Below are 57,671 nucleotides of genomic sequence, written 5' to 3' on the forward strand. Positions count from 1 at the left end.
GGGGCGGGGTGAGCAGGATGGGCTGGTCGAGGAGGCGCGGCGGATCTGGCGGGAGGTGCTCGAACTCGCCGACGAGGACGAGATCGGCACCGGCGACGACCTGTTCGACCTCGGCGGCCACTCGCTCACCATGACCCAGATCACCGCCAGGATCGCCGAGAGCCTCGGCGTCGAGGTGTCGCTGGACGCCTTCTTCGACGACCCCACGATCGGCGGGCTGGTCGAGGAGATCGCCCGCCTGCGGGAGGAGGACGCCGGCGCCGGCGGGGAGGGGTACGCCGCCCGGCAGGAGATCCGGCCCCGGCCCGCGGGGACGAGGCCGCCGTTGTCGTCGGCCCAGGAGCGGCTGTGGTTCCTGCAACGGTTCGACCCGGACGACGCGTCGTACACCATGTATCTCGTGCTGCGGCTGCGCGGCGCGCTCGACAGCGGCGCGCTCCAGGCCGCGCTGGACGCGGTGGTGGCGCGGCACGAGAGCCTGCGCACGTCGTTCGCCGACGTCGACGGCGAGCCGGTCGCCGTCGTCCACCCGCCGGGGCCCGTGCCTGTCGAGCGGCTCGACCTGACCGGCTCGCCCGGCGCGGAGGAGCAGGCCAGGAGGCTGGTCGCCGAGCGCACCAACGCGCCGTTCGACCTGGCCGGGTCGCCGCCGCTGCGGGTGAGCCTGCTCGCGCTCGGGCGCGACGACAACGTGCTCTGTTTCGTCCTGCACCACATCATCGCGGACGGCGCGTCGCTGGGTGTGCTGTTCGACGACCTGTTCGCCCTCTACCTGGCCGAGGTCGAGGGGCGCGAGCCCGTTCTGCCGCCGCTGCCCGTGCAGTACGGCGACGTCGCGCTGTGGCAGCGCGAGCAGGAGTCCGGCGCGGCGGCCGGGGAGTCGCTGGAGTACTGGCGGCGCCGCCTGGCCGATCCGCCCGTGCTGGAGCTGCCCGCCGACAAGCCGGGCGCGCAACAGCCCGACGGGGCCTTCCACCCGTTCCGGATTCCGGAGGACGTCGTAGGGCGCCTGGACCGGCTGGCGCAGGAGCACGGCGCGTCCCTGTTCATGGTGCTGGTGGCCGCCTACCAGGTGCTGCTGGCCCGGCACACCGGTCAGAGCGACGTCCTCGTCGGCACGCCGTGGGCCTCCCGTGACCGGGTGGAGCTGGAGCCGGTGATCGGCTACCTCACCGACACCCTGGTGCTGCGCGGCGACCTCTCGGGCGATCCGGCCTTCCGCGATCTGCTGGCCGCCACCCGCCGCAGCGTGCTCGACGCCCACACGCACCGGACCGTGCCGTTCGAGCGGCTCATCGGCGAGCTCGGCGTGCCGCGCGACCTCCACCGCAACCCGCTGCTGTCCACCATGATCATCCTGCACAGCCAGGCGGGCGACGGCACCCCGCCCGAGCGGATCGGCGAGCTGAACGTACGGCTGTTCGACGGCGGCTACCGGCAGGCCAAGTTCCCGCTGTCCCTGGAGACCTGGCGGGACGACGACGGACTGCGCGCCGTGCTCGGCTACGACGCGACCCTGTTCCACGCGGCCACCGCGGAGAGCCTGGCGGAACGTCTCACGGTGCTGCTGCGCGGCATCGCGGAGGCCCCGTGCGCTCCGGTCTCCCGGCTCCCGCTCCTGACCGGCGCCGACACGGCCACCCTGGCCGCCCACGCCACCGCACCGCCTCACCACACGACAGAACCGGCCCACCGCTCGCCCGTACCGGTCCCCGACGTGCGGCGGGCGCCCGGCGGCATCGTGGAGCCGGGGTACGCGGCGGCCGGGCTGGTGCCGGAGCTCATCGCGAGGGTCGTCGCCACCGCGCCCGAAGCCACGGCGCTGGTGTGCGGTGAGGAGCGGGTGAGCTACGCGGAGCTGGACGCCAGGGTGGCGCGGCTGGCGGCGGCGCTGCGGCGGCGCGGGGTGGCCGACGGTTGCGTGGTCGGCGTGTGCCTGCCGCGCTCGGTCGACGCGGTGACCGCGCTGCTGGCCGTCTGGCGGGCCGGCGGCGCGTACCTGCCGCTCGACCCCGATCACCCCGACGAACGGCTGGCCTTCCTCATCGCCGACAGCGGCGCCCGCCTGGTGGTGAGCGACGCCGCGCTGGCCCCCCGGCTGCAGGACACGGTTCCCGTGCTCGTTCCCGCCGGCTGGTCGGGCAGCGGGGACGGACGGTGGCTCGGCGGGTGGGAGAGCGTCGAGCCGGGCGACCCGGCGTACGTGATCTACACCTCCGGTTCGACGGGCACGCCGAAGGGGGTGCTGGTGGAGCACGGCGCCCTGGCCGCGCGGGTGCGCTGGATGCGGGAGGCGTACGGACTGGGCCGGGACGACCGGATCGCGCAGTTCGCGTCGCTCGGTTTCGACGCCCACGCCGAGGAGCTGTATCCGGCGCTGGCGGCTGGCGCGTCCGTGCTGCTGCTCCCCGGCGGCGCCCTCACGCTGCCGGACGTGCTGCGCACCCCGCCCGGCCGTCAGGTCACCGTGCTCGACCTGCCGACCGCGTACTGGCACCGCCTGACCGAGGCGCCCGGCGACGTGACCTGGCCGGACGCCCTGCGGCTGATGATCATCGGCGGCGAGCAGGCGCAGGCCGCGGCCGTGGCACGGTGGCGGGACCGCTTCGGCGACGGGGTGACGCTGATCAACACGTACGGGCCGACGGAGGCGACGATCGTCGCGACGGCGGCCGTCCTCGGCGCGGCCGACACCGGCCGCCCGCCCATCGACCCGCCTGTCGGCCGGCCCATCGACCCGCCCATCAGCCGGCCCATCGACCGGCCCATAGACCGGCCGCCCATCGGCCGGCCGGTCGGCGGCGCGACCGCGCATGTGCTCAGCCCCGGCGGGGAGCCCGTGCCTCCCGGAGCCCCCGGCGAGCTGTGCCTGGGCGGTGCCGGGCTGGCCCGCGGCTATCCGGGCTCTCCCGCGCTGACCGCGGAGCGGTTCGTGCCCGACCCGTACGGCCCGCCGGGGTCCAGGTTGTACCGGACAGGGGACCGGGTGCGGTGGCGACCGGACGGGAATCTGGAGTTCCTGGGCCGTCTCGACGGCCAGGTGAAGGTGCGCGGCTTCCGGGTGGAGCCCGGAGAGGTGGAGGCGGCACTGCTGGCCTGCCCGGGGGTGCGCCAGGCCGCGGTGAGGGCGGACGGTGAACGCCTGGTGGCGTACGTGACCGGGCCGGCCGAGCCGGACGAGCTGCGCCGGCGCCTGGCGGCGAGCCTGCCGCCCCATCTGGTGCCCGGCGGCTGGGTACGCATGGACGCGCTGCCCCTGACGCTCGCCGGCAAGGTGGACCTGGCCGCCCTGCCGCAGGCCGGGCCCGAGCCGGCCACCGTGCACGTGCCGCCCCGCACGGACGCCGAGGTGCTCGTGGCGGAGGTGTGGGCGCAGGTGCTCGGCCTGGACGCCGGCCGGATCGGCGCGCTGGACGACTTCTTCGCCCTCGGCGGCCACTCGCTGCTGGCGACCAGGGCGGCGGCGCTGCTGCGCAACGCGGTCGAGGTCGACGTGCCGATCCGCACCCTGTTCGACCAGCCGACCGTCGCCGGGCTCGCGGCCGCGGTCGAGGGCCTGCTGATCGAGCAGCTGTCGAGCCTGTCCGACGCGGAGGCGGCCCGCCTGCTGGAGACGGAGGTGCCGGGATGAACGAGGCACGCGGACAGGTGAACCGCACAGCCCACACGGAGGAGAGTACGTGACACGCCCTGATGCCCTTTCCGGCGCCAAGCAGGAGTTACTCGCGCGGCGGCTGCGACGGGGCACGGCGGCGGCGCCCCGCCGTACCGTCCCGCCCCGGCCCGCCGGGGAGCCGCCGCTGTCGCACGCGCAGGAGCGGCTGTGGTTCCTGGAGCAGTTCGCGCCGGGCACCACGCAGCTGACCATCCCCATCCGGCTGCGGCTGCGCGGCCCGCTGGACGTGCCGGCGCTGGCCGCCGCGCTCGACGCGGTGGCGGCCGGCCACGACGCGCTGCGCATGCGTTTCGCCGCGACGTGGGACGGCAGGCCCAGGGTGGAACTGGCTGAAGCGGGCACGCTGCCGCTGACCGTGAGCGACGCGCCCGACGAGGCCGCCGCCAGGGCGCGGGCGGAGGAGTTCCTGGCGGTGCCGTTCGACCTGGCCGCGGGGCCGCCGGCGCGGGCCCTGCTGGTACGGCTGGCCGGCGACGACCACGTGCTGGTGATCGCGGTCCACCACATCGCCGCTGACGGCTGGTCGGCCGACCTGCTGATGCGCGAGGTGTTCGCCCGCTACGACGGCGTCGCGCCGGCCGCCCCCGAGGTGGGGTACGCCGACTTCGCGGCCTGGCAGCGCGGCCTGCCGCCGTCGCGGCGCGACCTGGACTTCTGGCGCGACCGGCTGGCCGGGCTGGAGCCGCTGGACCTGCCTGCGGACCGGCCGCGCCCGCCGGAGCGCACCTACGCCGGCGCGGCGCACACGTTCCCGCTGGACGCCGAGGTCGCCGCCGCGCTGGCGCGGTTGGGCCGCGAGCACAGCGCGACGCCGTACATGACGATGCTGGCCGCGTTCGCCGCGCTGCTCGGCCGGTACGCGGGCACCGCCGACGTCGCGGTGGGCTCGCCGGTGGCCGGCCGTCAGGTGCCGGAGCTGGACGGCGTGATCGGCTGCTTCGTCAACATGCTGACCATGCGGGTGGATCTGTCGGGCGACCCGACGTTCGCGGAGCTGCTGGAACGGGTGCGCGACGTCGCCGTGGACGCCTACGCCCACCAGGACCTGCCGTTCGAGCAGCTCGTCGCGGAGCTGGACCTGCCCCGCGACGTGTCCAGGTCGCCGTTGTTCGGCGTCATCCTCGCCATGCAGAACTACCGGGGCACCGCCGTCGAGGCGCCGGCCGGGATGTCCGTGGCCGACTTCCCCGTGGACTCCTGGGCCACCCGCTACGACCTGGAGCTCTACGTCGGCGACGGCTCCGGCGGGATGTTCGTCTACAACACCGACCTGTTCGACGCGGCCACGATCGAGCGGCTGGCCGGGCACCTGCGCACCCTGCTGGAGCGGGTGGCGGACCGGCCGGGGCGGCGGCTGTCCGAGATCGACCTGCTCTCCCCCGGCGAGCGCCGCCTGGTCGTCGAGGACTGGAACGACACCGCCAGGCGGTTCCCCGGCGAGGCCACCCTGCACGGCCGGATCGAGGCCCAGGCGGCGCGCACGCCGGACGCGGTCGCGGTGCGCTTCGAGGGGCGGTCGCTGACGTACGCCGAGCTCTCCGCGCGGGCGGACCGGGTCGCGCACACGCTGCGCGATCTCGGCGCCGGCCCCGGCTCGGTGGTCGCCGTCTGCGCGGAGCGTTCGCTGGAGCTGCTGCCCGGACTGCTGGGCGTGCTCAGGGCGGGCGCGGCGTACCTGCCGGTCGATCCCGGCTATCCGGCGGAGCGGGTGGCGTTCATGCTGGCCGACGCCGCGCCGGCCGTACTGCTCACCCAGAGCACGATCCGCCCGTCGCTGCCGGAGACCGCGGCCGTCACGCTCGACCTGGACGACCCGGACGCCTGGACCGGGCGACCCGGGCCGCTTCCCGCGGTGCGGCCCGACGACGTCGCCTACGTCATCTACACCTCGGGCTCCACCGGCCGGCCGAAGGGCGTGGCGAACACGCACGGCGGCATCGCCAACCGCCTCGGCTGGATGCAGGAGCGGTTCGGGCTGGGCCCTGGCGACGTGGTGGCGCAGAAGACGCCGCTCAGTTTCGACGTGTCGGTGTGGGAGCTGTTCTGGCCGCTGCGCTGCGGCGCGAGCCTGGTGCTCGCCACGCCGGGCGGCCACAAGGACGCGGCGTACCTGCGCAAGCTGATCGTCACCGAGGGCGTGACCACGGCGCACTTCGTGCCGTCGATGCTGGCGGTCTTCCTCGGCGAGGAGGGGGCGGCGGGCTGCGGCACGCTGCGCCGGGTGATCTGCTCGGGTGAGGAGCTGCCCGCCGACCTCGCCCTCCGCTGCGTCACCACGCTGCCGGGAGCCGAGCTGCACAACCTGTACGGCCCCACGGAGGCGGCCGTCGACGTGTCGGCCTGGCACTGCCTGCCCGGCACGCTCGCCTCGGCGGCCCGGGTGCCGATCGGCACGCCCATCGCCAACACCGCCCTGCACGTGCTCGACCCGGCGATGGCCCCGGTGCCGGTCGGGGTGCCGGGCGAGCTGTTCATCGGCGGCGCGGGACTGGCCCAGGGGTACCTGAACCGGCCGGGACTGACCGCCGACCGGTTCGTGCCGGATCCGTTCGGACCGCCGGGCTCGCGGCTCTACCGTACGGGCGACCTGGCCAGGCGCCGCCCCGACGGCGCGCTGGAGTTCCTCGGCCGGATGGACGGCCAGGTCAAGCTGCGCGGCCTGCGGATCGAGCCCGGCGAGATCGAAGCGGCATTGCGCGCGCTGCCCGGGGGTCAGGGACGCGGCCGTGGTCGTGCGCGAGGACCGCCTGACCGCCTACCTCGTCCCGGACGCCGGCGTGAACGAGCCGCCCGACGGGCCGCCCGACGGGCCACATGACCGGCCACACGACGGGCCCGGCGACCGGCCGCCTCACCAGCCGCCCGACCACGCGGCCGTGCGGGCCGGGCTGAAGCGCACGCTGCCCGACTACATGGTGCCGAGCGCGTACGTCACCCTGCCCTCCCTGCCGCTCAACCCGAGCGGCAAGCTGGACCGCCGGGCCCTGCCCGCGCCGGTCGCCGGCCGTGACGCCGGGGTCGAGCTCGTCGCGCCCGGGACGCCCACCGAGCAGGCCCTGGCCGAGATCTGGGCGGACCTGCTGGGCCTCGACGCGGTCGGCGTGGACGACGACTTCTTCGACCTCGGCGGTCATTCGCTGCTGGCCACGCAGGTGGTGGCGCGGCTGAGGGCGCGGACGGGCGCCGGGGTCAGCGTGATGGACGTGTTCAAGCACCGCACCATCCGCGAGCTGGCGGCGCTGGCCGACACCCCGGCCGATCGGCGCGGGCCGCGTACGCTGCTGCACCGGCTGACGCCCGAGCGCAGCACGCCGCCGGTGCTGACGTACGTGTGCGTGCCGTACGGCGGCGGCAGCGCCGTCGTCTACCAGCCCCTGGCCGACGCCCTGCCCGACGGGAACGCGCTGTGGTCGGTGGCGATCCCCGGTCACGACGTCGGCGTCGACGAGGAGAAACCGTCCTTCGACGAGCTGGCCGCCGGGTGCGTGCGGGAGATCCTGGACAAGGTCGAAGGCCCGGTGGCGCTGTACGGGCACTGCGGGGTCGGATCGGCCCTGTCCGTGGAGATCGCCCGCAGGCTGGAGGCCGCGGGACGGCGGCTCGTCGCCGTCTACATCGGCGGCATCTTCCCGTTCGCGCGGCCGAAGGGCGCGTTGCTGTCGCGGATCGCCCGGTTCGCCGAGGCCGAGCGGCTCCGCGGCGACCAGCGCTACGTCAACTGGCTGATCTCGCTCGGCCTCGACATGAACGAGGTGGACCCCGCGCAGGCCCGCCGCATCGTACGGAACATGCGCCGCGACTCGCGGGAGGCGGAGGACTACTACACGCGCCTGTTCGCGGCCGGCACGGAACGGCTGGACGCGCCCGTGATCAGCATCGTGGGCACCGAGGATCCGGCGACCGACTACTACGAGGAACGTTTCCGGGAATGGCACTTCCTGTCGTCGACGTCGGCCGTGGTGGTGCTCGCGGAGGCCGGCCACTTTTTCCTGAAATATCGGGCGGATGAGCTGGCCGCGATCATCACCACCACCCATGACGCGCTGGACGATCCACCGCCGGACCGCGACCCCGGCGCCACCTGGTGGCTGCACGACGTGTCGCACTCCAGCACGCCGCACGCCCCGGCGGGAGCCCAGCCGAGCATCGCGAGGTTCCTGGCCGTCGCGCTGAGCCAGCTCGTGTCGGTGACCGGGTCGGCGCTGACCGAGTTCGCCGTGCCGTTGTGGATCTACACGACGACGGGTTCGGTGGCGAAGTTCGCGCTGATGGCCGTGGTCGGACTGGTGCCGGGGATGCTGGTCGCGCCGCTCGCGGGCGCCATCGTCGACCGGACGAACCGGCGCACGGTCATGCTGGCGGGCGACGCCGCGGCGTTCGCCATCCAGCTCACGCTGGGCGTGCTGCTGTGGACGGGCAACCTGTCGGCGGAGATGATCTACCCCTTGCTGGGCTGCCTGTCGGTCGCGCTCACGTTCCAGCGCATCGCGTACTTCTCGGCGATGCCGCAGCTCGTGCCCAAGGTCTACCTCGGGCACGCGGTCGGCATCATGCAACTGGGCAACGGCACAGCCCAGCTGCTCGTACCGATCTTCGCGGTCGGGCTGCTCGCCACCGTCGGGCTCGGCGGCATCCTGCTGCTGGACGTGGCCGGGTACGCGGTCGCGATCGCCGTGCTGCTCGTGGTGCGCTTCCCCGGCAGCATGCCGTGGCGGCGCAGGGAGTCGATGAAGGCGGAGATCCTGGGCGGGCTGCGCTATTCGCTCGGCCACCGCGGTTTCCGTTCCATGTTGCTGTTCTTCGTCGTGCTGAACGTGTTCCTCTCGCCGCTGCTGCTGATGTTCGGGCCGCTGGTGTTGTCGTTCGCCGGGCTGCCCGACGTGGGCCGGATCTCGTTCCTGGCGGGCGTCGGCACGTTCGCGGGCGCGCTCATCATGATCGTCTGGGGTGGGCCGCGCCGCCTGCGGCTGCGCGGGGTGCTGCTGTGCACCCTGGCCCTGGGCGTCTTCTGCCTGGTCACCGGCGTACGCGCCGACCTGGTGGTGATCGCGGTCGGCGTGTGCGGCATGACGGCCTGGCTGACGCTGCTCAACGGCATCTACGCCACCATCGTGCAGGTCAAGGTGCCCCAGCGCTTCCACGGCCGGGTGTTCGCCATGAACACGCTCGTCGCCTGGTCCACGCTGCCGATCGGTTTCGGCCTCGTCGCCCCGTACGCCGCCTCCGTGCTCGACCCGCTGCTGCTTGACGGCGGTGCGCTGGCGCCGACCGTCGGAACGCTCATCGGCACCGGTCCCGGCCGCGGCATCGGATTCATGTACGTGCTCTTCGGCGTCGCCATCCTGGCGATCGCCCTGGTCGCGATGCGGATCCCGGCGCTGACCCGGTTCGATCACGACGTGCCCGACGCCGTCGCCGACGACCTCGTCGGCGTCCAGGCCCTGCGCGGCACCACCCCCACGAAGCCGCTGGAGAAGACGACGACGGAGGCAGCACCGTGACACAACGACACCAGGTGGTCGTCAACGACGAGGACCAGTACTCCACGTGGCCGGCCGACCGGCAGCCCCCTGACGGGTGGCGGACCGAGGGGTTCGCCGGCTCGAAGGACGAGTGCCTGAGCCACATCGACGAGGTCTGGCGCGACATGCGCCCGCGCAGCGTACGGCTGCGCCAGGACGACACCGGGGGCGATACCGGGGGCGACACCACGGCCGATACCGGGGGCGACACCGCCGGCAGGCCCGACGGCGCCGCCGGCGGCACCGCTGACGGGGCCGCTGACGGGGCCGCTGACAGCGCCGCTGACAGGGCCGCTGACAGGGCCGCTGACAGGGCCGCTGACAGGGCCGCGGGCGGCGCGCTCGGGGGTGCGCGGTGACGGCGGACGCGGGACGGCTGGAGCGGGAGCTGGCCGAGCTGATCGCCGGCGTGTCCGGCGGCGAGCTCAGCCCCGAGGAGGTGCTGGCGGGCGAGCATCCGCTCTCGGCGCTCGGCCTCACCTCGCTGGCCCGCATCCACCTCATCGACGAGATCGAGGACACGTACGGCGTCGACATCGACCTGCGCGGCGCGCTGCCGTCATTCGAGCACGTCGCCACCCTGGCCGCCGCCCTGGCTCCGCTGCTGGAAGGAGACCGGGCGTGACCGGGCGTGCCACGGTGACGTTCGGCGGGTCCAGGAGCGGCGAGGCTCCCCTGACGTGGGGGCAGCGGCTGATGTGGCGGGCCGTGCACCTGATGGGGGACAGCCAGTCGTTCCTCAACTGCCCGTGGGTGCTGCCCGTCTACGGCCGGCGTGACCTGCCGGCCGTGCTCGAAGCGCTGCGCACGCTGATGGAACGCCATGAGAGCCTGCGCACCACGTTCGCCGGCACGGCGGACGGGCCCGTGCAGCGGGTGGCGCACGGCGGCGAGCTGACCGTGGAGCTGGTGGAGGCCGGGCGGGAACGCCCGCTGCAGGCTGCCGAGCGGATCGCCGGCGAGCTGGGCAGGACGGTCTTCGCGCACGGCGAGGACCTGCCGCTGCGGTGCGTGGTCGTGCTGGACGGCGGCCGGCCGAGGGCGCTGGCGTTCGTCTTCTCCCACCTGGCGGTGGACTTCCAGGCGCTCGGCCTGCTGTCCGCCGAGTGGCGGGCGCTGCTGCGAGGAGAGGAGCTGTCGCCGCCCGCGTGGCAGCCCATGGACCAGGCGGTTCTGGAGCGTGAGGAGGCGTTCCAGGCGCGTTCGGCGCGGTCGATCCGCCACTGGCGCTCCGTGCTGGACGAGGTGCCGCTCGACGTGTTCGACCATGCGCCGCACGAGCCCGAGGAGCCCCGGTTCATCGAGGTCGGCATGGAGTCCGTGGCGCTGGCCGCCGCGGCGGAGCGGCTGGCGGAGCGCTGGACGATCGGCACCACCAGCGTGCTGCTCGCCGCGTGCGCCACCGTCCTCGCCGAGGTGAGCGGCCGCCGGCGGGCCGTCATGCAGCTGGTGCACAGCAACCGGCGCGACCCGCGTACCCGCTCCATGGTCGGGACGGTGGGGCAGGACGGCCTGTTCGTGCTCGACCTGCCCGCCACCGACTTCGCCGCGACGTGCCGGGCCGCGCAGCGCAACGCGCTGGTGGCCTACCGCAACGCGCACTACGACCCGTTCGCGATGCGGGACATGCGGGAGGAGGTCGGGTGGCGCCGCGGTCGCGAGCCGGACCTCGACGCGTTCTTCAACGACCGGCGCGGCGCCGGCTCCTGGCCGAACCTGCCGCGCGCCGGCTCCGACGCCGACGTGGCCGGGCTCACCGCCAGGACCCGCGTCCACGTCGCGGACGCGTGGCCGGGGGTGCGGTTCAAGGTGTTCTTCACCGTGGGGACCGCCGCGGACACCGGTCAGCTCAGCCTCATCGTCGACACCGCCTACCTGCGGCGGGACACGGCCAGGGCGATGTTGCTCGGCGTCGAGACGCTGCTGGTCCGCAGCCTGGTGGGGGACGTGATGATGGCCGAGGTGCCCCGGCTGTGCGGGATCGGCGGAGCCGGGCCCTGAACGAGCGCCGCCGCTGGGCACCGTCCCCGCGCGTATCCGGCGGGTACGCTGGTGGCCATGTCCGGACACGTCTCCGAGCGCGCCGCCCCCGCCGGGAGCGGCGAGGGCATCATCTGCGGCGAGCAGTTCATCGACGTGTTCAGGGTGCTCGGCAAGCGGTGGAACGGCATGATCATCGTGGCGCTGCTGCAGCGGCCCGCCCGGTTCAGCGAGCTGGCCAGGGCGGTCCCCGGCATCACCGACGGCCTGCTCACCGACCGCCTGCGCGAGCTGATGGCGGTGCGGCTCGTGGAGCGCCGCCTGGAGGGCGGCGCAGGTCATGCGGCCGGCGCGGTCTTCTACCGCCTCACCCCCGCCGGCGAGGACCTGCGCGACGCCTTCCAGGAGCTGTGCGCCTGGGCCGACCGCAACAAGATCAACGAGCTGTGCGCGCAGGAGCGCCCCGGCCACGGGTGCTGAGGCCGCTGCACGCCGGCGCGGACGTCAGCCCCTGACCAGGCCGCTTGAGTGCGGCGCGGACGTCAGCCCCTGACCAGGCCGATGAGCTCGGCGTAGAGGTCGATCATCTCGTCCAGCCCGGTCATCCCGCCCGGCGCGTCGGGGTCGATGGCGGAGAAGAGCACGTGGTCGATGCCGATGCCCTCCAGCCCTTCGAGGTCGGCGGCGATCTGCCGCGGTGAGCCGCCGAGGAACGGCCGGTCGTCGCCCAGCGGCCCGGCGGTGAGCGGCACGTTGGCCCGCGCGACGACGGTGACCGACTCCGGGTCGCGGCCGGCCTCCGCGACGGCCGACCTGAACGTCTTGGCCAGGCCGGTCACCATGTCGTGGGAGAGCGCCACCGGGTTGAGCCCGTCGGCGACGCGCGCGGCCCTGCGCACGCCGGCCGGCGTCATGGAGCCGAGCAGGATCGGCACGTGGGCCTGCACCGGCTTGGGGTTGATCTCCGACTCGGCGATCTGGGTGAACGTCCCGTCGTACGTCACGGGGTCGGGCCCCCAGCAGGCCCGCATGGCGGCGATCATCTCGTCCATGCCCGCCCCGATCCGGCTCATCGGCACGTTCGCCGCGGCGAACTCCTGCGGCATCCAGCCCTGGCCGAGGCCGGCGACGACCCGGCCGCCGCTGAGCTGGTCGAGCGTGGCGAACCGCTTGGCCAGCACGACGGCCGGGTGCAGCAGGGCGCCGACGATGCTGGTGCCGAGCTTGACGCGCTCGGTGAGCGCGGCGACGTAGCTCAGCGTCTCCAGCGGATCGTAGACGCTGCGGTAGATCTCCGGTGCGGGCTGCGGCTCGCCGCCCCCCATCGACACGGGGGCGGTCGGCCGGAGCAGGCGTTCGTAGGTCCACACCGAGTCGTATCCGAGCCGCTCGGCTTCGCGGGCGACGCGGGCGATGCCGGCCGGTGTGGCCAGCGGACCGGACGTGGGCAGGGCGACACCAAGTTCCATGCCCACACCCTACTACGATTTTCCTAGTGTGCTATGAAAAACGGAGTGCCTTCAGGCCGGGAAGTCCTTCGGGTTCACCGAGCGCGTCCTGGCGTTGCCTCCCCTGACCGGGTTGAGTGTCAGCCTCCAGCCGCTGGTGGAGGTGAACCTCAGCCGCTGGTCGAAGCGCTGGTAGGAGGCGTTCCTGGTGAACTTGCGCTTCTTGGCGTGGAACCGGTGCCCAGTGGTGAAGTAGACGCGGTAGGTGCCGCTCCTGACGTCGTTGACGCTCGCGGACGACCGCGCGCGCACATAGATGCTCACCGCCTTCTTCCTGCCCTTGACCAGGGTGACGACGCCGTCCTTCGAGGTGCCGTTCCGGATTCTCAGCCTGCCGCTGCCGCCGGAGTAGCGGTCATAGATGATCTTCCCGTTGCGCGGGCGCGCGGCGGTGTGCGCAGCGGTGTTCGCAGCGGTGTTCGCAGCGGCGGCCTGCGACACCGAGACGACCGCCTGCCCGCCGCTCGCCGCGGCCGCCTCCGCGGTGGGCGCCGCCAGCAGGCCGCCGGCCAGCGCGACGGCGATGACACCGGCGCGCAGAGGGATTCCTTCGAAAGGTCGGTTCACGGTGATCATCTCCTTGGGGGTGCGTGATCCTCTAGAACCTAGAGAGCGCGCGGATGATCGCGTACCTGGGAGATACCAGGATGGAGTGGCAACTGTCCGGAACGCCCAAGTTTCTACAAGCTTGTCATCAGAACCCGGTAATGCCGGTTCTAGATCTCAAGCAGGGCCACTTACCGTTGGCCTATGGCTGGTCAGGGCAGCGCAGCACCGTCGTCACCGCGGGCCGGAGCGAGGTAGGCCGTGCAGGATGGCGTCGTCGGCGCTGCCGCGAACCATGCCCTTGCCGTGGACGAGGTGCTGGCCCAGGCCGTACGCGACACGGGTGCGCACATCGGCGCGGTCTACCTGCTGGCCGATGAGGGCCAGGTGCTGCTCATGGAGACGGAGACCGGGCTGCCCTCACAGATCGTCAGACCGTGGACCCGGATACGGGTGAGCGCGGACGTCCCGGCGTCGGGCGCCGTACGCGAGCGCCGGCTCATCTGGGTGCCCGACTACCAGAAGCTCGCCTGCCGTTTCCCGGCGACGGCGATCGCGCTGCCGTACCCGTTCGCCGTGGCCGCCGCCCCGATCCAGTCGGACGGGGACGTGTGGGGCTCGCTGGTCCTGCTGTGGCCGCCGTCGCACGCCACGGAGCTCACCCTCCACGAGCGGGAGACCATCGAGCGCGCCACCCGGGAGCTCGGCGCCAGCATGGAGGAGGCCGCCCGCGCCGGGATCCCGCCGCGGTCCGGGGGCGAGCCGCGCGCCCTCAGCCCCTCGTGGGCCGCGCTGCCGGACGTGCACCGCGCCCTCGCCTCGACCGGCTACCTCGACCGGCTGCGCCACGGCTGCGTGGGCCTGGACATGGAGGGACGCCTGACCTTCGTCAGCGCGGGGACGGCCGGCCTGCTCGGCGTCGACCTCACCGGCAGGCTGGGCGAGCCGCTCTCCAGGGCGGTGGCGTGGCTGAAGGATCCGCTGTTCGAGCACCATTTCCGCGCCGCTGCCGTCAGCCAGGAGCCCACGTCCTGCGTCGTACGGGACCCCGATGGCCGTGCCCTGCGCATCAGCCTGTATCCGGATTCGTCCGGCATCAGCCTGTACATCACGGAGGCGGCGGCCGATCGGCCGGGCCGGCTCCCCGGCGAGCCCGTGGCCGGCATCGTCGGCCACCCCCGGGAGGACGTCTTCTACAACCTGCTCCACCTCGCGGCGACGCTGAGCCGGGCGCTCAACGTACAGGAGATCGTCGACATGGTGGCCGACCACGTCATGCCGGTGTTCGACGCACGGGCGCTGACGATCATGGCGGCCGACGGCGGCAGGCTGAACGTCATCGGCTCGCACGGCTACGAGCCGGCCCTCGTCCAGCGGTTCGACCGCCTTCCGCTGGCCGCCGGCGCCCCCGCCCAGGACGTCCTGCGCACCGGCGAGCCCGCCTTCTTCTCCGACGTCGAGGAGCTGCACCGGACGTACCCGGGGGCCGAGGTCCGCGACGAGATGGCCGCCTGGGCGTTCCTGCCGCTGCGCACCTCCGACACCGTGGCCGGCGTGTGCGTGCTGGCCTTCGGCGAGCCCTACCCGTTCAATGACGAGATGCGGGCCAGCCTCACCGCGATGGCCGGGCTCATCGCCCAGGCCCTCGACCGGGCGCTGCTCTACGACGCCAAGGACCGGCTCGCCCACACCCTCCAGACCTCGCTGCTCCCCCGCAGCCTGCCCGAGATCGCCGGGCTGGACGTGGCCGCCCGGTACGTGCCCGCCACCCGCGGCGTGGGGATCGGCGGCGACTTCTACGACATGATCCGCCTGGGCCACACCAAGGCCGCGGCGATCATCGGGGACGTGCAGGGCCACAACGTCACGGCCGCCGCGCTCATGGGGCAGGTCAGGACCGCCATCCACGCCTACGCGGCGGCGGGGGCGAGCCCCGGCGACGTGCTCAAGCTCACCAACCGCCTGCTCATGGACCTGGACCCCGACCTGTTCACCAGCTGCCTGCTCGTCTCCTTCGACCTGCGGCTGCGTACGCTCTGGGCGGCCAGCGCCGGGCACCCGCCGCCGCTGCTGCGCCCGCCCGGCCAGCCCGCCGAGATCATCGACGTGCCCGCCGGCATCCTGCTCGGCGTCCAGGGCGACGCCGAATACCCCACCGTCCAGGTGCCGTTCCCGCCGGGCGCCGTCCTCGCCCTCTACACCGACGGCCTCGTCGAGACGCCCCGAGTCGACCTGGGCGAGGCCATCGGTGAGCTCGCCGGACACTTCGGCCGCGCCGCCGGCCAGCCCGTCCACCAGCTCTGCGACACGCTGCTCAACCACGCCCCGCACACCAGCCAGCGCGCCGACGACATCGCGCTCCTCCTCGTGGAGCACCGCGCGCCCCCGGGCTGACCCGTTTCGTCCCCGCCGTACAGGGCAGAGGCGAACCCCTTGAGGCTCCTTGCGGCCTCGATGCGGACCGAGGAGGTGACCCATGGCGAAGACCTGGCGCGAACGCCCCGCCGCCTGCGGCGACGACCGGCCGGGCGTCCACGGCGCACCGCACACGACCGGCAGCCGGTCGCCGGGCACTCCCAAGCCGGACGAGGGGCCCACGTACGGGCGGGGATCCGGCGGGCGGCCCCTGTGGAGCGAACGCGACCGCGACGCCGAACGCATCGGCGCGGTCCTGCGCCGGTCCGGGTGCGCCGCGACGGGCGGTGGTGACGGGTTCGCCGTCGAGGGCGGGCACGACGGCGTCTTCCTGGTGACCTTCGCCGAGCGGCACCTGCCCGCCGCGGGCGGGATGGAGGCCTGCGTGCGCGCGCTGGTCCGGGCCGGCATGTCGGCCGAACCGCAGCCGGGCGACGCGCGTACGCTCCGCGTCAGGACCCGCCCCATCGGCTGATGACGGGCTTGGGCGGCCCGCGAGTCCAGTACGCCGGGCGGGCGGCCGGTCACAGCGCCGGCCGGCCCGTCAGTCCAGTACGCCGGGTGTGTGGTCCCGCAGCACTTCCAGGAACGCAGCCGCCGGCCGGCTCCAGTGGCCGCGCCGCCGGCGTACGGCGACCACGGGCAGGGCGGCGTCCAGGTCGTCCACCTCGACCGCCCGCAGGCTGCCGATCCGCAGCTCCTCCCTGACGCTGCTGACGGGCATGAGCGCGACGCCGAGACCGGCCTGCACCAGCCGCTTCTGCGCGGTGAGGCTGTCGACCCTGGTGATCGGGGCGCCGGCCAGCCCCATCGCGGGCAGCCGGCGGTCGAGCAGGTGGCCGAAGGAGTCGGGCTGTCCCCGCTCGGGCGGGAAGCCCAGCCATCGCTCGCCCTCGAAGGCCCGCAGGCCGGGCAGGCGGCGGGCGGTGACGGGATGCGCGGCGGGCACGACGACCAGGAGTTTCTCGACGCCGAGCGGGATGGACTCGAGCTTGGGGTCGGCGTCGGGGAAGTAGCGCAGGCCCAGGGTCGCCTCGCCGCCGCGGACCAGGGCGCTCACCTCGCGGCTCGTGGCGGTGCGCAGCTCGACCGAGGACTCGGGGAAACGCGACTCGAACGTGCGCAGCGCCTCGACGAGGTGCGAGTCGGCCAGGGTGCCGACGATGGCCAGGCTGAGGGTCTCGGAGCCGCCGGGCCGCTCGGCCGCCTCGCGCACGGCCCGCTCGCCGTCGCGGATCGCCGCCAGCGCGGCCTCCGCGTACGGCAGCAGCGCCCGGCCCGCGTCGGTGAGCACCACGCTGCGGCCGGTCCGCTCGAACAGGGCGGCGCCCAGCGACTGCTCCAGTTCGCGGATGCGGCGGCTGATCGCGGGCTGGGACCGGTTGAGCTTCCTGGACGCGTCGGTGAACCCGCCCAATTCGGCGATGGCGGTGAACGCCTCGATCTCCTCGACAGTCACACCTATCAGTATTCCTGATCGCGTACATCACTTCCATGCATTTGACTGATGCCTCTCCGAGCGGCGAGAGTGAGGGCATCACCGCAGCTCACGATGGGAGAGCACCATGACCGACCAGACGGCCCGCGCGACGCGCTTCCGGGCGCTCCACGACGGCCCTGAGCCGTTCCTGCTCCCCAACCCGTGGGACGCCGGCACGGCCAGGCTGCTGGCCTCGCTGGGGTTCGACGCCCTCGCCACCACCAGCCTCGGCGTGGCCAACCAGGCCGGCCGCACCCGGGCCTCCCGGCAGGACGTCCTCGACAACTGCCGCGTCATCAGCGAGGCGACCGCGCTGCCCGTCAACGCCGACCTGGAGAACGGCTTCGCCGACGACCCCGCCGAGGCGGCCGGGATGATCGCGGACGCCTGCGCCTGCGGGGTGGCCGGCGTGTCCATCGAGGACGCCACCGGCGACCGCAGGACGCCGATCTACGACTTCGGGCTCGCCGTCGAGCGCGTGCGGGCCGCCGTCGAGGTCACGCGCGGGCTGCCCGTCCCGCTTGTGCTGACCGCCAGGGCCGAGAACCTGCTGTACGACGCGGGCGGGCTCGACGACACCATCCGGCGTCTCCAGGCGTTCGAGGAGGCGGGCGCCGACGTCCTGTACGCTCCGGGGCTGCGCACGCTCGACGAGATGAAGGCGGTCGTCTCCTCCGTCGGCAGGCCGGTGAACGTGGTGATGGGCTTCGCCGACCCGGCGATCACGCTGGAGCAGCTCGCCGGGATCGGGGTGCGCAGGGTGAGCATCGGCGGCGCCCTGTCCCGGTACGCGCTCGGCGCGTTCCTCGACGCGGCCACGCAGATGCGCGACGGCCGGTTCGGGTTCGTCGCGGACGTGCCGCCGATGGGCGGGCTCCTCCGCGCGTTCGAGCCGTACTCCACCCCCTGAGGGGGCCGCCCCGGCGGCGCATGACATGATCGTCGGCAGGATCACCGCGGAGCGCGTGCGAAGGAGCGGGACATGCCGGATCAGCAGGGCCGCCGCGTGCCCGGCAGCGAGGTGCCACTTCAGCCGCTGACCGTCGGCACGTCGGCTCTCGGCGCAGGCCCCGGCGACGAGGCGCTGGCCGAGATGATGGTGGCGGGCCGTTTCCGCCAGCTCGACACCTCCAACAACTACGCCGGCGGGCGCTCGGAGAAGCTGATCGGCACCGCGCTCAAGCAGGCGCCCGACGGCGTGACGATCTTCTCCAAGGCCGACCGCGACCCCGACACCGGCGTGTTCGACGGTGACCGGGTCATGCGGTCCTGGGAGGAGACGACCTCCCGCCTCGGCGTCGAGACGTTGCCGATCTACCACCTGCACGACCCGATGACCATCACGGTCGGCGAGGCGATGGCCCGAGGCGGCGCCGTGCCCGCCCTGGTGGCGCTGCGCGAGCAGGGGCTCGTCGGGGCGATCGGCATCGCCGTCGGCGGCGGCACCATGGTGGAGGACTACATCCGCACCGACGCGTTCGACGCGGTGCTCACCCACAACCGCTACACCCTGGTCGACCGGCGCGCGGAGGAGATCCTGCGGCTCGCCACGGAAAGGGACATGACGGTCTTCAACGCCGCTCCCTTCGGCGGCGGCATCCTGGGCGGCTCGGCACGGCACGCCACCCGCTACGGCTACCGGAGGGTCTCCCCCGAGTTCGCCGCGCACGTCGAGCGGCTCAAGGCGCTGTGCGAGCGGTGGGGCGTCACGCTCGCCGCGGCGGCGCTGCACTTCTCCCTCGCCGAGCCCCGCATTCACTCCACGGTCGTCGGCGTCACCTCGGCCGAGCGACTGGCCCAGCTGGGGAGCCTCGCCGACACGGTGATCCCCGACGGGTTCTGGGCGGACCTGGCGGCGCTCGGAGACCCGCCTCCCTCGCCGATCGACTGACACCCGCCCGTTTTGGCGGCCCGCCGCCGGATGGCGGAGAATCTCCCGCTGTGACCCACCGGTCACGCGAACCGGAGATCTTCGAGGAGCTGAGGCAGGCATGACCATCGTCATCGTGGACTACGACGCGGCGTGGCCGTCGCTGGCGGAGCAGGCGTGCGAGGAACTGCTCGTGGCGCTGCCGGGGGTCTTCCTGGAGATCGAGCACGTGGGGAGCACCTCCGTGCCCGGCCTCGCGGCCAAGCCGATCATCGACCTGATGGCCTCGGTGCCCGCCCTGGAAGCGGTGTCCGATCGCGAGCGGGCGCTGACGGGCCTCGGCTACCACGGCGAGGAGACGGGCATGCGCGAGCGGCTGTTCTACTTCCGCGCGGACGCCTCGGGCCGGCGCAGTCACCACCTGCACGTGGTGCGGGCCGACACGTGGGACACCCGTAACGAGCGGCTGCTGCGCGATCACCTGAGAGCCCATCCGCGGGCGGCCTCCGAGTACGCCGCGCTCAAGCGCCACCTGGCCGGCGACGACGTGGACGTCGCGGCCTACACCCGGGCCAAGACGGAGCTGATCCAGCGGCTCGTCGACGAGGCCCGTCAGGCGCGCGGCCTCCCCCTCGTCCCCGTGTGGGAGGAGTGACCGTCGGCGACGCGCTCCCGGGCGCGCACGCGCGCCGCCTGCCGTTCCAGGGCCAGCCGTACGGCGAGCGGCGCGAAGGCGAGCAGCGGCACGATCAGGTGAACGGCGCCGGCCAGGCGCTGGTCGGCCACCGGCACGCCGGCCTCGGCCGCCTGCAGGAACCAGTCGGCCGCGACGCGGGGCCCCGTCAGCAGGTACGCCCCGAGCGCCAGGTGCACCACGGCGGCCACCGCCAGCAGCCGGGCCCGCGCGGCCCACGGGAACGGCCGGGGCAGCGGGTCGGCGCCCGCCAGCACCCACGACACGGCCAGCCCGAGCCCGAGGAACAACGCCACGGTGGCCAGGTGGGAGCCGTAGGCGGACAGGGACCACGGGAGCCACGCGGTCCCGTACAGCAGCAGGAACAGCACCGGGTACGCGGTCAGCAGCAGGCCGGGCCGGACGATCCGGCGTCCGAAGGCGCGCGAGCCGAGGTCGCCGTACTGGGAGGAGGGGCCGGTGGCCCGTGCCGCCAGGGTGACGGGAGCCCCCAGGCAGAGCAGCAGCGGAGCGACGACGGTGAGCGTGACGTGCTGCAGCGCGTACGCGGACGCCATCGCCCGCGCGTACCCGCCGACCCCGCCGACCAGCGCCAGCGCGACCAGGACCAGCCCGGCGTGCCAGGCGAACGAGCGGGCCGGCGGCCAGCCGGCCGCCCTGCGCATGCCCGCGAGGTAACCGGCGGCGGGCAGCGCGAGCAGCAGCAGGACCAGCGGGTCCAGCCGTACCTCGGTGATCAGCGCGCCGGGGGTGAACGGCGCGAGCTCGTACTCCAGCACGCCGTGCGCCGCATGGCCGTCGCCGCCCACGGGCGGCGGGGTGCGGGACAGGCCCACGGCCAGGCCCATCGCCGCCGCCATCACGGCCATCTCGCCCGCCGCCAGCCGGACGAAGGTACGCCGCACCCCGCGATCCGTCACGCCCATGACGGTGCGGCGGCGGTGGTTCCAGCCGAACCAGCCGAGCACCGCCAGCACGGCGACCTTGCCGAGCAGGAGCCGGCCGTAGCCGCTCTGCCACAGGTCGGACGGCGTCTCCAGCCGCACCCAGCCGCCGGCCAGGCCGGAGAAGGCCACCGCGGCGAAGCAGCACAGCGCGATCGTGCTGAACCTCGCCAGCACGACGGCCAGGTCACCGGACCGGCGGAAGTGCACGAGCACCGCGTACAGGCCGCCCACCCACACCGACACGCCCACCAGGTGCGCCATCAGGGCGGAGATCGCGACGTCGTGGTCGGCCGCCGAGGCGGCGTGGCCCACGTACGCGGGCGGCAGCAGCGCGCCCACGGCCGGCACCAGCGGCAGCCACCGGGGCAGGCGCGGCACCAGCGTGGCCAGCGCCACCACGAAGGTCACGGCCACCACCACCAGCAGCGCCCTGGTCTGAGGCAGCGACGTGCCGTAACCGAGGAGGTGCGAGGCGGCGAGGACCCGCGCGGGAGGCAGGGCGAAGAACGTCGACAGGGTCAGCACGTAGCCGGCGAGGGAGGCGAACGCCCAGCCGAGCGCCCACCATCCGGCCGCACGCACGCACCGCGCCGCCTCCGGGGAGCCCGCCGGGGCCAGTACGCCCGCGGCCAGCAGGGCGCCGACGCACGCCACGGCGCACAGGTCGTGCCCCAGCCGCGCCAGCGGCAGGCCCCACTCGGCGAGCGGCCCCGCGGAGGGCAGCCCGGCGATCTCCGGCGTGCCCGCGCCGCCGCCGAACCACAGGACGGAGACCAGCACCACGACGCCCACGCCGAGCACGGCACCGGCGTGAACTGGCGCGGAAGCTCTCATCGCCACCCCGCAACGTCCGTCTGGACCGGCCGGCCCCGGACGCCTGCGGTCCGGTGACCGTGGTGCGTGGCCCACATGATCCCACAGCGGACGGACCGTGACCATGTTCGCGGCAGCGCACGTTCTGAGGTACGCAGCGTCAGGCCGGGCGGTTCAGCCACCACCCAACCCAAAGGCAGGAAATAGTCACTAATGTCCTAGAATCCGGCAGATGTTCGCGGCCCCCCACCGGCTGGCCTGGCTGGACGCCCTCCGCGGGCCGGCCGCGCTGGCCGTCACCATGCACCACGCCGGCTGGACCTACCTGCCCGCCGTGTGGGCGGAAGTTGACCGCCGGATCGATCTCGGCACGTGGGGCGTGTTCGTGTTCTTCCTGGTCAGCGGGTACATCATCCCCGCCTCCCTGGAGCGGCGAGGCGACCTGCGCGCCTTCTGGACCGGCCGGGCCTTCCGCCTTCTCCCGCTGCTGCTGGCCGCCTGCGCCCTGGCCGTCCTGCTCGCCTGCGCCGGCCTGCCCGTCCTCGACCCCGGGCTCGGGCAGCGCCCCCTGGCCGTGGTCCTGCTGGGCAACCTGACCATGACGCAGGAACTGCTCAACCTGCCCGCCGTCATCGGCGTGATGTGGACGCTCTCGTACGAGATGGCGTTCTACCTGATGTGCGTCGCGCTGTTCGCGGCCGGGCAGGCACACCGGTCGGCCTGGATCGCCGGCGGCCTGGCGCTGCTCGCCGTGCCCCTGGGGCTGCTGCTGCCGGGGACGTCGGTCAAGGGCGGCGCCGACCTCATGGCCGCGCTGCTCGGGCTCGCGGTCGTCACCGCCATCGCGGTCACCGTGCTCGGCCGCGGCGGGGGGCGTACCATGGCCGCGGTCGCCGGCGGTCTGCTCGGGCTGGCGCTGGTGATCCTCGGCAGCCGGGGCGGCACCTGGCAGGGCGTGATCATCCTGGCCTCGATGTTCACCGGCACGGCGGTCTACCGGGCCGAGCGGGGCACGACCTCCTGGCGTACGGCCGCGCTCGCCGCCGCGGCGGTGCTGGCGTGCGGGATCCCCGCCAAGGACGACCCCGCCTGGGCCCCGGCGCTCGTGCTGGCCTTCGGCGTCTTCACCCTCGGGCTCGCGCTGCGCGGCCGGGCGTTCCCCCGCTGGCTGACGGAGCTCGGCGTGATCAGCTTCTCCCTCTACCTGCTGCATCCGCTCCTGCTGCACGTGCTCCCGGACCTCACGCTGTACCTCCTCGTCCTGATCCCGCTGTGCCTGGCGAGCCACCGTCTCGTCGAGGCCCCCGCCCAGCGCCTCGGCAGACGCCTGACCGCCGCCCGCACCTGACCCGGCCCTGAGCGGATTGACCTGGAGCGCGCTCCAGCCGCCATCGGGCGGGGCGCCATGCCCATGTCGGTGGCCGGGCACATGCCCGACGAGGCCCAGTCGATCCGCACCCTTCTGGCCGCCCATGACGCCGGTGCGACGTTGATCGACACGGCAGATGCCTACACACCGTCGCACGACGACGTCGGCCACAACGAACGCCTGGTCGCCAAGGCGCTGGCCCAGTGGCGGGGAGACGCCGGCAGCGTGCTCGTCGCCACCAAGGGCGGGCACACCCGCACGCCGGGCGGCGGCTGGAGCAAGGACGGCCGCCCGTCTTATCTCAAGCAGGCCTGCGACCGCTCGCTCAAGGCGCTCGGCGTGGACAGCATCGGCCTCTACCAGCACCACCGGCCCGACCCGGAGGTGCCGTACGAGGAGACCATGGGCGCGCTGAAGGACCTGCACGACGCCGGCAAGATCCGGATGGCGGGCATCTCGAACGCCGACCCCCAGCAGATCAGGACCGCCCACGACATCCTGGGCGAGCGCCTGGTGAGCGTGCAGAACGAGTATTCGCCGCGGTTCCGCTCCAGCGAGCCCGAGATCGACGTCTGCGCCGAGCTGGGCCTGGCCTTCCTGCCCTGGTCGCCGCTGGGCGGCATCGGGCGTACCGGGGAGCTGAGCGAGCGGCACGCCGCCTTCTCCGAGATCGCGAAGGAGCGCGGCGTCTCCCCGCACCAGGTCTGCCTGGCCTGGGAGCTCGCCCGCAGCCCCGTGGTCATCCCCATCCCGGGCGCGAGCCGCCCCGAGAGCATCGTCGACTCGCTCGCCGCCGTGGACCTGGAGCTCAGCGCGGAGGAACTGGCCCGCCTCGGCTGAGACCCCCGCCGGGCGCCGCCGCGAGCCGGAGGAACCCCGGCTCACGGCCGGCGCGCCCGCCGGGGACGCTGGCTAGAATCCGGACATGAAAGCCGCGGTGCGATTACGTTACGGCCCGCCCGACGTGGTCGGTGTGACCGAGATCGACAAACCCACGGTCAAGCCGGACGAACTGCTCATCAAGGTGCACGCGACCACGGTCAACCGCACCGACTGCGCCCTGCGCGCCGCCAAGCCGTTCCTGTGGAGGTTCTTCGCGGGTTTCCTCCGGCCGCGGATGCGCGTGCTCGGCAACGAGTTCGCCGGGGAGATCGAGGCGGTGGGCGGCGAGGTCACCGCCTACAAGGCCGGCGAGCGGGTGTTCGGCTACAACGACGCCACGTTCGGCGCCCACGCCGCCTACATGACCGTCTCCGAGAAGGGCACGCTCGCCACCATCCCGGCCGGCCTGAGCTACGAGGAGGCCGCGCCCAGCACCGAGGGCTCGCACTACGCCCTGTCGATCATCACGGCCGCACGGATCAGGGAGGGCCACGACGTCCTGGTCTACGGCGCGACCGGGGCCATCGGCTCGGCCGCCGTCCAGCTGCTGAAGACGCTCGGGGCCGTCGTGACCGCGGTCTGCGACACACAAACCATGGAGCTCGTACGCGGGCTCGGCGCCGACCGGGTCATCGACCGCACCACCACCGACTTCACCCGCGACCCCGGCCGCTACGACGTCGTCATCGACGCGGTCGGCAAGAGCACGTTCGGCCGCTGCCGGCGGCTGCTGAAACCGCGGGGCGTCTACGCCGCCTCCGACGTCGGCCCGATGTGGCAGAACGTGTTCCTCGCGCTCGTCACCCGGCCGCTCGGCGGCAGGAGAGTGCTCATCCCCCTGCCGAAGCACGACCGGGACACGGCGCTGCGTTTCCGCGACCTGATCGAGTCGGGCCGGTTCAGGCCGGTCATCGACCGGCGATACCCGCTGGCCGACATCGTCGAGGCGCACCGCTACGTCGACTCCGGCCAGAAGATCGGCAACGTCGTGATCACCATCGACCACCCCGGCTGAGCGGCGACCACCCGGCCGGGCGCGGAGCGCGCCCGGCCGGAGCCGTCACACGCCCATCGGGTGCCAGACCGTCTTGGTCTCCACGAAGGGCCGGATGCGGGCCACGCCGGGATCGGCGTCCGGCCAGTCGTCGTGGCGGCCCGGCCGTACGACCCGCTTGAGCGTGCCCGCCGCCAGCTCCTCCAGCTCACCGGCGAGCTCGCCCGCCCCGGCCAGGTCCAGGGCGTTCACGTCGGCGTGCCCGGCCAGCGGCGGCGCCAGCTCGCGCAGGCGGCCGGTCAGGATGTTGACGACGCCGCCGGGCAGGTCGGAGGTGGCCAGCGCCTCGGCGAGCGTGACGGCGGGCAGCGGCGCCCGCTCGCCGGCCACCAGCACCGCCGTGTTGCCCGCGGTGATGACGGGCGCGAGCACCGCGACCAGGCCGAGCAGCGGGGAGCCGGCCGGCGCGAGGATGCCCGCGACCCCGGTCGGCTCGGGCTGGGAGTGGTTGAAGTAGGGGCCCGACACCGGGTTGGCCGCCCCGAGCACCTGGCCGAGCTTGTCGGCCCAGCCGGCGTAGTAGACCCAGCGGTCGACCGCGGCGGACACCACGCCCTGGGCCCGCGCCTCGCTCATGCCCTGGGCCGCGGCCACCTCCGCGGCGAACTGCGCCCGGCGGCCCTCCATCATCTCGGCGATCCGGTAGAGGATCTGGCCGCGGTTGTAGGCGGTGCGGCCCGACCAGCCGGGAAAGGCCTTGCGCGCCGCCACGACGGCGTCGCGCACGTCCTTGCGCGAGGCCAGGGCCGCGTTGGCGAGGTGGACTCCGCGAGAGGATGTCACCGGGTACGACCTGCCTGATTCCGAACGCGGGAACGCCCCGCCGAGGTAGAGCTTGTACGTCCTGCGCACGGCCACGCGAGCCGGCGCGGAGGGGGTCCTGTCAGCCAAGGTATGCCTCCAGCCCGTGCCGGCCGCCCTCGCGGCCGTAACCGGACTCCTTGTAGCCGCCGAACGGGCTGGCGGGATCGAACACGTTGAAGGTGTTGGACCACACGACGCCGGCGCGCAGCCGGCTCGCGGTCCACAACATGCGGGAGCCCTTCTCCGTCCACACCCCGGCGGACAGCCCGTACGGCGTGTTGTTCGCCTTGGCCACGGCCTCCTCGGGGGTGCGGAAGGTGAGCACCGACAGGACCGGCCCGAAGATCTCCTCGCGGGCGATCCTGTGCGCCTGGGTCACGCCGGTGAACACGGTGGGCGGGAACCAGTAGCCGCGCTCCGGGATCGGGCACGCGGGCGACCAGCCGCTCGCGCCCTCCGCCTCGCCGGCCGCGGCCAGCTCGCGGATCCTGGCCAGCTGCGCGGCCGAGTTGATGGCGCCGATGTCGGTGTTCTTGTCCAGCGGGTCGCCGAGCCGCAGCCGCTCGATCCTGGCCCGCAGCCTGGCCAGCAGCTCCTCGGCGATCGACTCCTGGACCAGCAGCCGGGAGCCGGCGCAGCACACGTGGCCCTGGTTGAAGAAGATCCCGGAGACGATGCCCTCCACGGCCTGGTCGACGGCCGCGTCGTCGTACACGATGTTGGCGCCCTTGCCGCCCAGCTCCAGGGTGAGGCGCTTGGACGTGCCGGCCACGGCGCGGGCGATCTCCTTGCCGACGCCGGTCGAGCCGGTGAAGGCGACCTTGTCCGCGTCCGGGTGGGCGACCACCGCCCGGCCGGTGCCGCCCGCGCCGGTCACGATGTTGACCACGCCGGGCGGCAGCTCCGCCTCCTGGCAGATCTCCGCGAACGCCAGGGCGGTCAGCGGGGTGGTCTCGGCGGGTTTGAGCACCACCGTGTTGCCGGTCGCCAGCGCGGGCGCGACCTTCCAGGCGAGCATCAGCAGCGGGAAGTTCCACGGGATGACCTGCGCGGCCACGCCGAGCGGGCGCGGTGACGGGCCGAGTCCGGCGTGCGCGAGCTTGTCCGCCCAGCCCGCGTGGTAGAAGAAGTGGGCCGCGACCAGGGGAAGGTCGATGTCGCGGGTCTCCTTGACGGGCTTGCCGTTGTCGAGCGATTCGAGCACGGCCAGCTCGCGGGCGCGTTCCTGGATGATGCGCGCGATCCTGAACAAGTATTTGCCGCGCTCGGCGCCGGGCAGCGGCGACCACACCCGTTCGAAGGCCCGGCGGGCGGCGGCGAAGGCGCGGTCCACGTCGGCGTCGGACGCGGCGGCCACCTCGGAGAGCGGCTCCTCGTCGGCCGGGTTGACCGTCACGATGCGCTCGTCGCTCTTGGCCTCGGTGAACTCGCCGTCGATGAACAGGTCGTACGCCGGCCGGATGGTCACGATCGACCGTGACTCCGGCGCGGGCGCGTAGTCGAAGATCTCCACGGTTCCCCTCAGTCGAGCGTGTAGTAGTCGGGCCCCGCGTAGTGCCCGGTGTCGAGCTTGGTGCGCTGCATGAGCAGGTCGTTCAGCAGCGTCGAGGCGCCGAGCCGGAACAGCGCCGGGTCCAGCCAGCTCTCGCCGGCCACCTCCTTGACCAGCACCAGGTAGCGGATCGCGTCCTTGGTGGTGCGGATGCCGCCGGCCGGCTTCACCCCGGCCCGACGCCCGCCGGCGGCGTGGTAGTCCCTGACCGCCTCCAGCATGACGAGGGTGACGGGCAGGGTGGCGGCGGGCGCGACCTTGCCGGTGGAGGTCTTGATGAAGTCGGCCCCGGCGTGCAGCGCGAGCCAGGACGCCCGCCGTACGTTGTCGTAGGTGACGAGCTCGCCGGTCTCCAGGATGACCTTCAGGTGCGCGGGGCCGCAGCACTCCTTGACGGCGGCGATCTCGTCGAAGACCTTGCGGTAGTCGCCGGCGAGGAACGCGCCCCTGTCGATCACCATGTCGATCTCGGTGGCTCCGGCGGCGACCGCCGTACGGGTGTCGGCCAGCTTCACCTCCAGCGACGTGCGCCCGGAGGGGAAGCCGGTGGCGACCGAGGCGAGCCCCACCCCGCTGCCCGCCAGGACGGGCGCGGCCACGGGGATCAGGTCGGGATAGAGGCAGACGGCGGCGACCGCGGGCGCGGTGGGGTCGGCCGGGTCGGGCCGCATGGCCTTGGCCGCCAGGGCGCGGACCTTGCCCGGGGTGTCCGCCCCTTCGAGGGTGGTCAGGTCGACCATGCGGATGGCCAGGTCGATCGCCTGGCGTTTGGCCGTGGTCTTGATGGACCGGGTGGACAGGTCGGCGGCGCGGCGGCGTACGCCCACCTCGTCGACGCCGGGCAGCCCGTGCAGGTAGGCCCGCAGCGAGCCGGAGGGAAGGGTGTCAGGCACGGGCGCCCCGCCTTTCGATGAGCATGTTGAGGACGAGCGCGACCAGCAGGATCAGGCCGGTCACCACCATCTGGAAGAAGGAGCCCAGGCCGAGCAGGTTGCACAGGTTGCGCAGCACCGACAGCAGTAGCACCGCCACGAAGGTGCCGAACACCCCGCCCCGGCCGCCGAACAGGTTGGTGCCGCCGAGCACGACGGCCGCGATGGCGTCCAGCTCCAGCCCGTTGAACGCGGTCGGCTGGCCCACGGTCAGCCGCGAGGTCAGCAGCACGCCCGCCAGCGCCGCGAGCGCTCCGGACACCGCGAACACCGTGGTGATGACGCCGCGCACCGGCAGTCCCGACAGCCGCGCGGCCTCCTTGTTGCTGCCGACCGCGTAGACGTACTCGCCGAAGGTGGTGCCGCGCAGCACCACGGCGGCGAGAATCGTGATCACCACGAAGATGATCCCGACGATCGGGACGTAACCGACGAACCCGCCGCCGAGCAGCTGGAACGACTCCGCCGCCGTCGCCTCCGCGGGCTTGCCGTCGGTCAGCAGGTACGTGAGCCCGCGGATCGCGGTGAGCCCGGCCAGCGTGGTCATGAAGGCCGGCAACGCCAGGTACGCCGACAGGCCGCCCATGATCGCGCCGAACACGGCCCCGGCCAGGACGCTGAGCAGGATCGCCGGCAGCACGGGCACGCCCGAGGTCATGAGGATGGCGACCGTCATCCCGCCGAAGGCGGCCACACTGCCGACCGACAGGTCGATGCCCGCGGTCAGCACCACCATGGTCATGCCGATGGCGACGATCCCGGTCAGCGACGACTGTTGCAGCAGGTTGGCGATGTTGCGGCCGGTGAGGAACTGCGGGGCCAGCAGCGTCGCGACGACGCACAACGCGAGGAAGACCAGCAGCAGGTTGGACTTGACGATCAGGTCGGCGCCGCGCCGCGGCCGGGCGCCGCCGGCCTGCTCGGCGGACGCGGCCACCGAGGATCCGATCGAGGTGGTCATGGTGTCGCTCCTGTGATGACGGCGTGCGCGATGGCGCTCTCCGGGCTGACCCTCGGGTCGAAACGGGCGATGTTGCGGCCCTCGTACAGGACCTGGATGTGGTCGGCGTTGGCGGTCAGCTCGTTGAGCTCGCTGCTGGCGAGCAGGACCGCCACGCCCTGGCCGGCGAGGTCGCGCACCTGGCGGTAGAGGTCGGCCTTGGCGCCGACGTCGAGCCCGCGGGTGGGCTCGTCGAGCAGCAGGACCTTGATCCCGCCCCTGGTGATCCACTTGGCCAGCACGACCTTCTGCTGGTTGCCGCCGGACAGCTGGCCGACGAGCTGGTTCTGCCCGGCGGCCTTGACGCCGAGCCCGGCCAGCGCGGGCGCGGCCAGGCGCCGTCCGAGCCGTCCAGGCAGCAGCCACGGGGGCCGGTCGAGTGCCGCGATCGCCGCGTTGCGGCCCACGGAGAGGCCGAGCATCAGGCCCTGTTCCTTGCGGCTCTCGGGCACCAGCGCGAGTCCGGCGCGCACGGCCGCGGCGGGGCTGCCGGCCCGGAACGGGCGGCCGTCCAGCCGGGCGGTGACGTGCGCCTTGAGGTCGCCGAAGAGCGCCCGCAGCAGCGTGGTACGTCCCGCGCCGCCCAGCCCGGCCAGCCCGACGACCTCGCCCGGCCGCACCTCGATGTCGCGCACGTCGATCAGCCCGGGGACGTGCACCCGCTCGACGGCGAGCAGCGGCTCCCCCTCGGGCGCGGGGTGATCGGCGGGGCGCACGAGTTCCCTGGCCTCGCCGATCATCGCGGCCACGATCTCGTCCGGCGTGGTCGAGGTCACGTCGTAGACGCCGGCCGTGCGGCCGTCGCGCAGCACGGTGGCGCGGTCGCCGATCGCCTTGACCTCGTCGAGACGGTGCGAGATGAAGATGACCGAGCGCCCTTCCTCCGTGAGCGACCGGATGACGCCGAACACCGCCTCCAGCTCGCTCTCGCCGAGCGTGGCGGACGGCTCGTCCATGACGATCACCCGCGCGTCGGCGGTGAGCGCCTTGGCGATGGCGGTGAGCTGCTGCGCCGCGATGGGCAGGTCCCTGACGCGGGTGGTCACGGGGAAGCGTGCGCCGACCCGGTCGAGCGCCTGGCGGGCCAGGCTCGCGCGCCGCGCCCCGCGGACGAACGGGCCGAGCCGGGGCGAGCGGCCCAGCAGCAGGTTCTGCGCCACGGTCAGGTCGGGCAGCAGGTCGAGCTCCTGGTAGATGACGGCGATGCCGGCGGCCAGCCCGGCGTGCGGCGTGGAAGGGCTGAACGGCTCGCCGTCCAGCAGGATCGTCCCCTCGTCCGGCCGGTAGGAGCCGGCCAGGATCTTCATCAGCGTGCTCTTGCCCGCGCCGTTCTCGCCCAGCAGGCAGTGCACCTCGCCGGCGCGTACGGTCAGCTCCACGCCGTCCAGGGCGACTGTGCCGGGGAACCGCTTGACGATCCCCGACATCCGCAGCCGCTCGTCCGTCATGCCCCCTCCTTCCACGTGTCCAGCAGGTACGTCGCGCTCTGGTCGTCGGTGATCAGCACGTCGCAGAGGCGGCTGGCCACGACGGCCCGGCACACCGCGTGCTTGGCCTCGCCGCTGACCAGCGCGACCGAGGCGGTGGACGCGCGCAGGACGTCCAGCGACAGGCCGAGGGTGCGGCCGTCCAGGCCGGGGTCCACGATGCGGCCGTCGCGGTCGATGAAGCGGCCCAGCACGTCGCCCACCGCGCCGGCCTCGGCGAGCCTCGACAGGTGGGCGGCGTCGATCTGGCCGGAGTCGACCAGCACGGAGTCGCTGCCCATGCCTCCGGGGCTGAACAGGAACAGGTCGGCCCTGGTGGCGAGGGCGAGCACGTCGGAGACGGCCCGGTCGCTCTCCAGCACGGCCCTCGTGCTCTGCTGCTCCAGGATGGCCGGGGCGGGCAGCAGCGTGGCGGTGCCGCCGCCGTGGTGGGCGATCAGGCTCGCCATGCTGTGCGCGCTGGTCGGCTGCCGTGAGCGGCTGAGCGCGCCGTTGATCTGCACGACGTTGACGCCGGTGGCCCATCCGGGTTCGAGCCCGCCGGCCAGCCGGTCGAGGGTGCGGCCCCAGGAGACGCCGATCAGGCGGGGTGCGGGCCGCATCGCCATCAGGTGGTCGGCCCCCGCCGCCGCGACCCGGTCGCGCAGGTGCTCGGCGCCGTTGTGAGCGCCGTTGTGGCCGCCGTTCGGGTCGCCACCGGCCACCACGACCGCGTCGCGCAACCCGCAGCGGTCCTTGAGCGACTGTTCCAGGGCGCGCACCCGGGACCTCGGGTGCAGCACCTCGATCCGGACGATCCCGGCCTGGCGGGCCTCGGCCAGCATCCTGCCCACCTTCCAGCGGGTCAGGTGCAGGGCGTTGGCGATCTGCTCCTGGGTCTCCCCGCCCTCGTAGTAGCGGATGGCGACCTCGTAGAGCTGGTCGTCGTAGTCGGCAGGGACGGTCATGGGTCCTGCCTCCGTTCCGGCGCGTTGAGGCGGTGCGCGAGCGGCGTGGTGGCCTCGGTGGCGGCCCGGTAGTCGGCGTAGCCCTGCCGGTAGGCGTCCCGGTGGGCGGGGATCGGCTCGATGGTGCGGGTGCGCGGGGCGTACTCCGCCGCCGCCTCGGCGAGCGAGGCGTGCCGCCCCGCGCCCACCGAGGCGATCACCGAGCAGGCGCGCAACGTCAGGTTGTCGCCCGCGACCAGGCTGACCGGCCGGCCGAGCACGTCGGCGGTGGTCTGGAGCCACAGCTCGTTGTGCCGGATGCCGCCGGACAGGAAGATCTCGTCCACGGCGACCCCGCCCTCGGTGAACGAGTCGATGACCTGTCTCGTGCCGTACGCGACGCCTTCCACGGCGGCCCGGTAGACCTGCTCGGGCGTACTGGCCAGCGTCAGCCCGAGCACCGCCCCGCGCAGCAGCGGATCGCGCAGGGGCGTGCGGTTGCCCATGAAATAGTCGAGCACGATCAGGCCGTGGTCGACCGGCGGCAGCGCCGAGGCGGCCTTGATGAGCCGGCCGATCTCCGCCCGCGGCCGTCCCATGAGCCGCTCCCCCGCCCAGGCCAGCACCGAGCCCGCGCTCACCTGGCCGCCCTCGACGAGCCAGCGCCCGGTGCGCAGCGCGTCCGGGTACGGCCCCCACACGGTGGGCGGGAAGACCGGCTCGGCGATCTCTGTGACGAACGCGTTGGACGTGCCGCACACGATCGACACCCGGCCTTCGGGAGCGCCGCCGACGGCCAGCAACGACAGGTGCGCGTCGATGCCGCCGGACGCGACGACGGCGGGGCCGGTGATGCCCAGTTCCTCGCGGGCGGCGGCGCCGACGGGGGCGATCGGGTCGCCGACGGGGACGATCTCGCCGGGCAGCTTGTCCGCCAGGTCGCCGACGCCGAGCTGCTCGTACAGGTCGTGCGGGAATCCCGCGCCGCGCGGGTCGTAGTTGCTCTTGCAGACGGCGTTCATCCGCGATCCCGCCCACCGCCCGGTGAGCCGCCACACCATGTAGTCGACCGCCTCGGTGATGCGGGCGGCCCCGCGGTAGGTCGCGGGTTCGTGGCGGGCCAGCCACATGGCCTTGGGCACCAGCCATTCCACCGCGTCCGAGCCGCCGGAGTAGCGCAGCACCGGGTGGCCGCTGCGCGCGGTCAGCGCCGACTCCTCGCCGGCCCGGCCGTCCATCCAGAGCAGGGCGGGCCGCAGGGGGCGCCCGTTCTCGTCGAGCACGGCCACGGTCGAGGCCGTGGTGGCCACCGCCACCCCGGCGATCTCCGGGTTGCCCGCCTCGGCGAGCGCCGCCCGCGCGGCGTGCACGCTCGCCCGCCACCAGTGCTCCGGGTCCTGCTCGGCCCAGCCGGGCCGCGGGAAGCTGGTCGGGTAGGCGTCGTCGCCCGTCCCGGCCTGCCTGCCGTCCTCCGTGTAGACCGCCGCGCGAGCGCCCTCCGTGCCGAGGTCGAGGGCGAGGAAAGCGGACATCGTCACTCCTCGTTCGGCAGGAAGAGCACCTTGGAGCTGAAGATGGAACGTTCCCCGAGCCCGGCCATGGTCTCGGGCAGCGCGTCCAGGCCCAGCTCGTGCGTGATCATGAACTTCCAGGCCAGCCCGCCGGAGGCGAGCATCCTGGCCGACTCCCGCCACTCCTCGCCGGGGAACGGCGCCGAGAAGGAGTTCCATGCGCCGTGCAGGGTGACCTCGCGGCGCAGGAAGGAGCTGAACGTGGCCTTGGGCAGCACCACCGGCTCGTGCGGGATGCCGATGAACACCGCCTCGCCGTGCCTGGCCGTCAGCGCCACGGCCTGGTCGATGGTGGCGGGCACGCCAGCGGACTCGACGACCACGTCGTACCCCTCGCCGACCAGGTCGGCGGCGGCCTCGGCGCTGGTCGCGGTGTGCGTGGCGCCCGCCTCCGCCGCCATGGCGGCCTTCTGCTCGTTCAGTTCGATCACGAGCACCTCGGCGGCGCCGGCGATGCGCGCCCACTGCACGGCGAACAGCCCGATGGGGCCGGCGCCGACGACCGCGACGCGGTGACCGCCGCGCATCTTCGTGCGCCACAGGGCGTGCAGGGCGATCGCCGCCGGGTCCAGCATGGCCGCCGCCCTCGGGTCGAGGTCGGCGGGCAGCACCATGAGATTCTCGTCGGGGACGGTGACGTACTGGGCGTATGCGCCGTCCCTGCGGCTGCCGAAGTAGCCGTAGTTCTGGCACAGGCTGAAGTGGCCCTGGCTGCAGGGCGCGCAGGCCTGGCACGGGATGAGCGGGGGCACGGTCACGAGGTCGCCCTCGCGTACGCGGCCCGTCGCCGCCAGGCGCTCGCCCATCCGGACCACGTGCCCGGAGAACTCGTGACCGCAGATGATCGGGAAGTGGTACGCCCCCGCGGACAACATGCGCGGGATGTCCGATCCGCACACTCCGCAGGCGGCGACGCGGACGAGCGCCTCGCCGGGGCCCGGCTCGGGGACGGGCACCTGCTCCACCCGGATGTCGCCGGGCGCGTGGAGCACTGCGGCCTTCATGGTCATGTTTCCGCCTTCCTGGAAGTCGCCGGTGGTCACTGCTCGCGCGCCTGGGCGAACTCACCGGACCCGGTGTACTGGGCCGCGTTGTCCTGGTCGATCAGCTCGGTGCCCGCGTCGATGGAGGGCTCGACCTTCTCGCCCTCGCCGACCTTGAGCACGGTCTCCACGGCCTTCGAGCCGAGCGAGATGGGGTCGTTGAGCGCCGTGGCGACGTACTGGCCGCCGCCGGCGATCTCCTTGACCGCCTCCATGAGCCCGTCCACGCCGGCGACGAGGACCTTGTCCTTGCCGCTCTCGTTGAGCACCTTCAGCGCGCCGAGCGCCATGTCGTCGTTGTGCGCGTAGACGGCGGCCACGCCGGGGTTGACCTGGAGCAGGTCCTGCATCGCCGTGACGGCCTTGGACCGTACGTAGTCCGAGTACGGCCCCTCCACGATCTTGATCTTCGGGTTGGCCTTGACGGCCTCGTGGAAGCCCGCGCTGCGGTCGCGCGCCACGGCGCCGCCGGCGTCTCCCCTGATCTCGATGACGGTGCCGCCCTTGGCGCCGAGCTGCTCGCTGAGCCGCTTGCCGACGAGCTCGCCCATGGCCTTGTTGTCGCGCCCGACGTGCGAGACCGCGCCCTCGGGCACCGGCCGGTCCACGGTCACCACGGACACCCCCGCCGCCTTGGCCGCGGCGAGACCGGGCTGCACGCCCTGCGGGTCGACCGGGTTGATCAGCAGGACGTCGACCTGGCGGGTGATGAGGTCCTGGACGTCGTTGTTCTGCTTGGTGACGTCCCCGCCCGCGTCGGCGAAGTAGAGCGTGGCGCCGGCCTTCTTGGCGGCCGCCTCGGCTCCCTCGCGCAGTTGCACGTAGAACGGGGACTGCTGGGTCGCCTGGCTGAAGCCGATGACGAGCGGGCCGTCGCCGGCCTCCTGGCCGGCGTCGGCGGTGGACCCGCCGGGGGTGGTCGACACCGAGCACGCGGCCAGGGCGACGGCGGAAAGAAGGAGGACTGGCATTTTGAGCAGCCGGAATCCACGCATAGGGACCTCCGTATGTGACGTAGGTAACGCACGCTAAGTCGCCCGTTCACCTCACGGCAACACATGAGCCGAAATTTGCTCATATGAGCACGCGCTACCCACCACAGGACAAACTGCCTGCACAAAGGCCCCTCTGACCACCGCCCTTCCCGCAAGGGCGGTGGGCCGGTCAGCGTTCGAGCACCACCGGCAGCGCCTCCAGCCCGCGAACGATCACCAGCGGGCTCTGGTGACGCGACCGGAGCTGCTCGACCGGGCACGCCAGCCGGATCCCGGGGAAGCGCCCGAGCAGGGACGCGAAGGCCACCACGCCTTCCAGCCTGGCCAGCGGCGCGCCGAGACAGAAGTGCAGGCCGTGCCCGAACGCCAGGTGCGGGTTGTCCCGCCTGGCCACGTCGAGCTCGTCCGGGCGGTCGAAGCGCAGGGGGTCACGGTCGGCCCCGGCCAAGGAGACCAGCACCAGGCTTCCCGCGGGGATGGTGACGCCGCCCATCTCGACGTCCTCCAGGGTGAAGCGGAACGTGGCGTTCTCGACCGGGCCGTCGTGGCGCAGCAGCTCCTCCACGGCCAAAGGCAGCAGCCCGGGGTCGGCGATGAGCGCGTCGAGCTGGTCCCGGTTGCGGAGCAGGGCGAGTGTGCCGTTGCCGATCAGGTTGACCGTGGTCTCGTGCCCGGCGATGAGCAGCAGCATGAGCGTGCCGCGCAGTTCGTCCTCGCCGAGCTCGCCCCGTTCGTCCGCGGCCACGATCAGCGCGCTGAGCAGGTCAGGCTGGTCCTCGTGCGGCACCTCGCGGTCGACTCCGGCCCTGCACCGCTCGATCAGGCCGGACAGGTAGACCTGCAGCGCCGCCATGCCCTCCTCGCGCCGCCGCCTCTCCTCGGGCGTCGAGACGACGAGCGTCATGGCGCGGGTCCAGGCGCGGAACCTGTCGCGATCCTCGACAGGGACGCCGAGCATCTCGCAGATCACGGTGATCGGGAGCCGGAAGGCGAACTCGTCGATGAGGTCGACCTCCTTCCCCGTGGGCAGCGCGTCGAGCAGGTCGTCGGTGATCTGCTGGATGCGCGGGCGCAGCGCCTCCACGCGTCTCGGCGTGAACGCCCTGCCGACAACCCGGCGCAGGCGGGTGTGGTCGGGCGGGTCGCTCGAGAGCATGTTGACGCCGACGGGCCCCGCCGCCTCGGTGACGAGCCCCGAGTCGCGCAGGAAGCCAGGGGCGTTCTTGGGGTGCTTGGACAGCCGCTGGTCGTGCAGCGCCGCGCGGGCCTCCTCGTACCGGGTGATCAGGTACGCCTCGCCGCCCAGCGGCGTGGCGACCCGGTGCACGGGGCCGGCCTCGTGAAGGGTCGCGTAACGGGAATGCCCCTCCTCCATGCCACTCTCCTCGCTTCATAGAAACGGTATCGTATCTATATGACGCTACGACGCGGCGATTAGATACGCAAGCGTCGCTATAGTGGAAGGGTGACCGACCGGGAAAGCCCGCCCCGCGCCAGGCGTCGTGGCCGCGAGGCCATGCGCCAGGCCATCCGGCAGGCGATGCTCGACGAGATGGTGGAGCACGGCTACGGCGACGTCTCCATCGAGGGGGTGGCCCTGAGGGCCGGCGCGGCCAAGACCTCGGTCTACCGCTACTGGCCCACCAAGGAAGACCTCGCCATCGACGCGCTGGAGCACGTCCTGCCCTCGCCGGAAGGGCATGAGAGCGCCGGTGACATCCGCGAGGACTTCCGTGCCGCGGCCCGCATGATGGCCCGCTCCCTGGCCGGCGGGGCCGGCGACGTCCTGATGAGCCTGGTCGCCGAGCGGCGGCGGCACCCCGCGGTCGCCGAGGCCGTCATGGAAAGGCTCGTCCGCCCCCGCCAGCGGGCCATGCTGGAACTGCTGCGCCAGGCCGCCGCCCGGGGGGAGATCACCGAGGGGTCGGCCTCCACCATCCCGGTGCTGGTCGGGAGCGGCCTGCTGCTGCAGCACTTCATGCACCACGGCACGGCGCCCGACGACGAGCAGATCGACGAGTACATCGACCAGGCCGTCATGCCCCTGCTGGCCAGGCCGGAGCCGTACGCCCTGCGGACCTGACGGCGGGACCCGTCACGAGCGCGCGGAGCCGCGGATCAGCCGGCCCGCCGGGGGCCGCGAGCCAGGGCGGCCGCCTCTCCCCTGGTGGTCACGCCGAGCTTGCCGAGGACGTTGGCCACGTGGAACTTGACGGTGTTCTCGCCGATGCTCAGCCGCTCGGCGATCACGGTCCGGGGCACGCCCGCCGCCGCCACCCGGCCCGCCACCCGGCCCGTCGCTCGGGCCGCCTCCGTGGACGCCGCGGGCGTGGCCGAGTTCTTCTGATGGCTCTGAGCTGGTCATTTCTCGGAAAGGAGGGACCCGGCACAAGGGTGCGAACCGGGGCATCGCCCGTAGCGTCGGTGGCATGAGAATCGACGTGGTGCTGCCGTGCCTGAACGAGGCGGCGGCCCTCCCGTGGGTGCTCGGGCGGATGCCGCACGGTTTCCGTGCGATCGTGGTCGACAACGGCTCGGCCGACGGGTCCGCGAAGATCGCCGCCGAACTCGGCGCGACGGTGGTGAGCGAGCCGCGGACCGGGTTCGGCGCCGCCTGCCATGCCGGCCTCACCGCCGCGACCTCGGACGTCGTGTGCTTCATGGACGCCGACGCGTCCCTGGATCCTGAGCAGTTGCCCCGGGTGAGCGGGCCCGTCATGGCCGGTGAGGCCGATCTCGTGCTGGGCCGCCGGGTACGCGCGCCGGGCGCGTCCTGGCCGGCGCACGCCAGGCTCGGCAACGCCGTGCTGGCCAGGCGGTTGCGGCGGCGTACCGGTTCCCGGCTGCGCGACCTCGGGCCGATGCGGGCCTCCCGGCGGGTCGCGCTGCTCCGGTTGGGGATCGTCGACCGGCGCTTCGGCTACCCGCTGGAGATGGTCCTGCGCGCCGCGACGGCACGCTGGCGCATCGCCGAGGTCGACGTCGACTACCTGCCCCGCAACGGCCGCTCGAAGGTGACCGGTACGGTACGCGGCACCCTGCGGGCCGTCCACGACATGCGGCGGGTCATGGCCCGCCAGGACGGGACCCAGGACGTGAGCACGTGAACCGGACCCAGATCGTGGTGATCGCCAAGGAGCCCGTGCCGGGGAAGGTCAAGACCCGGCTGGTCCCGCCGCTCACCCCGGACGAGGCGGCCGCCGTGGCCGGCGCCGCGCTGGAGGACACGCTGCGTACGGTCGCCGGGGTGCCGGTCGTCCGCCGGGTGCTGGTCCTCGACGGCGCCCCCGGCACGTGGCTGCCCGCCGGGTTCACCGTGCTGCCGCAGCGGGGCCGCGGCCTGGACGAGCGGCTGGCGGCGGCCTTCGAGGACGCGCACCGGCTGCTGCCCGTGCCCGTCGTGCTGATCGGCATGGACACCCCGCAGGTCACCCCCGACCTGCTGGCCGACGCCGTGGCGCTGCTCGACGGGCGCGACGCGGTGTTCGGTCCCGCGAACGACGGCGGTTTCTGGCTGCTCGGACTGCGCGAGCCCGACCCCGCGCTGCTGCTCGGGGTGCCCATGTCGGAACCGGACACCGGAGAGGTCCAGCGGCGGCGGATGGAGGAGGCGGGGCTGAGCGTCGCGTCGTTGCCGTGCCTGACCGACGTGGACACCATGGCGGACGCGATCGAGGTGGCGGCGCTGGCCCCGCGCTCCCGCTACGCCGCCGCGCTCGCCGGCACCGGGACGCGGCTGTGACCGGCGCGCGCGCAGGCACGGTGCTGGTGACGGGCGCCGCCGGGTTCATCGGCGGCCACGTGGTGGCGGCGCTGGAGGCGTCCGGCCATCACGTCGTACCGCTCGACCTGCGCTCCGGCGGCGACGTACGCGACGCTGCGCTGCTCGACCGGCTGCTGGCGGGCGCGGACGCGGTCGTGCACCAGGCGGCCAAGGTCGGCCTCGGCGTGAACGTGGCCGACCTGCCCGGCTACGCCTCCGTCAACGTGTACGGCACGGCGGTGCTGCTGGCCGCGATGGCCGCCCGCGACGTCAGGCGGCTGGTGCTGGCCTCCTCCATGGTGGTCTACGGCGAGGGCGCCTACGACTGCGCGCGGCACGGCCGGGTGCGGCCCGGCCCGCGCCGCGCCGACGACCTCGCGCGGGGCTCGTTCGAGCCGTCCTGCCCCCGTTGCGGCGACGACGTACGCTACGCCGCCATCGGCGAGGACGCCCCCGTCGATCCGCGCAACGCCTACGCCACCACGAAGCTCGCCCAGGAACACCTCGCCGCCAACTGGGCGCGCGAGACCGGCGGCACCGCGGTCGCCCTGCGCTACCACAACGTGTACGGCCCCGGAATGCCCAGGGACACCCCCTACTCGGGGGTCGCGGCGATCTTCCGGTCCGCGCTGGAGGCCGGGCGTGCGCCCCGGGTGTTCGAGGACGGCGGGCAGACCCGCGACTTCGTCCACGTCCGCGACGTCGCCGACGCCAACGTCGCCGCGCTCGCCGGTGGCCGGACGGGGTGCCTGACGGCGTACAACGTCGCCAGCGGCGAGCCGCACACCGTCGGCGAGATGGCCAGGGAGCTGGCCGCGCAGCGCGGCGGACCCGAGCCGGTCACCACCGGGGAGTACCGGCTGGGCGACGTGCGCCACATCGTGGCCGCACCCCACCGGGCCGCCGCCGAGCTGGGCTTCCGGGCGCGGACCGGCTTCGCGGAGGGCATGAAGGAGTTCGCCGGCGCGCCACTCGCCTGACCTCCTGCCCCGCCTGGAGGCGCGCGACCATGGGGCCGGTCACGCTGCCGGTCACGGTGTCGATCATGGGGCCGGTCACCCTCCCGATCACGGGGCCGGTCACGGAGCCGGGCCGGTGCAGGTGGCGAACCAGCGGCCGGCGGCGGTCCACAGCTCGACAGTGGGGAAACCGCAGCGTACGGCGAGCAGGCCGATGTCGTCGGCGCAGACGGTCGCCCAGGGGAACCAGTCGCCGGTGCGGCCGCCGTGGCGCAGGCGTACGCGGTCCGCCGTGCTCCCCGAGCCCGGAGGCCGGACCTCGGCGAACACGGCTCCACCCGGCCTGACCAGCTGCCGCACGCGCAGCAGCAGCGCCACGGGGTCGCCGCCGATCCCGATGTTGCCGTCGGTCAGCAGCGCCTCGGCCCACAGCCCGGTGCCGGGAAGCGGTTCGAACACGCACCGGAGCAGGGCCAGGCCGCCCGCGCGCCGGGTCAGCTCGACCGCCAGAGGGGTGATGTCGATGCCCAGGGCGAAGACGCCTCTGCGGGCGAGCGCCGCGGTCAGCCGGCCCGCTCCCGAGCCGACGTCCAGGGTGGGTCCGCCGCACCGGTCCAGCACGTCCTCGTCGCCGTCGATGGGCCGCAGCCAGCGTTCGGCGGCGAGCGGGCGTACGCGTCCGTCGGCGTACTCGACCTCGACGTACCGCCCTCGCAGGTTGTGCTCGTAGAAGGCGCCGATCATGGCGCCACGGCTCCCGGGGCGGTGCGCGTACCCGGTCGCGCGGCCCCGTGGCGTGGTGCCGCGGCCGCGTCGCGCGCGCGGCCGGGCGGCGTAGCCGGCACTCATCCCCCCGAATCCCCTGTCGGATGCTGGTGTCCTTACCGGATATACCGTCTGTTATTCCTCGTCACACTGCGCATTCGCGCTCGGGAAAAGCATTGGCCCGCGCGTACGTCCCGTCGTTACCGTGTCGCCGGTGACGTACGAGAACCCCCTGGCCTACGTGCTGGGCCTCGAAGGCATGGCCTTGATGCGCTCGTTCACCGGAGAGCACGACCGCGCGTTCGCCGAGGCGCGCATCGCCGAGATCCGGCGGCTGCTGGACGATCCCGAGCTGGCCGGCGCGGGCGTCGAGGTCGCCCGCGTCGACACCGTGGAGGGCTACCGCATCTGGTCGCGGACGTACGACGACCCCAACTCGGCGTTCTCCTACGACGAGCCGATCATCGAGGAGATCGTCGGCGCGTTGCCGGTGGGCCTCGCCCTGGACGCCGCGTGCGGCACGGGCAGGCTGGCCGCGGCCCTGGCCGGGCGCGGTCACAAGGTCGTCGGGGTCGACAGCTCGCCCGACATGCTGGCCAGGGCCCGCGAGCGGGTGCCTGAGGGCGACTTCCGTCCCGGCCCGCTCGACCGGTTGCCGGTCGACGACGCCACCGTCGACCTGATCGTCTGTGGCCTGGCGCTGACCCATGTGCCTTCGCTGGATCCGGTGCTGGCGGAGTTCGCCAGGGTGCTGCGCCCGGGCGGGCACGTGGTGATCTCCGACATCCACCCCGAGGGGGTGGCCCGCGGCATCATCCCGTCGTTGCGGTTGCCGGACGGCCGGCCCGCCCGCGTGGCCACCTACCACCACCGGATCGGCGACTACGTGCGCGCCGCGCTGGGGGCCGGGCTGGTGGTGCGCCGTTGCGAGGAGCCCAGGGAGCCGGGCGCCGAGGTCGCCGAGCCGCAGGATCCGCCGCGCGAGCCCGGGTCCCTCGGGCCCTGGGATCTGTGGCCGTGGGTGCTGGTCGACCATGCGCCCGAGGCGGCGCGGGCGGCCATCGCCGGCGTGCCCGCCATCGTCGTCTGGCAGTTCCAGCGCCCAGCGGCCTGATCCCCGGCGGGTTCACCGATCGAGCTCGCCTGCGAGGGGACGCAGGGGCACGGGAAGAGGGCGTTCGCAGGTGCTGGCGAGGGTCACCGCCGTGCCGGAACGTGCCGCGTCGAGGAGCGACTCCATGACGTCGAGCACGTGGAAGGCCAGCGAGCCGCCCGCGCGCGGTTCCGCGCCGGAGCCGGCCGAGGCGAGGTCCGCCAGGCCCACGCCGCGCCCGGCCTCGACGTAGCCGGCCGACACCGGCAGTTCGCGCCAGCCCTCCTCCCCCAGCACCGACGCCAGGACGGCGCCGTCGAAGTGGTTGGGGTCGGGTACGACGAGCGAGCCCTTCTCCCCGTGCACCTCGATGTTGGGCGACCTGGTCGCGACCCCGTCGAAGCTCATGACGAGCGTGGACAGCGCCCCCGACTCGTGCACGAGTACCCCGGTGACGTGGGTGTCGACCTTGACCGGGACCTCCTCACCCTGGCGGGGGCCTGAGCCGATCGTGCGCTTCGCCCGCGTGCGCCCCGAGGCGCCGACGACCCTGGTCACGGGCCCGAGCAGCGTCACCAGGCAGGTGACGTAGTAGGGGCCCATGTCGAGCAGCGGGCCGCCGCCGGGGGCGTAGTAGAAGTCGGGGTTGGGGTGCCAGCGTTCGTGGCCCGGCGTCAGCATCGTCGCGGTGGCCGCCACCGGCCGGCCGATCAGGCCGTGGTCGATCGCCATGCGGGCGGTCTGGGTGCCCGTGCCCAGCACCGTGTCGGGCGCGCAGCCCACGCGCACCCCGGCCTCGCCGGCCGCGCGCAGCACGCGGGCGGCGTCGGCCACGTTCGCGGCGAGGGGCTTCTCGCAGTAGACGTCCTTGCCTGCGGCGATGGCCTGCAACGCGATCTCGGCGTGGGCGGCCGGGACGGTCAGGTTGAGCACGACGTCGATGCGCGGGTCGGCCATCAGCTCGGCCACGCCGAGCACGTCTGTGCCGGGGTAGGGCCGCACCGCCTCCCCCGCCCTGTCGGGGTCGAGGTCGGCCACGGCGACCAGGCGCACCTGCGGCAGCCGTTCGATGGTGCGGAAATACTGGGCGGAGATGGCGCCGCAGCCGACGACGCCCACGTTCACCGGCTCGCCCACACCATGCCCCTTTCGATGACGGTGCGCACGCTGTCGTGCTGGAGCACGTCGACGCTGTGCCCGGGGGTCGCGACGAAGATCCGTCCCTTGCCCCAGCGCCGGGTCCAGATGGCCGGCGAGGTCACCTCGCGGTGCCACGGGTCCCATGCGCGCACCCGCTGCGTGGTCGTGGCCAGCACGTCGATGTAGTCGTCCGTCAGCACCCAGTACTGCTCGGTGAGGAGGTCGAAGTCGGAGATGCCCTCGGTGATGGGGTGGCCGGCCGCCTCGGGCGCCATGTTGACGGTGTACGGGACGAAGTAGTGCTCCTGCGTGCCCGCGTCCGGCGCGTCCGGCTCCTTGCCCGGGTGGCAGGCGAACTGGCCGCCGATGAGGTGCAGGTAGTCGGAGGAGTTGCGGAAGGAGTCGGCGATGCCGCCGTGCCAGCCCGCCATCCCGGTGCCCGCGCGGATCGCGGCCTCAAGCCCCTGCAGCTCGGCGCGCTCGATCGTGCCCATGGTGTAGCACTGCACGATGAGGTCGACGCCGGCCATGAACGCGGCGTCCGCGTACGGAGCGGGGGACTCCGCCCTGACCACCTCGAATCCCTGCTTCTCCAGGTAGGGCACGAAGAGTTCCGTGGCCTCGACGGGGGCGTGCCCCTCCCAGCCTCCCCGTACGACAAGGGCTTTCCTGCTGTTCTCGCCTGTCATGTCATCACCTGTCGCTCTATGGTCAACGACTCTGATGGTCGCATCCCGGCTCGCGTTCGAGGAGGGCGGGCCGGTGAAAGGATCGGGTCCTCACCTGAGCGAAAGGCACAACAGATGGCTCCGAACATCGCGACCGCACGCCGTGTCGAGCTCCCCGAGCTGCTCGGCTTCCTCCGTCCCCGGCATCGCGGCCTGCTGTCCACCACCCGCGCCGACGGGCGGCCGCAGCTCTCGCCGGTCGCCTGCGGCGTGGACGAGGGCGGCAGGATCGTCGTCTCCACCTATCCCGACCGCGCCAAGGCGCACAACGCCCGACGTGACGAGCGGGCGTCGATGTGCGTGCTGTCCGACGACTGGAACGGCCCCTACGTGCAGGTGGACGGCCGCGCCGAGGTGCTCGACATGCCGCAGGCCCTGGAGGCGCTGGTGGAGTACTACCGGTGCATCGCCGGCGAGCACCCCGACTGGGACGAGTACAGAGCGGCCATGCGACGCCAGGACAAGTCGCTGATCCGCCTGCACATCGAGCGATGGGGTCCCATCGCGACGGGCGGGTTCCCCGCCCGCCTGGCGTCCGGCGACTGAGGTCATCGGGCGGGCGGTGTCCCCGGGGCGCCGCCCGCCCGGCAGAACCCCGGCCGTCCGTCGGGTATGTCCGCGTAGGTCCCTTGACATCCGCAATCGCGCAAGTTAGCGTCCTCGAAACCTGGGATTAACGTTCACGTGAACGTTCATCCTCCCTCAGGTAATTGTCGACGAGAAGGACGCCCCCTTGACCGTGGACGCCACCCATCCTGCGGCCGACGACCTCCGGCGCGCGCTGATCGCGGCCGACCCCAAACTGTCGAAGTTCAACCCGCTCCCCCGCATACTCGCCTTCGACGAGTTCAATACAGGAACGCACGGCTGGTGCGAACTCATCGGAAACCACGACGGCCACGGAAATCTCGACACGGTCGACGTTCACATGCGCGACTTCCGCCCGCCGCAGCTCAGCTCGTGCGATTTCTTCGACATCGGCACGCACGCCGCGATGAGCGGGAACTACGCGCTCAAGGTCGCCACCCGGCCGGTGACCGGCCACACCGCGGTGGCGATCCGCCGGCTGACCATGGCCAGGCGCGGGGTGGTGCAGTTCGAGACGTACTTCACGTACAAGAGCGAGGCGGCGACCGCGGAGTCCTCGCTCGGCAACACCTTCGGCGACATCGAGTGGGACGGCAACCTGCACCCGTCGGAGGCCCAGTTCGGGGCGTTCACCGTGGCCACGGACCTGTGCGACGGCGAGGGCATCCGCTATCACTGCGTCGCCCGCTACCAGAACACCGACCTCGACCACAACTTCACCAGGCGCTGGATGTATCCCGTGGTGCCCGAGCCGACGCCCAGGGAGAACCTGCACAACCAGGAGAACCTCTCCCCCACGGAGGACTTCACCGCGCCGAACCCCGAGGACTGGCGCCCGCTCGACGAGGAGCCGCAGTTCCTCTGCTACAACGAGGTCCCGACCAAGGTCAACTGGCACTATCTGCGCTGGCAGTTCGACACCAGGACGCGCACGAACATCGAGTTGCAGGTCAATGACCGGATCATGGACATGCGCCAGGTGCCGGTCCCCGCCTATCCCGACAAGTACGACGGCCTCGAGAACCTGCTCAATTTCTATGTGAGCGTGCGCACCCATTCTCCGGTACGCAACTTCCTTTTCCTTGATTCCGCACTGATTTCCGTGGATTGGTGAACACCGGCATGAGGCACGCTCTTACCGCCGTTCTTGAGCGCAACACCACTTTCACCGCAGATTTCGTGACCGAGCCGTACGAAGCCGGGTGGGCCGGGGAGGCGCGCTGGTTCGTCCGCACGCTGGCGCTGGAGGGCGACGACCCCTCGCTGCGGCTGACCGCCCAGATCTCCCCCGACGGCCTGCACTGGTGCGACGACGACGGGAGCACCGAGCAGATCGCCACGGAGCCCGGGATGGTGTCCATGCCGGTGCGCGAGTTCGGCCACTGGCTGCGCCTGCGGGCCACGCTGACCGGCGGCGACCCGAAGGCCAAGGTCCTGATCTATCTGGCGCTCAAGAGCTGAGAGGAGCTCGACATGACGGCAACGGAGGGGGTGGGCAGGCGGCGGTTCCTGTCCCTCCTGGGAGCCGGCGCCGCCGGCGCCTCCCTCCCCGCCCTCGTCACCGGGTGCGCGCCCGGCGGTAAGGGGACGGGACCGGCCGCAGGAGGGAACCGGCCGCTCAGCGCCGCGTTCTACCAGGCGATCAACGACCTCGACCCGCACGGCCCGAGCGCCGTGGACGAGGCGTCGCTGCTCGCCAACCGGCAGATCTACGACACGCTCGTCGCCTGGGACGGCGAGAAGGCGACGCCGAGCCTGGCCACGTCGTGGCGTCAGCCCGACGAGACGACGTGGGAGTTCACCCTGCGCGACGGCGTCGTCTTCCACGACGGCGGCAAGCTCACCTCCGCCGACGTCAAGGCGTCGCTGGAGCGGCTGGCCGCCTCCGACGGCCCGCAGAAGCCGCTGTGGTCCACGGTGGACACGATCAAGGCCCCCGACGCGCGGACCATCACGATCACCACGAAGGAGCCCGTGGGCACCCTGCTGGTGAACCTGACCCTCGCCTTCATCCTGCCCGCCGCCGGACTCGGCAAGGGCGACCTGTCGCGCAAGGCCGTCGGCAGCGGCCCCTTCGCCGTCGAGTCGTTCACGCCGTCGTCGGAACTGCTGCTCAAGCCCGCTCCCGGCTACTGGGGCGGGGCGCCCAAGCTGACCGGCCTGCGCCTGCCGTACATCCCGGAGTCCTCCACGCGCATGACCTCGCTGCAGAACGGCGAGGTGGACGTCACCTGGATCATCCCGCCCGACGAGCTCGAACGGCTGCGCGGCGTCGACGGCGTGAAGATCGAGAGCAAGCCGGGCGTGAACTACTTCCTCACCTGGTTCAACTGCGGCAAGAAACCCTTCTCCGACCCGCGCGTGCGCCGCGCGCTGCTGCACGCGCTCGACATCAAGACCATCGTCTCCAGCCTGTACGGCGACGCCGCCGCCGTCATGGACGCCCCGATCCCGCCGGCCGTCTTCGGCCACGCCCCGCAGCAGCCCTACGAGTACGATCCCGAGCTGGCCAAACGAGAACTGGCCGAGGCCGGGCACGGCTCGGGGATCCGCACCTCGATGATGTGGTTCAAGGACACCGGCCCCCTGGCCACCGAGCTGGCCCAGTCGATCATCTCGGCCTGGGGCAAGGTCGGCGTGGTCGTCGAGCCGCAGCAGATCGAGAAGGCGGCCTGGCTCAAGCGGCTCACGGCCCTCGACTGGGACATCGAGCTCCAGGTCAACACCGTGACCACCGGCGACGCCGACTACACGCTCGGCCGGCTCTACACCAGCGAGGCCAACAGGATGGGCTACGCCAACAAGGAGCTCGACGGCATCCTCGCCAAGGCCAAGACCACCTCCGACCAGGAGGAGCGCAAGTCGCTGTACGGCCGGGCATGCGAGATCATCTGGCGTGACGCGGTCGGCGTCTTCCCCGCGGCGCTGGCCGCCACCTACGGGCTGCGCTCCACGGTTGCGGGCTTCGTCCCCGCGGCCAACAGCCAGCCCGAGTTCCGCACGGTGTCGGCCACCGGGTGATCCGTGCGAGACCAGATCCAGCCCGGGAGCACCATTGCGTGAGGCACGGCGTACGACACTGAAGGACATCGCCGAGAGCCTCGGCGTCTCCGTGAACACCGTCTCCAGGGCGCTGGCCGACAAGGACAGCGTCGGCCTTGAGACGCGCAAGCGGGTGAAGGCCGAGGCCGAGCGGCTGGGCTACGTGCCCAACTCCACGGCCAGGTCGCTGGTGCTCGGCTCCGCGAGCACCCTCGGCATGGTGATCACCAACCCGTCCAACCCGTTCTACGCCCAGCTCATCAGCGGGATGGAGCAGCACTGCCGGCGGCACGGCTACTCTTTGCTGCTGATGGCGACGGAGGAGAGCCTGGCCAACGAGCGGCGCGCGGCCGAGGAGCTGCTGCGCCGCGGCGTGGACGGGGTGCTCGTGGTGGCGGTGCAGGAGGGCGCCGAGCACTGGCGGCGGTTCCGGGCCGCCGGGGTGCCGCTGATCCTCATCAACCGCGACGTGCCCGAGCTGAACGCCGACCTGGTGGGCGTCGACCACGTCAAAGGCGGCTACGAGGCGGCCAGGCACGCCGTCGCCCAGGGCGCCAGGGAGATCTACTTCCTGGAGGAGGACCTGGGCGTCTCGGCGATCGCCGACCGCGTCGAGGGCTACCGGCGGGCCATGGCCGACAGCGGCCTGCCCGTCGAGCCCGGCACCATGATCAAGGTGCCGACCCGGCGGCTGGAGCAGAGCGCGATGCCGTGGGACCCGAGCGAGGCCTACCGGCTGGCCCGGGAGGTCGTGCGCACGGCGCGGCGGCCGATGGCGTTCGTGGCGGGCAACGACTATTTCGCGCTCGGCGTCTACCGGGTCGCCGACGAGGCGGGGCTCCGGATCCCCGACGACGTCCTGGTCGTCGGCTACGGCGGGCACCCGTTCGCCCCCTACGTGATCCCCTCGCTCACCACCGTGGAGCTGCCCGCCGCGGACATCGCCGTGTCGGCCGTGGAGCGCATGCTGCGCCGGCTCGGCAGGCAGGACCCCGCGGGCGCGCCGGAGCAGGTCCTCTTCCCGCCCCGGCTGGTCGTGCGGGCGTCGAGCGGAGGGGGCGGCACATGACCGCCTACCTCGGACGACGGCTCGCCCAGGCGCTGCTCCAGATCTGGGGCGCCATCACGATCGTCTTCGTCGCCCTGCGCGTGCTGCCCGGCGACCCGGCCGAGCTGATCCTCGGCAGCCAGGCCACCCCGGAGGCGCTGGAGGAGCTGCGCGGCTCGCTCGGGCTCGACCAGCCCCTGCTCGTGCAGTACGCCGCCCACATGGGAGACGTCGTCGCCCTCGACTTCGGCCACTCCTGGCGGCAGAACGTCAGCGCCCTCGACGCCTGCCTGGAACGCCTCGGCCCGACCCTGTCCCTGTCGGCGTGGGCGATGGTGATCACCATCGTGCTGGGCTTCGCGGCCGGTTCGTTCGCCGCCCGCCGCGCGAACACCTGGGCCGACCACCTCGTCTCGGTGTCCTCGCTGGTCGGCCAGGCACTGCCGCCGTTCTGGATCGGCATCATGCTCTCGCTCATCTTCGCGCGCTGGCTGCAGGTCCTGCCCAGCACGGCCGACGGCACCCTCGGCAGCCTGCTGCTGCCCGCGTTCACGCTGGCGCTGCCGTTCGTGGGGTGGCTGGGCCGGCTCGTACGCACCGGGATCCTCGAGGAGATGAACCAGGACTACGTCCGCACGGCCCACGCCAAGGGCATGAGCCACCGGGTGGTGTTCTACATCCACGTGCTGCGCAACACCCTGGTCCCGGTGGTGACCATGCTGGGCCTGCTCATGGGGTACTTCATCGCGAACGGCGTCATCGTCGAGGTGATCTTCGCCTGGCCGGGGATCGGGTCGCTGCTCATCGACTCGATCACGTTCCGCGACTACGCCGTGGTCCAGGCCGTCCTGACCGTGATCACGGTCTGCTACATCCTGCTCAACCTGCTGGTCGACGTGCTCTACGTGTACCTCGACCCCAGGATCCAGTTGGAGAACGCCTGATGACTGTGAACGTGCGAGGCGCGACGCTCGCCGGCCGGCTGGCCGGGCTGCCCCTGCGCGCGCACCTGGCGCTCGGGACCGTGCTGCTGTTCGTGCTGGCCGGGCTGCTCGGGCCGCTGCTGGCGCCGTACGACGCCGCGCGCACCAGCCCGGTCGACCGGCTGCTGCCTCCGGGCACCCGGCTGTCCGACGGCGCGACGGCCTGGCTCGGCACCGACCAGGTGGGGCAGGACCTCCTGGCCGAGGTGCTGGCCGGAATGCGCACCTCGCTGACGGTGGCGCTGGTGACCGTGGTCGTCGGCGGGTCGGTCGGGCTGCTGCTCGGCCTGCTCGCGGGCTATTTCGGCGGCTGGGCCGACGGCATCATCTCCAGGGTCGGCGACATCCAGCTCGCCTTCCCCAGCCTGCTGCTGGCCATCCTGCTGGCCGGCGTCCTCGGGCCGAGCATGGTGAACGTGATCATCGCGCTGGCGGTCACCCGGTGGGTGATCTTCGCCAGGGTGGTGCGCGGCTCGGCGCTGGCCGTGCGCGACCGGGAGTTCGTGGACTCGGCGCGGGTGATGGGCGCCTCCCACGCGCGCATCCTCGCCGGCTACATCCTGCCGTCGTGCCTGCCGCCGCTGATGGTCGCCGCCACCGTGCAGGTCGGCCTGACCATGGTCGCCGAGGCGTCGCTGAGCTTCCTCGGCCTCGGCGTGCCGGCCTCGCAGGCGTCGTGGGGCTCGACGATCGCCGAGGGCCGCGACTACCTCGCCTCGGCCTGGTGGATCGCCGCCGTGCCCGGCGCCGCGCTGGCGCTCGTCGTGGTCAGCATCGGCGTCCTCGGTGACCTGCTGCGCGACGCCTCCGACCCGATGACGGAGCTGTGACGATGCCGAACGGTAGCGCGAACGAATCCGCGACCCCGCTGCTGGAGGTCGAGAACCTGGCCGTGGAGTTCGACACGCCGGCCGGGCCGCTGCGGGCCGTACGCGGGGTGTCCTTCGAGGTCGGCGAGTGCGAGACGCTCGCGATCGTCGGCGAGTCCGGCAGTGGCAAGAGCGTGACCGCGCAGGCGCTGATGGGGCTGGTGCCGCAGGCGGCGCGCATCGCGGGAGGGCGGGTCTCGATCGAGGGCCGCGACGTCGCCGGGCTGTCCGACCGCGAGTGGCGGGCGCTGCGGGGCGAGCGCATCTCCATGATCTTCCAGGATCCGCTGAGCGCGCTGAACCCGTCCCTGACGGTGGGCTACCAGATCGCGGAGATGTTCCGCAGGCACCGCGGCACCGGCCGGGCGGAGGCCCGCCGACGGGCGGAGGAGCTGATGGCGCTGGTGGGCATCCCCGACGCCGGACGGCGGCTGGACGACCATCCGCACCGCTTCTCCGGCGGCATGCGGCAGCGCGTGATGATCGCGATGGCGCTGGCGCTGGACCCGCGGCTGCTCATCGCCGACGAACCCACCACCGCGCTGGACGTGACCGTGCAGGCGCAGATCCTGCGGCTGCTGCGGCAGCGGCAGCGGGCCGAGCGGCTCGGCATGATCCTCATCAGCCACGACCTCGGCGTGGTCGCGCGGGCGGCCGACCGGGTGGCCGTCATGTACGCGGGCCGCATCGTCGAGACCGGCACCGTGGCCGAGGTGTACGAGCGGCCCGCCCACCCGTACACGCTGGGCCTGATGCGGGCGGTGCCCGACCCGCGCGACCTCGGCGCCCGGCTGGAGGCGATCGAGGGCCGGCCGCCCGACCTGGCCGCACGGCCCGCCGGCTGCGCCTTCCACCCGCGCTGCCCGTTCGCCAGGGACGTCTGCCGCACCGACGACCCCGCCCCGCGCGAGCTCCGCGAGCTCCGCGCCCGGCGGGCCAGTGCCTGCCACTTCGCGGAGGAGGTGATCGCGCATGGCCGGGACTGAGCCTCTGCTGGAGCTGTCCGACCTGGTGACGAGCTACCGCCTGCGGCCGGGGATCGGCCGGCCGGGAGGCGAGGTGCGGGCCGTGGCCGGCGTGAGCCTGACCGTCCACGCGGGCGAGACCGTCGGCCTGGTCGGCGAGTCCGGGTGCGGCAAGTCCACGATCGCGCGGACCATCGTCGGCCTGGTGCGCCCGTCCGCCGGCAAGGTCCTGTTCGACGGCCGCGACCTCGGCGCCCTGCCCGCCAAGGAGCTGCGCAGGCTGCGCCGGGACATCCAGATCGTCTTCCAGGACCCGTACGCCTCGCTGAACCCGCGCATGACCGTGGCCGCCCTCATCAAGGAGGCCTGGCGCATCCACCCGGGGCTGGTGCCGCGCGAGCGGTGGGACGACGAGGTGAACGCCCTGCTGGAGCGGGTGGGCCTGCGCTCCGAGCACGCCGGCCGCTATCCCCACCAGTTCTCGGGCGGGCAGCGCCAGCGCATCAGCATCGCCAGGGCACTGGCCGTGCGGCCCCGGCTGATCGTCTGCGACGAGGCCGTGTCCGCGCTCGACGTCTCGGTACGGGCGCAGATCCTCAACCTGCTGCAGGAGTTGCAGCGCGACCTGGGCGTGTCGTACCTGTTCATCTCGCACGACCTGGGCGTCGTCCGGCACCTGTGCGACCGGGTGGCGGTGATGTACCTGGGCAAGATCGTCGAGACCGGCTCCAAGGAGGACATCTACCGCAACCCGGCCCACCCGTACACGCAGGCGCTGCTGTCGGCGGCGCCCAGCCTGGACGACTGGCGGGCCGGCGACAGCGACGAGATCGTCCTGACCGGAGATGTTCCCTCACCGTTGAGCCCGCCGACAGGCTGCCGTTTCCGTACGCGCTGCTGGCGGGCCGAGGATCGGTGCCGCGACGAGGAGCCGGCGCCGGCCGAACGCGACATGGGTCACCCGGTCGCCTGCCACTTCCCCGGAGCACTGCCGCCCCCCACGACGACGGCGCCCGACGGCGGCGCCTCATGAAGGAGTGATCCATGCCTGGCACGTTCCTGCCCACGCTCGCCACCGGCGCCCTGCTGGCCACCGCCGCACTCTCGGGCGCGCTCGCGGGCGCGGGCCCCGCCGCCGCCTCCGCGAGCACCTGCGCGGACGCACCCGCCACGCCGGTGCGGACGGAGGCCGTCTTCAACGACCCGGTGAGCGGGGACGGGGCGGCGCTCGTACGCAAGCTGTGCGGCCTGGTCCGGCAGACGCCCGCGGGCGCCCGCATCCAGGTCGCCCACTTCGTCATGTCGGGCGCCGCGGGCACGGAGTTCGCCGGCGAGCTCATCAAGGCGCATCAGCGCGACGTGGACGTGCAGGTCGTCCTCGACGGCGACCAGCGCGGCGCGGCCGTCGCGGGGCAACTGGCGGCGGCCCTCGGCACGGACACCTCCGCGCGCTCCTGGCTGCACGTGTGCACCGGGCCGCCCTCCGGCGGCACCGCCGCGTGCATCGGCAACAAGGGCCAGCACAACAAGTTCTACCTGTTCTCCCGCACCGGCCACGCCTCCGACGTGGTGGTGCAGTCGTCGGCCAACCTCACCGACCTCAACTCCACGACGTACTGGAACAACGCGGTCGTCCTGCCCGGCAACCGGCGCCTGTACGCCGCCTACGCCGGCTACTTCGCCGACCTGGCCGCCGAGCGCAAGAACCTCGACTACTACCGCGTCGTCCAGACCGGCGGGCCCGGGGGCTCGGTGCGGGCGCACTTCTTCCCCAAGGCGGACGGCGACCCCATCGTCGACCACCTCGGCAAGGTGTCCTGCCGGGGCGGGACGACGATCAGGGTCGGGATGTCGGAGTGGGACACCTACCGCGTCGCCGTCCCCCAGCGGCTCCGTGGCCTGGCGGCGCAGGGCTGCACCGTACGGATCGTCTACGGGATCATGGACGACGAGGTCAAGGAGCTGTTGCTGGCCGAGCCGCGCGTCGAGCTGCGCGCCCTCGGCGACGGGAGCGCGCTGCCCGGCCGCGTGCACTCGAAATACCTGCTCGTCGAGGGCACCTACGACGGGGACCGCCACGCCCGCCGGGTGTTCACGGGCAGCCACAACTACAACGAGACGTCGCTGCGCCGCAACGACGAGGTGCTGCTGCGCCTGAACAACCGGGCCGTGTACGCGAGGTACGTGGCCAACTTCGAGCGCATGCGCGAGGTGGCCGCACCCGCGACGCAGACCTGACCCGCTCCCTGGCTCAGCCGCTGCGGCCTTCCAGGCCCGTGATGGCGATCGTGCCGGACGTGCCGCGCAGGCCGAAGCCGTGGCGGAAACCCTCGCGGGCCTGCGGGGTGGCCAGCGTGTCGCCGATCGAGGCGGTGCGCAGCCGCCGCCACTCGCCGGCCGCGCCGTCCGGTCCCGCCGTCCGGGCGAAGGAGGTGATGGTGTCACCGGACAGCACCAGCGCGAACCGGTCGCCCGGCGCCAGGGTCAGCGGGGCGTCGCCGGGCGTGTCGAGGAACCGGCCGCCGACCCGTACGTTGAGGCCGGACTGCTTGCGGGTGTGGTTGTACCACGCGGTCACGTAGGTCTCCCGGTCCTTGACCCAGCCGACGAACAGGCTGTCCTCGGCGCTGCCTGTGCCGGCGAAGGTCCCGGCCGTCACGATGCTGATCGCGTCGGCCGACGACGGACCGGCCGGTCCCGCGACCAGGCCGAAGTACGGCCGCTCGCCACTGCCCGCGAACCTGCCGTCCCCCGCCGTGATCTCCGGCTCGGCCTCGCCGTCCTCCGGCCGGTGCACGGTGTAGCCGGCGGAGGTGTCGGTGGCGAACGTGTCCTCCACCTCGACGTGCGCGTACGCGGCCGGGTCGAGGGGCCGTTCCACGTGCGCGTACGCGCTCACCGCCCGCTGGTTCCCGTCGTGGGCGGCGAAGGCGCGCACCGGGTGCACGTCGGGGCGCGGGCCGCCGCCCGCAGGCGGCGACACCCGCCAGCGCACCGTGAACGCGCCGCCGGGCCGCACCACGGGCGTTTCCGTCCGGCCGCGCGGTTCGGCGGACCAGCCGGGCGGCACGGCCAGCCGCACCTTCACCCGCGTGGCCGGCCTGCGGCCGTGGTTGGCGAACGTCGTGGTGACGGCCGCGGGTGTGCCCTGCTCGGTGACGGACACGTCGAGGGTGGTGTCGCCGGAGGCGGGCGTCCACGCCTGCAACTCGGTGACGCCCACGTACCCGCCCGGCCGCGGCACGAACACCAGCCGGATCGCGGTCGTGGTCAGTTCGGGGAACGTCACCCGGTTCAGCGTCGCGCCGGCGGGGCGCTCCGGCGTGCGCGTCTGGCCGGGCACCTCGCGCCACGTCCCGCCGTCCAGGAACTCCAGCCGGTACGACGCCGGCGCCCGCACCTCGCCCCCGTCGTCGTAGGTGTGGAAGCGCACGTCGCTCACCCGGGTCGGCACGCCGAAGTCGACGCCGAGATGGTCCTGGGCGTTCGGCGAGCGGTGGTTCGTCCACCTGCTGTGCGGGATGTCGTCGTAGAAGACGCGCCCGTCCACGGCGTCCCACACGTCGTCGAGGCCGCCCGTGTAGGAGGCGAACGGTTTGGGGTGGCCGGTGCCGTGCGGGTTCGCGGCGTCGTTGACGGGACGCGCGGCACGGTCCTGCTTCGCGGCCGGTACGCGGGCGGCCAGCTCCCCCAGCCCGGGCCGCGCGGCCGCGAGCCTGCCGTCCACGTACAGGCGCAGGCCCTTGCCCTGGCCGTACCTGGTGCCGTCGTGGTCCCACAGGACGGTCACGTTGTGCCCGTGGTAGGGCACGTTCTCCAGCGCGAAGTGGGTCCACGCGGCGGGGACCAGCGGGTTGACCACGACCTTGCCGCCGGCCTGGGGACGCAGCCCGATGAGGCCGCTGATCACCAGGTCGTTGAAGGTGGAGTGGTTGTAGTGCTCGCTGTGGCCCTGGCCGTCGTAGATCCAGCGCGGCTCGTCGGGGTGGTGGGCCTCGGCGACGTACGGGCGGCCGTCCTTGTACTGGGTGAGCGCGTAGCCGCGCAGCAGCCGGTAGTAGTCGGCGGCGCTGACCACTCCCTGGTCGCGTTCGTTGAGCAGGTTGGCCAGCGCGGTCAGCGTGGTCGAGGTCGAGTACGGCCAGCTCGGCCCGTTCCACCGGCAGCAGCCGCTCAGCGCGTCCTTCATGAACAGCGGGCTGCGCCGCTCGGCGGTGGTCGGCCCGTACGGCGCGGCGAACCCCTGCGGGTCGAGCAGTTGCTCCCACGCCCGCTCGGTGCCGGGCCTGGCCATGCCGAACGCCCACGGCACGAACCCGATCTGCTCCCTGGTGGAGACCAGCTTCTGCTCCGGGTCCAGGTCGGCGCGGGCCTTGTGGTAGAAGAACCCCCGCTCCTCGTCCCACAGGTGGCGGTGCAGGGCGTCGCGCAGCGCGTCGGCCCGCCGCCCGAACGTCTCGGCCAGCGCCCGGTCGCCGCGCATCCCGGCGATCGCCGCGATGGCCCTGGCGTCGCCGTACTGGTAGGCGTTGAGCGTCGGCCGGTAGCCCGCGCCGCCGTGGTAGGGGTCGCCGGGGTCGGTCTCGTAGGCGGAGGCGGTGTACTCCATCGCGTCCCACACCGGCACCGACCAGTAGAGCCCGAGCCGCTCGTCGTACTGGCCGCCCCACTTGTCGTACTGGCGGACCAGGTCGGGCAGCAGGTTCTCGACGAAGGAGGCGTCGCCGGTGACGAGGTAGCGCTGGTACGCGGCGTCGGCCGCCCACCACGCGTACTGGTGGGCCCAGTCGTCGGTGTCCTCGTTGACGAAGTCCTCCTTCGGCTTGGGCCCGGCGCCGGGGCCTTGCAGCCAGTACGTGAGGTAGTCGTCGATGGGGCGGCGGTCGCGCAGCCAGCGGCCCTCGTACACGTGGTGGCCCGCGGCGGCGACGATGCCGCCGAGCGGCGCGGCATATCCGGGGGCGTTGTGGAACTCGGTGATGATGTGGCCGGTCGCGGAGTCGGTGTAGCGGATGTGCCGCTTGAAGGTGCTCCAGCGGTAGTAGTAGACGTCCTGGATCTGCTGGTCGGGCACGTCGAGGAAGGGGATGTTGGCCTCGTACCACTCCGGCTCGGCGAGGCCGGTCAGCAGCGAGCGGTGGTCGAGGACGTCCGTGCCCCTGCCGACCTCCGGGTAGACCGGCGGGGGCGCGGGCGCCGCGGCCGCCGGGGCGGGGTCGAGGGCGTTCGGCGCGGCGAGCACCGCGAGCAGGACGAGCGCAGCGGCCGTGCGTCTCATGGTCACCTCGGGGCGTTCTGGGGGTGACGGCGACCGGGCGGCACCCGGGCCCGCTCAGTTCCGGTCGTTGTAACGACCGAACCTGACCGATATTGCCCAACTATTGACCACTAGCGAGCGGAAGGCAAGATCTGGCCGGACGTTCACCGGGCGGTGCCCGCCCGCTGAATGGCGGGCCCGGTCACACGCGGTCGGTGCAGATCGTGAGCGGCGGATCGGGGTAGACCAGGTAGATCGGGCGGTCCAGGTCGTTGCGCACGGGGTAGGCGGCGTCCTCGCCGCACAGCTCCTTGTCGGCGGTCCCGTCGACCCGCTTGACGATCTTGTACGTCGCCGACGGCCCGCACGCCGTCTTGGTCGCCTTGCCGGTGGGGAAGCCGATCTCCTGATGGAAACAGTCGCCCACCTCGGCGTTCAGCGTCAGGCACAGATGCCAGCCGCCGCCCCTGACGTATCCGCTGCTCGCGTAGCCGTAGGTGGTGCTCCCGCACGACCGCTCGCCGCGCTTGAGACGCATGGCCACCCGGTACGCCGCCTCCGGCGCGGCACAGCCGACGATCCGGAAATCGGTGGTCTTCTTCCTCTCCCCGACCGCCTCCAGGCAGTCGCCCGGCTGCGCCCGCGACGGGTGGTTCTCCGCGGCGCATCCGGTGAGGACCGACGCGCCGATCACCGCCGTTAACACGATCTTGCCCTTTACCACCGTCCCATCATGGCAGCAGACCGGACCGGGTGGCCGCCTCTGCTGGTTCATGTGCCCGGCGGGCCGCAGGCCGTCGCCGCGTCCGGATCGGCACGTGCCGCGTCGGCCAGCGCCTCGACGTCCGCGACCGTCGCCTCCGCGTCGATCGTGGCGAGCAGCGCCTGGGCCCGCGCGTCGCCGAGGTCGGCGGCCTGGGTGCGGGCCTCGCTCAGGCGGTGCTTCTCCGCGCGGATCCTGCCCGCCAGCTCGTCGTACGTGGGGGCCGTCTCCGTACGGAGGTTGGCGACCTGCTCGAACTCCTCGTCGAGCAGGGGGATGTAGGCCCGGACGACGACCAGCCTCGACGGGTCGATCACCATGGAGAACTCCACCTCACTGCCCGCCGGCACGTCGCGGGTGACCTGGCCCGGAGCGATCTGCAACCGGCCGATCCCCCGGTTGCGGTCGGCGCGCGGGTGCTCACCCTCCAGGATGGGAATCCTGATGCAGCCCTCGTTCTTGCTCCTGCTGAGCGCGGCCGTGGTCCACAGCCGGTGGCTGCGCCGCGCCGGCAGCCGGGTGCCCCGCCTGACCAGCTCGCTGTACTCGTTGTTCTCCAGCCCGGCACCGATCGAGTTGGTCAGCACCGGCTGGGAGTCGACGGTGCCGACGCGGTAGGTGAGCCGGTCGGGAGTGACCTTC

The 57,671-nt window shown here is 73.1% G+C and carries 51 protein-coding genes (1 of these 51 running past the window's edge); 30 read left to right on the top strand and 21 right to left on the bottom strand.

Annotation, left to right across the window (positions count from 1 at the left end):
* The 7 genes from E1295_RS14170 to E1295_RS14195 all read left to right on the top strand — a co-directional run.
* A partial coding sequence (locus E1295_RS14170; protein WP_132630733.1) for a non-ribosomal peptide synthetase occupies window positions 1–3,631 on the top strand: 3,631 nt, incomplete at its 5' end.
* 49 nt (window positions 3,632–3,680) lie between these two features.
* Window positions 3,681–6,494 carry a non-ribosomal peptide synthetase gene (locus E1295_RS50870; RefSeq protein ID WP_246080034.1) on the top strand — a complete coding sequence of 938 codons (2,814 nt, stop codon included), beginning with the start codon at window positions 3,681–3,683 and terminating at the stop codon, window positions 6,492–6,494.
* Window positions 6,403–9,177, top strand: coding sequence for an MFS transporter (locus E1295_RS50875; RefSeq protein WP_246080035.1), 2,775 nt, complete (start codon window positions 6,403–6,405; stop codon window positions 9,175–9,177). The genes E1295_RS50870 and E1295_RS50875 overlap by 92 nt, the downstream gene beginning before the upstream one ends.
* Window positions 9,174–9,557 (top strand): MbtH family protein, encoded by a 384-nt coding sequence (locus E1295_RS52180; RefSeq protein ID WP_132630734.1) that lies wholly within the window; start codon window positions 9,174–9,176, stop codon window positions 9,555–9,557. Before E1295_RS50875 ends, E1295_RS52180 begins: the two co-directional genes overlap by 4 nt.
* Complete coding sequence (locus tag E1295_RS14185; RefSeq protein ID WP_132630735.1) at window positions 9,554–9,823, top strand: acyl carrier protein; 270 nt, start codon at window positions 9,554–9,556, stop codon at window positions 9,821–9,823. The genes E1295_RS52180 and E1295_RS14185 overlap by 4 nt, the downstream gene beginning before the upstream one ends.
* Window positions 9,820–11,199, top strand: coding sequence for a condensation domain-containing protein (locus tag E1295_RS14190; RefSeq protein WP_132630736.1), 1,380 nt, complete (start codon window positions 9,820–9,822; stop codon window positions 11,197–11,199). Before E1295_RS14185 ends, E1295_RS14190 begins: the two co-directional genes overlap by 4 nt.
* A 57-nt stretch (window positions 11,200–11,256) precedes the next feature.
* A complete protein-coding gene (locus E1295_RS14195) occupies window positions 11,257–11,658 on the top strand; it encodes a winged helix-turn-helix transcriptional regulator (RefSeq protein WP_132630737.1) in 402 nt (133 codons plus the stop codon).
* Window positions 11,659–11,720: 62 nt separating this feature from the next.
* Here E1295_RS14195 and E1295_RS14200 read toward each other — a convergent pair whose 3' ends face one another.
* Together E1295_RS14200 and E1295_RS14205 are read right to left on the bottom strand one after the other, a co-directional pair.
* The gene (locus E1295_RS14200) at window positions 11,721–12,647 is read right to left on the bottom strand and encodes a TIGR03619 family F420-dependent LLM class oxidoreductase (protein WP_132630738.1); all 927 of its coding nucleotides are present in this window, start codon (window positions 12,645–12,647) and stop codon (window positions 11,721–11,723) included.
* A 51-nt stretch (window positions 12,648–12,698) separates the two neighbouring features.
* The gene (locus tag E1295_RS14205; RefSeq protein WP_132630739.1) at window positions 12,699–13,253 is read right to left on the bottom strand and encodes a hypothetical protein; all 555 of its coding nucleotides are present in this window, start codon (window positions 13,251–13,253) and stop codon (window positions 12,699–12,701) included.
* 285 nt (window positions 13,254–13,538) lie between these two features.
* Here E1295_RS14205 and E1295_RS14210 point away from each other — a divergent pair, with 285 nt between their 5' ends.
* Both E1295_RS14210 and E1295_RS14215 read left to right on the top strand, forming a co-directional pair.
* On the top strand, window positions 13,539–15,626 hold the full coding sequence (locus E1295_RS14210; protein ID WP_220448705.1) for a SpoIIE family protein phosphatase: 2,088 nt from the start codon (window positions 13,539–13,541) through the stop codon (window positions 15,624–15,626).
* A gap of 82 nt (window positions 15,627–15,708) precedes the next feature.
* Entirely contained in the window at window positions 15,709–16,122 is a 414-nt protein-coding gene (locus E1295_RS14215; protein ID WP_132630741.1) for a hypothetical protein, read from the top strand.
* Window positions 16,123–16,191: 69 nt separating this feature from the next.
* On the opposite strand, the gene E1295_RS14220 is transcribed toward E1295_RS14215, so the two are convergent.
* Window positions 16,192–17,106, bottom strand: a complete 915-nt coding sequence (locus E1295_RS14220; RefSeq protein ID WP_132630742.1) for a LysR family transcriptional regulator — start codon at window positions 17,104–17,106, stop codon at window positions 16,192–16,194.
* Between the two features lie 106 nt (window positions 17,107–17,212).
* Here E1295_RS14220 and E1295_RS14225 point away from each other — a divergent pair, with 106 nt between their 5' ends.
* The 3 genes from E1295_RS14225 (at window position 17,213) to E1295_RS14235 (ending at window position 19,652) form a co-directional block, all read left to right on the top strand.
* Window positions 17,213–18,037 (top strand): isocitrate lyase/PEP mutase family protein, encoded by an 825-nt coding sequence (locus tag E1295_RS14225; protein ID WP_132630743.1) that lies wholly within the window; start codon window positions 17,213–17,215, stop codon window positions 18,035–18,037.
* 72 nt (window positions 18,038–18,109) lie between these two features.
* A complete protein-coding gene (locus E1295_RS14230; RefSeq protein ID WP_220448706.1) occupies window positions 18,110–19,018 on the top strand; it encodes an aldo/keto reductase in 909 nt (302 codons plus the stop codon).
* Window positions 19,019–19,118: 100 nt separating this feature from the next.
* A complete protein-coding gene (locus tag E1295_RS14235) occupies window positions 19,119–19,652 on the top strand; it encodes a GrpB family protein (RefSeq protein ID WP_132630744.1) in 534 nt (177 codons plus the stop codon).
* Here E1295_RS14235 and E1295_RS14240 read toward each other — a convergent pair.
* Entirely contained in the window at window positions 19,610–21,472 is a 1,863-nt protein-coding gene (locus tag E1295_RS14240) for a bifunctional copper resistance protein CopD/cytochrome c oxidase assembly protein (protein ID WP_166427219.1), read from the bottom strand. The two genes, E1295_RS14235 and E1295_RS14240, sit on opposite strands and share 43 nt — an antisense overlap.
* A gap of 211 nt (window positions 21,473–21,683) precedes the next feature.
* Here E1295_RS14240 and E1295_RS14245 point away from each other — a divergent pair, with 211 nt between their 5' ends.
* From E1295_RS14245 to E1295_RS14255, 3 genes are all read left to right on the top strand, one after another.
* Window positions 21,684–22,799: an acyltransferase family protein gene (locus E1295_RS14245; protein ID WP_132630746.1), complete on the top strand. Its 1,116-nt coding sequence runs from the start codon at window positions 21,684–21,686 to the stop codon at window positions 22,797–22,799.
* A 42-nt stretch (window positions 22,800–22,841) separates the two neighbouring features.
* Entirely contained in the window at window positions 22,842–23,660 is an 819-nt protein-coding gene (locus tag E1295_RS14250) for an aldo/keto reductase (protein ID WP_342775866.1), read from the top strand.
* Between the two features lie 85 nt (window positions 23,661–23,745).
* A complete protein-coding gene (locus tag E1295_RS14255; RefSeq protein ID WP_132630748.1) occupies window positions 23,746–24,717 on the top strand; it encodes an NAD(P)-dependent alcohol dehydrogenase in 972 nt (323 codons plus the stop codon).
* Between the two features lie 45 nt (window positions 24,718–24,762).
* Here the strand turns inward: E1295_RS14255 and E1295_RS14260 are convergent, their stop codons facing one another.
* The 10 genes from E1295_RS14260 to E1295_RS14305 form a co-directional block, all read right to left on the bottom strand.
* Window positions 24,763–25,647: an aldehyde dehydrogenase family protein gene (locus E1295_RS14260; protein WP_246080036.1), complete on the bottom strand. Its 885-nt coding sequence runs from the start codon at window positions 25,645–25,647 to the stop codon at window positions 24,763–24,765.
* On the bottom strand, window positions 25,640–27,067 hold the full coding sequence (locus E1295_RS14265; RefSeq protein ID WP_220448712.1) for an aldehyde dehydrogenase family protein: 1,428 nt from the start codon (window positions 27,065–27,067) through the stop codon (window positions 25,640–25,642). Before E1295_RS14265 ends, E1295_RS14260 begins: the two co-directional genes overlap by 8 nt.
* A 14-nt stretch (window positions 27,068–27,081) precedes the next feature.
* On the bottom strand, window positions 27,082–28,005 hold the full coding sequence (gene deoC / locus E1295_RS14270; protein ID WP_132630751.1) for a deoxyribose-phosphate aldolase: 924 nt from the start codon (window positions 28,003–28,005) through the stop codon (window positions 27,082–27,084).
* Window positions 27,998–29,005, bottom strand: a complete 1,008-nt coding sequence (locus E1295_RS14275) for an ABC transporter permease (RefSeq protein ID WP_132630752.1) — start codon at window positions 29,003–29,005, stop codon at window positions 27,998–28,000. Before E1295_RS14275 ends, deoC begins: the two co-directional genes overlap by 8 nt.
* Window positions 29,002–30,492, bottom strand: a complete 1,491-nt coding sequence (locus E1295_RS14280) for a sugar ABC transporter ATP-binding protein (protein ID WP_132630753.1) — start codon at window positions 30,490–30,492, stop codon at window positions 29,002–29,004. Before E1295_RS14280 ends, E1295_RS14275 begins: the two co-directional genes overlap by 4 nt.
* A complete protein-coding gene (locus tag E1295_RS14285; protein ID WP_132630754.1) occupies window positions 30,489–31,478 on the bottom strand; it encodes a sugar-binding transcriptional regulator in 990 nt (329 codons plus the stop codon). The genes E1295_RS14280 and E1295_RS14285 overlap by 4 nt, the downstream gene beginning before the upstream one ends.
* Complete coding sequence (locus E1295_RS14290; RefSeq protein ID WP_132630755.1) at window positions 31,475–32,989, bottom strand: FGGY-family carbohydrate kinase; 1,515 nt, start codon at window positions 32,987–32,989, stop codon at window positions 31,475–31,477. The genes E1295_RS14285 and E1295_RS14290 overlap by 4 nt, the downstream gene beginning before the upstream one ends.
* 2 nt (window positions 32,990–32,991) lie before the next feature.
* A complete protein-coding gene (locus tag E1295_RS14295) occupies window positions 32,992–34,038 on the bottom strand; it encodes a galactitol-1-phosphate 5-dehydrogenase (RefSeq protein ID WP_220448707.1) in 1,047 nt (348 codons plus the stop codon).
* A gap of 29 nt (window positions 34,039–34,067) precedes the next feature.
* On the bottom strand, window positions 34,068–35,042 hold the full coding sequence (locus E1295_RS14300; RefSeq protein ID WP_132630756.1) for a substrate-binding domain-containing protein: 975 nt from the start codon (window positions 35,040–35,042) through the stop codon (window positions 34,068–34,070).
* Between the two features lie 193 nt (window positions 35,043–35,235).
* Complete coding sequence (locus E1295_RS14305) at window positions 35,236–36,441, bottom strand: cytochrome P450 family protein (protein ID WP_132630757.1); 1,206 nt, start codon at window positions 36,439–36,441, stop codon at window positions 35,236–35,238.
* A 90-nt stretch (window positions 36,442–36,531) separates the two neighbouring features.
* On the opposite strand from E1295_RS14305, the gene E1295_RS14310 reads away from it, so the two are divergent.
* Window positions 36,532–37,149 (top strand): TetR/AcrR family transcriptional regulator, encoded by a 618-nt coding sequence (locus E1295_RS14310; RefSeq protein WP_132630758.1) that lies wholly within the window; start codon window positions 36,532–36,534, stop codon window positions 37,147–37,149.
* A 35-nt stretch (window positions 37,150–37,184) separates the two neighbouring features.
* On the opposite strand, the gene E1295_RS14315 is transcribed toward E1295_RS14310, so the two are convergent.
* A complete protein-coding gene (locus E1295_RS14315; RefSeq protein ID WP_220448708.1) occupies window positions 37,185–37,355 on the bottom strand; it encodes a helix-turn-helix domain-containing protein in 171 nt (56 codons plus the stop codon).
* Window positions 37,356–37,495: 140 nt separating this feature from the next.
* On the opposite strand from E1295_RS14315, the gene E1295_RS14320 reads away from it, so the two are divergent.
* Genes E1295_RS14320 through E1295_RS14330 form a run of 3 tightly spaced genes read left to right on the top strand, consistent with a single transcriptional unit; the run spans window position 37,496 to window position 39,809 of the window.
* Complete coding sequence (locus E1295_RS14320; protein ID WP_132630759.1) at window positions 37,496–38,173, top strand: glycosyltransferase family 2 protein; 678 nt, start codon at window positions 37,496–37,498, stop codon at window positions 38,171–38,173.
* Window positions 38,170–38,808, top strand: coding sequence for a TIGR04282 family arsenosugar biosynthesis glycosyltransferase (locus E1295_RS14325; RefSeq protein WP_220448709.1), 639 nt, complete (start codon window positions 38,170–38,172; stop codon window positions 38,806–38,808). Before E1295_RS14320 ends, E1295_RS14325 begins: the two co-directional genes overlap by 4 nt.
* A complete protein-coding gene (locus E1295_RS14330) occupies window positions 38,805–39,809 on the top strand; it encodes an NAD-dependent epimerase/dehydratase family protein (RefSeq protein WP_246080037.1) in 1,005 nt (334 codons plus the stop codon). Before E1295_RS14325 ends, E1295_RS14330 begins: the two co-directional genes overlap by 4 nt.
* 99 nt (window positions 39,810–39,908) lie before the next feature.
* Here E1295_RS14330 and E1295_RS14335 read toward each other — a convergent pair whose 3' ends face one another.
* Complete coding sequence (locus E1295_RS14335; RefSeq protein WP_246080038.1) at window positions 39,909–40,637, bottom strand: class I SAM-dependent methyltransferase; 729 nt, start codon at window positions 40,635–40,637, stop codon at window positions 39,909–39,911.
* A 130-nt stretch (window positions 40,638–40,767) separates the two neighbouring features.
* On the opposite strand from E1295_RS14335, the gene E1295_RS14340 reads away from it, so the two are divergent.
* On the top strand, window positions 40,768–41,667 hold the full coding sequence (locus tag E1295_RS14340; RefSeq protein ID WP_132630760.1) for a class I SAM-dependent methyltransferase: 900 nt from the start codon (window positions 40,768–40,770) through the stop codon (window positions 41,665–41,667).
* A gap of 12 nt (window positions 41,668–41,679) precedes the next feature.
* Here the strand turns inward: E1295_RS14340 and E1295_RS14345 are convergent, their stop codons facing one another.
* Complete coding sequence (locus E1295_RS14345; protein WP_181957990.1) at window positions 41,680–42,783, bottom strand: Gfo/Idh/MocA family protein; 1,104 nt, start codon at window positions 42,781–42,783, stop codon at window positions 41,680–41,682.
* Window positions 42,768–43,475 (bottom strand): ThuA domain-containing protein, encoded by a 708-nt coding sequence (locus E1295_RS49640; protein WP_132630762.1) that lies wholly within the window; start codon window positions 43,473–43,475, stop codon window positions 42,768–42,770. Before E1295_RS49640 ends, E1295_RS14345 begins: the two co-directional genes overlap by 16 nt.
* A 114-nt stretch (window positions 43,476–43,589) precedes the next feature.
* Here E1295_RS49640 and E1295_RS14355 point away from each other — a divergent pair, with 114 nt between their 5' ends.
* The 10 genes from E1295_RS14355 (at window position 43,590) to E1295_RS14400 (ending at window position 53,247) form a co-directional block, all read left to right on the top strand.
* Complete coding sequence (locus E1295_RS14355; RefSeq protein ID WP_132630763.1) at window positions 43,590–44,060, top strand: PPOX class F420-dependent oxidoreductase; 471 nt, start codon at window positions 43,590–43,592, stop codon at window positions 44,058–44,060.
* A gap of 193 nt (window positions 44,061–44,253) precedes the next feature.
* On the top strand, window positions 44,254–45,216 hold the full coding sequence (locus E1295_RS14360; RefSeq protein WP_342775867.1) for a DUF6772 family protein: 963 nt from the start codon (window positions 44,254–44,256) through the stop codon (window positions 45,214–45,216).
* 8 nt (window positions 45,217–45,224) lie between these two features.
* Window positions 45,225–45,563: a hypothetical protein gene (locus tag E1295_RS14365; RefSeq protein WP_132630764.1), complete on the top strand. Its 339-nt coding sequence runs from the start codon at window positions 45,225–45,227 to the stop codon at window positions 45,561–45,563.
* 12 nt (window positions 45,564–45,575) lie between these two features.
* Window positions 45,576–47,123, top strand: coding sequence for an ABC transporter substrate-binding protein (locus tag E1295_RS14370; protein ID WP_132630765.1), 1,548 nt, complete (start codon window positions 45,576–45,578; stop codon window positions 47,121–47,123).
* A 34-nt stretch (window positions 47,124–47,157) separates the two neighbouring features.
* On the top strand, window positions 47,158–48,213 hold the full coding sequence (locus E1295_RS14375) for a LacI family DNA-binding transcriptional regulator (RefSeq protein WP_132630766.1): 1,056 nt from the start codon (window positions 47,158–47,160) through the stop codon (window positions 48,211–48,213).
* Window positions 48,210–49,136: an ABC transporter permease gene (locus E1295_RS14380; protein WP_132630767.1), complete on the top strand. Its 927-nt coding sequence runs from the start codon at window positions 48,210–48,212 to the stop codon at window positions 49,134–49,136. The genes E1295_RS14375 and E1295_RS14380 overlap by 4 nt, the downstream gene beginning before the upstream one ends.
* Window positions 49,136–50,005 carry an ABC transporter permease gene (locus E1295_RS14385; protein ID WP_132630768.1) on the top strand — a complete coding sequence of 290 codons (870 nt, stop codon included), beginning with the start codon at window positions 49,136–49,138 and terminating at the stop codon, window positions 50,003–50,005. The genes E1295_RS14380 and E1295_RS14385 overlap by 1 nt, the downstream gene beginning before the upstream one ends.
* A 2-nt stretch (window positions 50,006–50,007) precedes the next feature.
* Entirely contained in the window at window positions 50,008–51,030 is a 1,023-nt protein-coding gene (locus E1295_RS14390) for an ABC transporter ATP-binding protein (RefSeq protein ID WP_132630769.1), read from the top strand.
* Window positions 51,017–52,042 (top strand): ABC transporter ATP-binding protein, encoded by a 1,026-nt coding sequence (locus E1295_RS14395; RefSeq protein ID WP_132630770.1) that lies wholly within the window; start codon window positions 51,017–51,019, stop codon window positions 52,040–52,042. The genes E1295_RS14390 and E1295_RS14395 overlap by 14 nt, the downstream gene beginning before the upstream one ends.
* A gap of 11 nt (window positions 52,043–52,053) precedes the next feature.
* Window positions 52,054–53,247, top strand: coding sequence for a phospholipase D-like domain-containing protein (locus tag E1295_RS14400; protein WP_132630771.1), 1,194 nt, complete (start codon window positions 52,054–52,056; stop codon window positions 53,245–53,247).
* A gap of 13 nt (window positions 53,248–53,260) precedes the next feature.
* On the opposite strand, the gene E1295_RS14405 is transcribed toward E1295_RS14400, so the two are convergent.
* From E1295_RS14405 to E1295_RS14415, 3 genes are all read right to left on the bottom strand, one after another.
* Complete coding sequence (locus E1295_RS14405; protein WP_132630772.1) at window positions 53,261–56,287, bottom strand: MGH1-like glycoside hydrolase domain-containing protein; 3,027 nt, start codon at window positions 56,285–56,287, stop codon at window positions 53,261–53,263.
* Between the two features lie 181 nt (window positions 56,288–56,468).
* Window positions 56,469–56,972, bottom strand: coding sequence for an LppU/SCO3897 family protein (locus E1295_RS14410; RefSeq protein WP_132630773.1), 504 nt, complete (start codon window positions 56,970–56,972; stop codon window positions 56,469–56,471).
* A gap of 65 nt (window positions 56,973–57,037) precedes the next feature.
* Window positions 57,038–57,671, bottom strand: the 3' portion of a protein-coding gene (locus E1295_RS14415) for an Hsp70 family protein (protein WP_132630774.1). 608 nt of this gene lie beyond the right edge of the window; only the last 634 of its 1,242 coding nucleotides appear in the window; its start codon lies off the right edge, out of view; the stop codon is at window positions 57,038–57,040.

Source organism: Nonomuraea mesophila (assembly GCF_004352805.1).
GTDB lineage: Bacteria > Actinomycetota > Actinomycetes > Streptosporangiales > Streptosporangiaceae > Nonomuraea > Nonomuraea longispora.

Excerpts from the sequence above, each read along its gene's own strand:
- E1295_RS14195 (WP_132630737.1), top strand. The coding sequence starts at position 11,257 with ATGTCCGGACACGTCTCCGAGCGCGCCGCCCCCGCCGGGAGCGGCGAG.
- E1295_RS14200 (WP_132630738.1), bottom strand. The coding sequence starts at position 12,647 with ATGGAACTTGGTGTCGCCCTGCCCACGTCCGGTCCGCTGGCCACACCG.
- E1295_RS14215 (WP_132630741.1), top strand. The coding sequence starts at position 15,709 with ATGGCGAAGACCTGGCGCGAACGCCCCGCCGCCTGCGGCGACGACCGG.
- E1295_RS14225 (WP_132630743.1), top strand. The coding sequence starts at position 17,213 with ATGACCGACCAGACGGCCCGCGCGACGCGCTTCCGGGCGCTCCACGAC.
- E1295_RS14230 (WP_220448706.1), top strand. The coding sequence starts at position 18,110 with ATGCCGGATCAGCAGGGCCGCCGCGTGCCCGGCAGCGAGGTGCCACTT.
- E1295_RS14235 (WP_132630744.1), top strand. The coding sequence starts at position 19,119 with ATGACCATCGTCATCGTGGACTACGACGCGGCGTGGCCGTCGCTGGCG.
- E1295_RS14240 (WP_166427219.1), bottom strand. The coding sequence starts at position 21,472 with ATGAGAGCTTCCGCGCCAGTTCACGCCGGTGCCGTGCTCGGCGTGGGC.
- E1295_RS14245 (WP_132630746.1), top strand. The coding sequence starts at position 21,684 with ATGTTCGCGGCCCCCCACCGGCTGGCCTGGCTGGACGCCCTCCGCGGG.
- E1295_RS14255 (WP_132630748.1), top strand. The coding sequence starts at position 23,746 with ATGAAAGCCGCGGTGCGATTACGTTACGGCCCGCCCGACGTGGTCGGT.
- E1295_RS14275 (WP_132630752.1), bottom strand. The coding sequence starts at position 29,005 with ATGACCACCTCGATCGGATCCTCGGTGGCCGCGTCCGCCGAGCAGGCC.
- E1295_RS14280 (WP_132630753.1), bottom strand. The coding sequence starts at position 30,492 with ATGACGGACGAGCGGCTGCGGATGTCGGGGATCGTCAAGCGGTTCCCC.
- E1295_RS14285 (WP_132630754.1), bottom strand. The coding sequence starts at position 31,478 with ATGACCGTCCCTGCCGACTACGACGACCAGCTCTACGAGGTCGCCATC.
- E1295_RS14290 (WP_132630755.1), bottom strand. The coding sequence starts at position 32,989 with ATGTCCGCTTTCCTCGCCCTCGACCTCGGCACGGAGGGCGCTCGCGCG.
- E1295_RS14295 (WP_220448707.1), bottom strand. The coding sequence starts at position 34,038 with ATGACCATGAAGGCCGCAGTGCTCCACGCGCCCGGCGACATCCGGGTG.
- E1295_RS14300 (WP_132630756.1), bottom strand. The coding sequence starts at position 35,042 with ATGCCAGTCCTCCTTCTTTCCGCCGTCGCCCTGGCCGCGTGCTCGGTG.
- E1295_RS14305 (WP_132630757.1), bottom strand. The coding sequence starts at position 36,441 with ATGGAGGAGGGGCATTCCCGTTACGCGACCCTTCACGAGGCCGGCCCC.
- E1295_RS14320 (WP_132630759.1), top strand. The coding sequence starts at position 37,496 with ATGAGAATCGACGTGGTGCTGCCGTGCCTGAACGAGGCGGCGGCCCTC.
- E1295_RS14335 (WP_246080038.1), bottom strand. The coding sequence starts at position 40,637 with ATGAGTGCCGGCTACGCCGCCCGGCCGCGCGCGCGACGCGGCCGCGGC.
- E1295_RS49640 (WP_132630762.1), bottom strand. The coding sequence starts at position 43,475 with ATGACAGGCGAGAACAGCAGGAAAGCCCTTGTCGTACGGGGAGGCTGG.
- E1295_RS14355 (WP_132630763.1), top strand. The coding sequence starts at position 43,590 with ATGGCTCCGAACATCGCGACCGCACGCCGTGTCGAGCTCCCCGAGCTG.
- E1295_RS14365 (WP_132630764.1), top strand. The coding sequence starts at position 45,225 with ATGAGGCACGCTCTTACCGCCGTTCTTGAGCGCAACACCACTTTCACC.
- E1295_RS14370 (WP_132630765.1), top strand. The coding sequence starts at position 45,576 with ATGACGGCAACGGAGGGGGTGGGCAGGCGGCGGTTCCTGTCCCTCCTG.
- E1295_RS14380 (WP_132630767.1), top strand. The coding sequence starts at position 48,210 with ATGACCGCCTACCTCGGACGACGGCTCGCCCAGGCGCTGCTCCAGATC.
- E1295_RS14385 (WP_132630768.1), top strand. The coding sequence starts at position 49,136 with ATGACTGTGAACGTGCGAGGCGCGACGCTCGCCGGCCGGCTGGCCGGG.
- E1295_RS14390 (WP_132630769.1), top strand. The coding sequence starts at position 50,008 with ATGCCGAACGGTAGCGCGAACGAATCCGCGACCCCGCTGCTGGAGGTC.
- E1295_RS14395 (WP_132630770.1), top strand. The coding sequence starts at position 51,017 with ATGGCCGGGACTGAGCCTCTGCTGGAGCTGTCCGACCTGGTGACGAGC.
- E1295_RS14400 (WP_132630771.1), top strand. The coding sequence starts at position 52,054 with ATGCCTGGCACGTTCCTGCCCACGCTCGCCACCGGCGCCCTGCTGGCC.
- E1295_RS14405 (WP_132630772.1), bottom strand. The coding sequence starts at position 56,287 with ATGAGACGCACGGCCGCTGCGCTCGTCCTGCTCGCGGTGCTCGCCGCG.